The 44,091-nt window shown below is 47.6% G+C and carries 36 protein-coding genes and 3 tRNA genes; 20 read left to right on the plus strand and 19 right to left on the minus strand.

Translation table 11 applies throughout. From position 1 onward, the window contains the following. The first annotated feature begins 265 nt into the window (after positions 1-265). Entirely contained in the window at positions 266-1,786 is a 1,521-nt protein-coding gene (locus tag ACO6V1_RS07165; RefSeq protein ID WP_422445780.1) for a fumarate hydratase, read from the plus strand. A 51-nt stretch (positions 1,787-1,837) separates the two neighbouring features. On the opposite strand, the gene ACO6V1_RS07170 is transcribed toward ACO6V1_RS07165, so the two are convergent. Both ACO6V1_RS07170 and ACO6V1_RS07175 read right to left on the minus strand, forming a co-directional pair. After that, the gene (locus ACO6V1_RS07170; protein WP_422466320.1) at positions 1,838-3,973 is read right to left on the minus strand and encodes an ankyrin repeat domain-containing protein; all 2,136 of its coding nucleotides are present in this window, start codon (positions 3,971-3,973) and stop codon (positions 1,838-1,840) included. Positions 3,974-4,047: 74 nt separating this feature from the next. Beyond that, complete coding sequence (locus ACO6V1_RS07175; protein ID WP_422445776.1) at positions 4,048-4,692, minus strand: TetR family transcriptional regulator; 645 nt, start codon at positions 4,690-4,692, stop codon at positions 4,048-4,050. On the opposite strand from ACO6V1_RS07175, the gene ACO6V1_RS07180 reads away from it, so the two are divergent. Both ACO6V1_RS07180 and ACO6V1_RS07185 read left to right on the plus strand, forming a co-directional pair. Beyond that, the gene (locus ACO6V1_RS07180; RefSeq protein WP_422445774.1) at positions 4,691-5,878 is read left to right on the plus strand and encodes an MATE family efflux transporter; all 1,188 of its coding nucleotides are present in this window, start codon (positions 4,691-4,693) and stop codon (positions 5,876-5,878) included. The genes ACO6V1_RS07175 and ACO6V1_RS07180 overlap by 2 nt on opposite strands. A gap of 138 nt (positions 5,879-6,016) precedes the next feature. Continuing rightward, the gene (locus tag ACO6V1_RS07185) at positions 6,017-7,003 is read left to right on the plus strand and encodes a J domain-containing protein (protein WP_422466321.1); all 987 of its coding nucleotides are present in this window, start codon (positions 6,017-6,019) and stop codon (positions 7,001-7,003) included. A gap of 19 nt (positions 7,004-7,022) precedes the next feature. Here the strand turns inward: ACO6V1_RS07185 and ACO6V1_RS07190 are convergent, their stop codons facing one another. The 3 genes from ACO6V1_RS07190 to ACO6V1_RS07200 form a co-directional block, all read right to left on the minus strand. Next, positions 7,023-8,219, minus strand: a complete 1,197-nt coding sequence (locus tag ACO6V1_RS07190) for a hypothetical protein (RefSeq protein ID WP_422466323.1) — start codon at positions 8,217-8,219, stop codon at positions 7,023-7,025. A 273-nt stretch (positions 8,220-8,492) separates the two neighbouring features. Next, positions 8,493-8,969 (minus strand): IS66 family transposase, encoded by a 477-nt coding sequence (locus ACO6V1_RS07195; RefSeq protein ID WP_422466325.1) that lies wholly within the window; start codon positions 8,967-8,969, stop codon positions 8,493-8,495. Continuing rightward, positions 8,951-9,163: a hypothetical protein gene (locus tag ACO6V1_RS07200; RefSeq protein WP_422445766.1), complete on the minus strand. Its 213-nt coding sequence runs from the start codon at positions 9,161-9,163 to the stop codon at positions 8,951-8,953. Before ACO6V1_RS07200 ends, ACO6V1_RS07195 begins: the two co-directional genes overlap by 19 nt. A 236-nt stretch (positions 9,164-9,399) precedes the next feature. Here ACO6V1_RS07200 and ACO6V1_RS07205 point away from each other — a divergent pair, with 236 nt between their 5' ends. Continuing rightward, positions 9,400-9,666: a hypothetical protein gene (locus ACO6V1_RS07205; RefSeq protein ID WP_422459686.1), complete on the plus strand. Its 267-nt coding sequence runs from the start codon at positions 9,400-9,402 to the stop codon at positions 9,664-9,666. A gap of 41 nt (positions 9,667-9,707) precedes the next feature. On the opposite strand, the gene ACO6V1_RS07210 is transcribed toward ACO6V1_RS07205, so the two are convergent. Continuing rightward, positions 9,708-10,229: a PPC domain-containing protein gene (locus ACO6V1_RS07210; RefSeq protein ID WP_422459684.1), complete on the minus strand. Its 522-nt coding sequence runs from the start codon at positions 10,227-10,229 to the stop codon at positions 9,708-9,710. A 362-nt stretch (positions 10,230-10,591) separates the two neighbouring features. Between ACO6V1_RS07210 and tnpA (ACO6V1_RS07215) the strand changes: the two genes are divergently transcribed. Both tnpA (ACO6V1_RS07215) and ACO6V1_RS07220 read left to right on the plus strand, forming a co-directional pair. Beyond that, positions 10,592-10,768 carry an IS66 family insertion sequence element accessory protein TnpA gene (gene tnpA / locus ACO6V1_RS07215; RefSeq protein ID WP_422459682.1) on the plus strand — a complete coding sequence of 59 codons (177 nt, stop codon included), beginning with the start codon at positions 10,592-10,594 and terminating at the stop codon, positions 10,766-10,768. 227 nt (positions 10,769-10,995) lie between these two features. Next, positions 10,996-11,097 (plus strand): transposase domain-containing protein, encoded by a 102-nt coding sequence (locus ACO6V1_RS07220; RefSeq protein ID WP_422466327.1) that lies wholly within the window; start codon positions 10,996-10,998, stop codon positions 11,095-11,097. Positions 11,098-11,279: 182 nt separating this feature from the next. On the opposite strand, the gene ACO6V1_RS07225 is transcribed toward ACO6V1_RS07220, so the two are convergent. Next, a complete protein-coding gene (locus ACO6V1_RS07225) occupies positions 11,280-13,547 on the minus strand; it encodes a collagenase (RefSeq protein ID WP_422459680.1) in 2,268 nt (755 codons plus the stop codon). 367 nt (positions 13,548-13,914) lie between these two features. Between ACO6V1_RS07225 and tnpA (ACO6V1_RS07230) the strand changes: the two genes are divergently transcribed. Next, positions 13,915-14,055 (plus strand): IS66 family insertion sequence element accessory protein TnpA, encoded by a 141-nt coding sequence (tnpA, locus tag ACO6V1_RS07230; RefSeq protein WP_422445756.1) that lies wholly within the window; start codon positions 13,915-13,917, stop codon positions 14,053-14,055. Here tnpA (ACO6V1_RS07230) and ACO6V1_RS07235 read toward each other — a convergent pair. Next, complete coding sequence (locus tag ACO6V1_RS07235) at positions 14,050-14,418, minus strand: hypothetical protein (RefSeq protein WP_422445754.1); 369 nt, start codon at positions 14,416-14,418, stop codon at positions 14,050-14,052. The genes tnpA (ACO6V1_RS07230) and ACO6V1_RS07235 overlap by 6 nt on opposite strands. Before the next feature lie 232 nt (positions 14,419-14,650). Between ACO6V1_RS07235 and ACO6V1_RS07240 the strand changes: the two genes are divergently transcribed. From ACO6V1_RS07240 to ACO6V1_RS07250, 3 genes are all read left to right on the plus strand, one after another. Next, positions 14,651-14,727: transfer RNA gene (locus ACO6V1_RS07240), tRNA-Arg, on the plus strand. 63 nt (positions 14,728-14,790) lie between these two features. After that, positions 14,791-14,867: transfer RNA gene (locus tag ACO6V1_RS07245), tRNA-Arg, on the plus strand. A gap of 9 nt (positions 14,868-14,876) precedes the next feature. Further along, a tRNA-Ser gene (locus tag ACO6V1_RS07250) sits at positions 14,877-14,969 on the plus strand. Positions 14,970-15,057: 88 nt separating this feature from the next. Here the strand turns inward: ACO6V1_RS07250 and ACO6V1_RS07255 are convergent. The 3 genes from ACO6V1_RS07255 to ACO6V1_RS07265 form a co-directional block, all read right to left on the minus strand. After that, positions 15,058-16,269, minus strand: coding sequence for a hypothetical protein (locus tag ACO6V1_RS07255; RefSeq protein ID WP_422466329.1), 1,212 nt, complete (start codon positions 16,267-16,269; stop codon positions 15,058-15,060). Positions 16,270-16,586: 317 nt separating this feature from the next. Further along, entirely contained in the window at positions 16,587-18,548 is a 1,962-nt protein-coding gene (locus ACO6V1_RS07260; protein ID WP_422459676.1) for a serine/threonine-protein kinase, read from the minus strand. 35 nt (positions 18,549-18,583) lie between these two features. Further along, the gene (locus tag ACO6V1_RS07265; protein ID WP_422459674.1) at positions 18,584-19,690 is read right to left on the minus strand and encodes a serine/threonine-protein kinase; all 1,107 of its coding nucleotides are present in this window, start codon (positions 19,688-19,690) and stop codon (positions 18,584-18,586) included. Positions 19,691-19,796: 106 nt separating this feature from the next. Between ACO6V1_RS07265 and ACO6V1_RS07270 the strand changes: the two genes are divergently transcribed. Continuing rightward, positions 19,797-20,267: a SycD/LcrH family type III secretion system chaperone gene (locus ACO6V1_RS07270; protein WP_422459672.1), complete on the plus strand. Its 471-nt coding sequence runs from the start codon at positions 19,797-19,799 to the stop codon at positions 20,265-20,267. Between the two features lie 22 nt (positions 20,268-20,289). Beyond that, positions 20,290-21,537 carry a hypothetical protein gene (locus tag ACO6V1_RS07275; RefSeq protein WP_422459670.1) on the plus strand — a complete coding sequence of 416 codons (1,248 nt, stop codon included), beginning with the start codon at positions 20,290-20,292 and terminating at the stop codon, positions 21,535-21,537. A 7-nt stretch (positions 21,538-21,544) separates the two neighbouring features. Here the strand turns inward: ACO6V1_RS07275 and ACO6V1_RS07280 are convergent, their stop codons facing one another. After that, positions 21,545-22,348, minus strand: coding sequence for a hypothetical protein (locus tag ACO6V1_RS07280; protein WP_422459668.1), 804 nt, complete (start codon positions 22,346-22,348; stop codon positions 21,545-21,547). 353 nt (positions 22,349-22,701) lie between these two features. On the opposite strand from ACO6V1_RS07280, the gene ACO6V1_RS07285 reads away from it, so the two are divergent. Beyond that, entirely contained in the window at positions 22,702-23,418 is a 717-nt protein-coding gene (locus tag ACO6V1_RS07285) for an SIMPL domain-containing protein (RefSeq protein WP_422445740.1), read from the plus strand. A gap of 46 nt (positions 23,419-23,464) precedes the next feature. Here the strand turns inward: ACO6V1_RS07285 and ACO6V1_RS07290 are convergent, their stop codons facing one another. Beyond that, a complete protein-coding gene (locus ACO6V1_RS07290; RefSeq protein WP_422445738.1) occupies positions 23,465-24,619 on the minus strand; it encodes a hypothetical protein in 1,155 nt (384 codons plus the stop codon). Positions 24,620-25,141: 522 nt separating this feature from the next. Between ACO6V1_RS07290 and prmB the strand changes: the two genes are divergently transcribed. Both prmB and aroC read left to right on the plus strand, forming a co-directional pair. After that, positions 25,142-26,089: a 50S ribosomal protein L3 N(5)-glutamine methyltransferase gene (gene prmB / locus ACO6V1_RS07295; protein ID WP_422459666.1), complete on the plus strand. Its 948-nt coding sequence runs from the start codon at positions 25,142-25,144 to the stop codon at positions 26,087-26,089. 55 nt (positions 26,090-26,144) lie between these two features. After that, positions 26,145-27,227 (plus strand): chorismate synthase, encoded by a 1,083-nt coding sequence (aroC, locus tag ACO6V1_RS07300; RefSeq protein ID WP_422459665.1) that lies wholly within the window; start codon positions 26,145-26,147, stop codon positions 27,225-27,227. Positions 27,228-27,307: 80 nt separating this feature from the next. On the opposite strand, the gene ACO6V1_RS07305 is transcribed toward aroC, so the two are convergent. Beyond that, entirely contained in the window at positions 27,308-28,603 is a 1,296-nt protein-coding gene (locus ACO6V1_RS07305) for a hypothetical protein (protein ID WP_422466331.1), read from the minus strand. A gap of 376 nt (positions 28,604-28,979) precedes the next feature. Here ACO6V1_RS07305 and ACO6V1_RS07310 point away from each other — a divergent pair, with 376 nt between their 5' ends. Next, positions 28,980-30,593 (plus strand): ankyrin repeat domain-containing protein, encoded by a 1,614-nt coding sequence (locus ACO6V1_RS07310; protein WP_422445730.1) that lies wholly within the window; start codon positions 28,980-28,982, stop codon positions 30,591-30,593. Between the two features lie 62 nt (positions 30,594-30,655). On the opposite strand, the gene ACO6V1_RS07315 is transcribed toward ACO6V1_RS07310, so the two are convergent. Next, entirely contained in the window at positions 30,656-30,814 is a 159-nt protein-coding gene (locus tag ACO6V1_RS07315) for a hypothetical protein (protein WP_422445728.1), read from the minus strand. A 48-nt stretch (positions 30,815-30,862) separates the two neighbouring features. On the opposite strand from ACO6V1_RS07315, the gene dauA reads away from it, so the two are divergent. Beyond that, positions 30,863-32,596, plus strand: coding sequence for a C4-dicarboxylic acid transporter DauA (dauA, locus tag ACO6V1_RS07320; RefSeq protein ID WP_422445726.1), 1,734 nt, complete (start codon positions 30,863-30,865; stop codon positions 32,594-32,596). A 61-nt stretch (positions 32,597-32,657) separates the two neighbouring features. Here the strand turns inward: dauA and ACO6V1_RS07325 are convergent, their stop codons facing one another. Then, a complete protein-coding gene (locus ACO6V1_RS07325; RefSeq protein WP_422446155.1) occupies positions 32,658-34,475 on the minus strand; it encodes an AMP-dependent synthetase/ligase in 1,818 nt (605 codons plus the stop codon). A gap of 302 nt (positions 34,476-34,777) precedes the next feature. Between ACO6V1_RS07325 and ACO6V1_RS07330 the strand changes: the two genes are divergently transcribed. Then, positions 34,778-36,982, plus strand: a complete 2,205-nt coding sequence (locus ACO6V1_RS07330) for a hypothetical protein (RefSeq protein WP_422459657.1) — start codon at positions 34,778-34,780, stop codon at positions 36,980-36,982. A 5-nt stretch (positions 36,983-36,987) separates the two neighbouring features. Here the strand turns inward: ACO6V1_RS07330 and ACO6V1_RS07335 are convergent, their stop codons facing one another. Both ACO6V1_RS07335 and ACO6V1_RS07340 read right to left on the minus strand, forming a co-directional pair. Then, positions 36,988-38,430: a TrkH family potassium uptake protein gene (locus ACO6V1_RS07335; protein ID WP_422459655.1), complete on the minus strand. Its 1,443-nt coding sequence runs from the start codon at positions 38,428-38,430 to the stop codon at positions 36,988-36,990. Positions 38,431-38,559: 129 nt separating this feature from the next. Next, positions 38,560-39,537, minus strand: coding sequence for an MDR family oxidoreductase (locus tag ACO6V1_RS07340; protein ID WP_422445719.1), 978 nt, complete (start codon positions 39,535-39,537; stop codon positions 38,560-38,562). A gap of 213 nt (positions 39,538-39,750) precedes the next feature. On the opposite strand from ACO6V1_RS07340, the gene ACO6V1_RS07345 reads away from it, so the two are divergent. Beyond that, positions 39,751-41,148 carry an NAD(P)-binding domain-containing protein gene (locus tag ACO6V1_RS07345; protein WP_422466332.1) on the plus strand — a complete coding sequence of 466 codons (1,398 nt, stop codon included), beginning with the start codon at positions 39,751-39,753 and terminating at the stop codon, positions 41,146-41,148. 60 nt (positions 41,149-41,208) lie between these two features. On the opposite strand, the gene ACO6V1_RS07350 is transcribed toward ACO6V1_RS07345, so the two are convergent. Next, positions 41,209-42,444 carry an ankyrin repeat domain-containing protein gene (locus tag ACO6V1_RS07350; protein WP_422466334.1) on the minus strand — a complete coding sequence of 412 codons (1,236 nt, stop codon included), beginning with the start codon at positions 42,442-42,444 and terminating at the stop codon, positions 41,209-41,211. Between the two features lie 421 nt (positions 42,445-42,865). Between ACO6V1_RS07350 and leuC the strand changes: the two genes are divergently transcribed. Next, positions 42,866-44,091: 3-isopropylmalate dehydratase large subunit (gene leuC / locus ACO6V1_RS07355; protein WP_422466336.1), on the plus strand; the 1,226-nt coding region annotated here is incomplete at its 3' end.

Below are 44,091 nucleotides of genomic sequence, written 5' to 3' on the forward strand. Positions count from 1 at the left end.
GTAGGGCAGTCTATTCTCGGTCAGCCTCCTAGGAGCCTGTCGGACTTAAGCGTCCGTAGCGACGCTTTTTGAGAAAACTTTACCTCTCCTGCGGTTAATCAATGTTATTAGCTTTTGGCGTTGGTATAATCCCCGTCAAAATAAGATGAGGTTTGCCTGCCGTTAAAACTGTGCAAATGTGCATAATGCTCTCAGTTTATTGCACAGGTTCAAATCGGCAAGGTCGGATTGCGGAATAAAATCGTAGAACAAGGGGTGAAAACCAATGAATGTTGTGATTCGGGAAGATGATTTAATTCTGAGTGTGGCGGACGCACTGCAGTTTATTTCCTACTATCATCCCATTGATTTTATTGATGCGGTTTATCAGGCCTACCAGAAAGAAGAGTCCAGGGCGGCGAAAGATGCCATGGCTCAGATTCTGGTGAACTCCAGAATGTGCGCCATGGGCAAGCGTCCTATCTGCCAGGATACCGGTATCGTTACTGTTTTTGTCCGTGTGGGTATGAATGTACGTTTTGATACTGACCGCTCCATTGAAGACCTGATCAACGAAGGTGTTCGCCGGGCCTATACCCATCCGGACAACGTACTCCGTGCTTCCGTCCTGGCCGATCCTGCCGGTGCCCGCACAAACACCAGAGACAACACGCCAGCGGTTATCCATATGACCCTGGTGCCGGGAGACACCGTTGAGGTGGAACTGGCTGCCAAAGGTGGTGGCTCTGAAAACAAATCCAAAATGGTTATGCTCAACCCATCCGACAGCATTGTTGAGTGGGTGAAAAAGACGGTACCGACCATGGGGGCTGGCTGGTGTCCTCCCGGCATGTTGGGTATCGGTATTGGCGGTACCGCTGAAAAAGCCATGCTGATGGCCAAAGAAGCCTTGATGGAACCCATCGACATTCATGAACTCCGTGCCCGTGGTCCGCAGAACCGGGTGGAAGAGCTGCGTCTGGAGATTATGGATGAAGTGAACAAGCTGGGCATCGGTGCCCAGGGCCTGGGTGGTTTGACCACCGTGCTGGATATCAAAATCAAGGATTACCCCACCCACGCCGCTTCTCTGCCTGTGGCCATGATTCCCAACTGTGCCGCCACTCGCCATGCCCACTTTACCTTGAACGGCAATGGTCCGGTATATCAGAAAGCACCGAATATTGATGACTACCCGGAAGTCAGCCTGGATATGGGCGAAGGGGTGCGCAAGGTCAATGTCGACAACCTGAGCCATGATGACATCAAAAGCTGGCAGCCAGGTGATACTGTGCTGCTGTCTGGCAAGATTCTCACCGGTCGGGATGCCGCCCATAAACGCATGGTGGATATGATCTCCAAAGGGGAAGAGCTGCCGGTTGATCTGAAAGGGCGCTTTATCTACTACGTAGGCCCCGTTGACCCTGTGCGTGATGAAGCCGTTGGCCCGGCTGGCCCAACCACCTCAACCCGTATGGATAAGTTTACCCGCACCATGCTGGAGAGCACCGGTCTTGCCGGTATGATCGGTAAGGCAGAGCGCGGCCCGGCAGCCATTGAGGCTATCAGGGATAATGAGTCTGTTTACCTGATCGCCGTCGGTGGTGCCGCTTACCTGGTCTCCCAGGCGGTGAAAAAGGCGGAAGTGCTGGCCTTCCCTGAACTGGGAATGGAAGCGATCTACGAATTTGAAGTGGAAGATATGCCGGTGACGGTAGCGGTAGACTGCCGTGGCGAATCGGTACACAACACAGGTCCGCAGATCTGGAAAAAGAAGATCGAAGAGCAGGTGCTGAAGATTCAATAAGCCAGACAATCCCCGCCCTGCCATTACTGGCAGGGCTGCAGGGGAAATTTTTCATTCAGGCGTACATTTCAGAAGTTCTTTTTTCAACAAATAAGGCAAGTTGAAAGAGGACATTGTTTGTTTATCAAACGCAGCCCTCAGCCTTCTCTTGCACAAAGTTTGCAGACCGGGAGGCTTTTCCAGAGGGTCGTAGCCTAATTTCTGAGTGACTGTTCGGATAACATCCGGTGTCGAGCTTCTTTGAGGACAGCCGCCGTGCTGGAGCAGGTCAAAAGCAATTTCATAAAACCTGTTTTCGTTGGCCCAGAACAGGGGGGTACCTTTACCCTGGTCACGGCTATGAACATCTGCCTTATGCTGCAACAATAACTTCACCACCTGGTTATGTCCTTGAGCTGCTGCCAGCGTCAAGGGCGTATACTTTCCAGTGGTCCTGCCGTGAACATCGGCCCCTGATTGCAACAGTAGTTCAACAAATTTAATTCGCCCGGATTGGGCCGCAATAGCCAGCGAAGTGCATGGAAAGGTATCACAATCGATGCAGTCAGGATTGGCTCCCGATTGCAACAGAAGTTTCACTAACTCCATATCCCACTTGGCGATGGCCGCTGAAAGTGGTTGAAATGTTCGGTTTTTAAGGCCGTTTACATCATTCGCATTATGCTGCAACAGCAATTTCACGATCTCGATGGGGGCTTTTTCAACAGCCAGTCTCAGCAGGCCTTTCCACGGGCCTTGCCATTGTGCACTATGTTCCAATAACAGCTTGACTACGTGAACATGCCCGTGCATGACCGCTTTGCTCAGGGAATTCTCCCCATAGCTGTTGTCACAGCTTTGAATGTTGGCTCCATAACTCAGCAGTAGCCTGACAATCTCAGTATATCCCCTGACCGCAGCCTTTCGCAGTGGTGTCCCACTTCCGGACGTTTGGCTATTAACGTCGGCCCCTCTATTTAGCAGCAGGCTTATCGCCCCAATCTGGCCATACTCTGCCGCCAGAGTGAGGGGCGTTGCTGCTCCGCTGGTATGGCTGTGAATATCTGCGCCGTGCTCCAGCAACAGGCTGATCGCTTCAACCTGCCCATATTTTGCCGCCTGAGCCAGGGGCGTTTCCTCTCCTCGGGTATGGCTGTAAATATCCGCGCCGTGCTTCAGCAACAGGCTTATCGCGCCAACTTGTCCATATTTTGCCGCCTGGGCCAGTGGCGTTTCCTCCCCGCTGGCATGGCTGTGAATATCCGCGCCATGCTCCAGCAACAGGCTTATCGCGCCAACCTGTCCCCGCCGGGCAGCCTGGGACAGTGGTGTTTCCCCTCCGCAGACATGGCTGTGAACATCCGCACCATGGGCCAGCAACAGGCTTATCGCCTTAATCTGTCCACGCTTGGCAGCCTGAGACAGCGGTGATTCCGCTGCGTGGGCATAGTAGTAGATATCCGTGTCATATCTCCGCCAGACAGCCATGGGGCGCAGTATTTTCCCCGCGCGGACATGGCGGTCAATATCCGCGCCATGCTCCAGCAGCAGGCTTATCGCCTCAACCTGTCCCCACCTGGCAGCCTGGGTCAGGGGAGTCCGTAAGCCGATGGTATTGCCGTTAACGTTTGCCCGGTAATCCAGCAACAGCTGCATTACTTTGATGTTACCCCGGCCAGCAGCCGTAGCCAGTGGTGTCAGGCCCTTGGCATCGCAGTGGTCAACAGGTGCCCCGGACTCCAACAGCAACCGGGTTATGTCAGATAACCCGTATATGGCAGCCCGGCTTAATGGAGTAAGCCTGGAGGGGGACTGGCAGGCAGGTCGCTTGAGCAATTGCTCGTTGCTGCCATCAACCTCTGCACCATTTTGCAGTTGCCACGCCACCATCCTGATATCACCGGACTCAACGGCGCAATTCAGTGGGAGTATGTTGGCAGAGTAGGCACCCACACAACGGTTGTCGTCGGTAACAGCCAGGCCGTTGGTCCTGACTCCGGACTGCATTGCCACAGACCGTTTGCGACCATTGGGTGGTGGTAATCCATTGCGATCGGATGTTGCCAGATCGCCGGGGCCAGAGCTTGGGGGAATCTGTTTTGCACAAGCCGATAAAGCAGTGTCGACTAATGCCTTTGACGCCGCTGAATTTTCAGCAGCACCGGTTGGTGGCCAGCCAGGATAGCCCCTGGCATTAAGTGGTTGCATGGTAATTACCATCAGTCCGAATATGTTTCAGGATCCTTAGAGCAATCACCCTGAAAAAGGTTCCGGCCTGTTACTCACCAGGCGACAGTTGCCTGATTGCTGGTACTTACGCGCATCTTGCCAACCCCGGGATCTTTTATGCCCAGTGTCAGCCGGATATCGTTGATCACCAACTCATCGATGGCCGTAAGATTGAGGCTGCTATCACCAAGGTAGGAATAATTGGACAGTGTGAAGCTGGTGGCCATTAACTTCCAGGCGCATTGTCGGCTATCCAGGGCTGGATCAAACAATCCTTGTTTTTGGCCGAGGGTAATCACACCTCCAATCAGGTCTGTCAGGCTGACCATGGACTCACAATAGACCGTTTTCAGCTGTTCATTGCGCCACATTTCATCGGCGGCACTGAGCCACACCCGGTTTTCAAACTCACGGTCCGGGAAGTTTGATGGCAGTAACATCTGCAGCAGGGCTTCGTAGGGTGGTAATCCCTTAATGGCCTCCAGGTCGGAGTCAACGGATGATGATATGGCATAACGGATTACTTCGGTTTTCAACTCATCCAGCGACGAAAAGTGATGGTGGATGGTTCCCGTAGCGGCACCCATTTCGGCGGCAACCTTGCGGGCAGTTATGCCGGCAAAGCCACAGGACACCACCAGGGAGAGGGTGGCCTCCAGAATAGCTTTGCGTTTTTCATCCTTTGGCCTGTGTGTCATGATGCTGGTAGGTGGTGCGGTGGTTGCCGGTAAAGCCCTGGGGGCCGGAGATACACGCAGGGCGTCCAATATTTTTACCAAATCCCTGACGGTGATTGTTATCTTTGCCCTCACTGTGTCCAGCCTGGCACACTTTTTCGCCGGGGATATCGCGGCTTTTGTGGGAGCCGACGAGGAAGCACTGCCTTTGACCACGGAATATATCCGTATAATTTCGCCTTTTATGTTGTTCATGGGGCTGGCTTACACCTTATCGTATTTTGCCCGGGTTGATGATGCGCCAAATTATGCCCTGGCCGGGCTGGTGCTTACCGCCTTCACGAACATTGTACTGGATGCGTTGTTTATCAAAATGTGGGGCTGGGGTGTCAGTGGCGCAGCATTTGCCAGTGGTATCGCTTATACGCTGGGTACTGCGTTTCTGATGGTACGTTTCTTTGGCAGGCAGGCCCGCATTCGGTTGATTAAACCCTATGGTTCCTGGTCTGAGTTGTTCCGGGCTGCTTACAATGGCTTTTCCGAGTTTATAAATGAGATGTCCGGTGGACTGCTCATGTTCGTTATTAACTGGATTCTGATTATTGAAGCAGGCACTACCGGCGTTGCCGCCTTTACCATTGTCAATTATATCCTGTGGCTCAGCATCATGGTGGCATACGGCACTGCAGAAGCCCTGGGGCCTCTTGTCAGCGTTAACTTCGGTGCCAGAAAGCCAGAGCGTATTGTCAGCTTTGTGAGACTGGCTGTTGGTCTTGCCATTATGGTGGGTATTACCTTTGCGATGGCTCTGCTGGTTTATCCTGAGGAGCTGGCCAGTGTCTTTATTCAGAGTGACGAAGTGGCCACGCTGGCGCTGACCATGTCGATCATTGCCGTCATCTGGCCGACGTTTCTGTTTAACGGTATCAACATTACCCTGTCCGGCTATTTTACCGGTATGCATGCGGCTACCCAGTCGGCCCTGATTGCTGTCAGTCGCTCTCTGGTATTGCCATTGGTGCTGATCATTCTATTCTGGAAAACCCTGGGGCTTGAAGGTGCCTTTCTTGCCCTGCCGGTGGCCGAACTACTGACGTTTGCCCTCAGTGTCACGCTGTTTTACCGGGCAACACCTGAAATGATGGTGGGTAAAGATGTGGCATCAGCGAATAATAAAGTGGGCAACTCAGGAGTCTGTCGTACTTAATACTGACGTTGTGTTTTGTTTCCAGAACCCACTGTGGTGCTTGCCTGTGGGCAGCCTTCCGAAAGGCTGCCTGAATTAAAACTGCCAACCGTTGCTCCGATAACCTGACTAAATATCACTGGGAAAAGGAAACAATTGATGGATGGCATGAATGGCATTGGCGGGCTACATAGTGTTTACCATCTGGCAGGTAAACCCCAAGGTCAGGAGACGGCATCCGGGAAAAAGTTCGGACGAAAAGTCAGTAAAACGGATCCGGTCCCTAAAAGGGATCTTCTTCCCAAACAATACCGTAACAAAAAAATAGCTGGCTACGTGATAAATGGCGTGGTTATCCAGCCAGTCAACAAGAGTGGCATGATTAACCAGCCAACCAGTACAGCAATTCTTCGGCTGCAGTGGTTTAACTGGGCTACCCACCAATTCCAAGGCAAAGGTTATGCCCCCTCTGTTGCCAGAGTTATGGCAGAACGGGTGTTAACCCAGTGCGGCTATGATTATCGCTCGGTGGAAATCATGGTTAACACCACGCCATTGACCCCACAGTCTGCCTTTCGAGAACTGCAGCGGCAAAATTATCAATGGGCAATGGGGCAATTCACCGCCAAAGGCTACCGCCCGGACCGGTCCCATGAAGCCATTGTTAATGCGCTGAACATCGCTGGCTCAGACCTGAACCGGTTTCAGCAGTGGGTTTCTGATGCTCCTCATGCTCAAAGTGATAAAAATGCCAACACACTGCGCCCCTGGATGATTGAACAAATTGAGAAAAAAGGCTTTTCCCCGGAGGAAGCACGGGCAGTAGTGGATAACCTGATCAGAGAGTCCGATGGCAACGTAGATTATCTGTGCCAGTTGGTTGGGAAAATTCACCCAAAAGGTGCCCCGCGCAAACTCTCTGCAGAGCAGATGGTCCAAAAGAATCGACAGTCACTTAATGTATTGGGGTTGACGGAAGGTGCCAGCCTGAATGATGTAAAAAAAGCCTACCGGAAACTGGCACTAAGGTGTCATCCTGATAAAAACCCTGGGAACGTTGATGAGAGTAACAAAACTTTTCAAATAATTACTGAGGCAAACAGGCACCTGATCGAAGATTCAGATTTGTTCAAAGGTCAAAGCTGATAGCGCCCTGGTGGGGGAATTAATTCAGCAGAGCATCCATTTGAGTCGATTCCCACAAACTGAACGCTGTCTCGTCTCGTTTCAGGAAGGCGATATGAAGATCACCCATTATCTTATCCCGATTGTATTTTAGCTCGTTTGCTTTGTGCATCGCCTCTTCCCACTCAAGCTGGTCCAGACGGGCACCCAGATCAAACAGGTCGTTAGCATAGTCAATAACGCAATCGTAAAGGGTGTTAGAGCAGGAACTGTTTCTCCCCAGGACTTCCTTCAGGGCTTTGGGCAGTTCTTCTGGTGTCAGGGAGCCATTTCTGTTTTTCAGGGAGCGAAAGAGCTTACTGCCTTCATCACTGTTGAGCGTCAGGGTGATTCTCATAATAATGGACTTTTGTTCCATATCCAGATCATTGCAAGCGGCATCAAGCAGGCGATGGGAGGATGGGTCGGACGCTATTCCCTGCAAGAGCGTGATATATCCCATGCTGACTTCATCTTCAGAATTGAATATTGGTTGCATGATCCCGGACAACTGTTCACTGGGAATGGTCTCTGCGATCTGAACCAGTAATTTGATATGGTCTTCCTGAATCAGACGGCGATGGTTGCTTGGATCGCCGTCATCACTTTCAATTGATTGCAGCAAAACGATCAGAGCCTGATGCAGTTCTTCCGGCGAGAGGCTGACACCCATTTGCCATAAGGCGGTGGCATGTCTGGGCATAACCGGGTACATACCCATTGGCTTTGTAAGTGAATAGGGCAAAATCTGCAGGGCAATATGCTTCATGCATTCGTAACAAGACGCCTCATAGTCAGTAATCCCAAGAGCTTTTTTCAAGGCCCGGGACCGTTCTTCAAGAGGCAAAATAGCACCTTTACCCATCAGGTCCTGAATTACTGCGGCCGCCATCTGATCGTCTATGCTGAGGGCAACTCTCAGGTCATGGTATTGGTTTTCCCGGAGTTTGGAAATTTCATTGGCCAGGGTAACAGGAGAAAGATTTCGTGAATCAACGACTTTCTTGCATACCGGGCATTGTGCGGGATCTTCTGGAATCGTCCGATGCTCAGGCCTTCTTTGCACCAGATTGGCTTTTCTGCCCTGAAAACAAGACTCCTGACAGGATGGACAAATAATCACATCCCCTGAATCCGGGTGCTTGAGAGGCACTGAGGAAGGAAATGGTATACCAGGCGTGGAAGCTAAATTATCCATAATTGGGTTTCTCAAGACCAGATTGTGTATTTGGTGGAGAAATCGTTTTTTTCATTCCAACGTATTCATCTGGTGTGTTTGTTTCATTAATAAAAAACAAGGGATACTGAGGCAGCTTGATACTGACTCTTATGACAGCGATTAAATTACAAAGTTCAGGAAACAGTTGGTTGGATATGAACAGATCCGTAAGTAACTATTCGCTAATACCGGCCACGCAAGTACACCACGCAGGGATACCCCGCCCCATAAGACCTTCAGACTGGATTGACATTAGCTGTCAGGCGGGTCATGGATTCGTAATTCGTTGAGGCGACTTTCATCCATCAGCCAAATCCACTGGCTTAAATCTACTGGCGGTTGCCGGTCATTGGCAATGCAAGCTTCAAGATAACCTGTCAGCCACAGTTTCTGATTTATTTTCCAGAGCTTAAGGGGCGTCAGAACAGTAAAGAGCCACGCAGCCAGTTCTGTACTCCACTCACTTCCGCTACCGTAGTAGTTTTTTCTTCCAACCACCGGGCCGCGTAATGTCTGCTCAGCGATATGGTTGTCCATAGGAACATCCGGATTCTGAATAAACCGGACAAGCCCTTCCCAATGATTTGCCAGGCTCTCGATCTCTCCCCAGCGAGCACCGGTAGACAGACAAATCTGAGTGAACAAACCTGATGAGTCAACTCCACGCCAACGAACCCAGCCGCAATGCCCACCTGTCTCTGAAGAAGATACTATTGCTCCTGGGGACATTCCAGAGGGTTCTGTTCGGCACGGTCGGGAGCCCTATACCGTTCAGGAGCTGGTATTCGGGTTAAGACCATTCGATACTGGCTTGAACAATGGTTGACCCCGGAGGGAAAGCCATCAGTGGCAAACCGCCAGCCAATCTGCATGGTCATCACTTTGGCCCACAGCTTCAGGCTTATGCGTTGGTCCAGCATCATGGCTGCGCCGTTACCCAGCCTCAATTACTGGAACTACTCTGGGATATCTACCTTAGTGAAAGCCAGATCAGGGAGCATGTAAAACGGAGGAAAATCAGCGGCGGGACGCGAAGCGATGCAGGACGGCAAAGTCGCGACACCTTTGCCCCTGAGACTTGCTTGCATGGGTTGGCGGGAGGTTCGTCCTCCCATCTTTTATGACCAGGGATGGTCGGTATACTGGCAATGCAAGGGCAATGCAGGCAAGCGTTGATATCCATACCGTTCGCACTGAGCGAAGTCGAAGTGCGGTGCTCCCATCCTTCGACTCCGCTCAGGAAGAACGGGGTGTAAGGGTATTAGTGTGCATCAACCTCCAGACGGGACTGTTCAGCCCTGGAGTTCTCCTGCTGAGTCTGTTGTTTCTGTCAGCAGTAAAAGCCACTGCGCCCCACTTGCACCACTTCGCAGAGTACCTGCACCGGATAGATCACCTTCTCCTTATCTACCTTGTCATCAACTGAACTATTGTGCTTAACGAGGTGTCCTAAGTCATTAAACCACTTCAGTTATAACTGGCCATGAGTTCAATACAGCTGAATTGTCCCTTTCCTTTAACCATCACATGGTAGTATGTGTCAGTTTTAAGTGGGCTGATATTGATTGATTTCCTGTCACCTTGGCTGAGCTCTGAAAATTCGTACTCGCTGTCGGTTGGCCACTGATCTGGTCGAATGAGTATTTCAAGCTCTCCGTTACCACTTCTGCCGTCTATGGTGAAAATCAAGCTTTTGGTTCCGGAGGGGATATAGATATAAAAATAACGGTTTTTATCAGAGCTTAGACCAATCTTGGGTATTTTATTATGTAACTGGGGGTTTTCAATATCATGGTCAGTGACTGGAGTATCAGGTAGAATAGGCTCATCATCACCATTGTCAGGGATAGAGTCATAATCCCGTGGACCATAACCTGAGAGTTGGTTATCTGTACTTTCATAGTCCAGAGTAATAGCATGTGCGTTGAAGATAAATGTAAGGTTAATAATCACTACTGTTAATCGGCTTGCTATAAGAGAGTGCTTCATCTGAAAAGCCTTTGAATACGAATTTAATCATTAAATGAATATTGGATGTGGGAAGATCTGAAGAGTTTGAATAGTAATAATCTACGTATAAAATACACCTCGAACAGGTAGACCAACGGATAAAGTGGGAGGTAGAAAGCAGTAGCGCATGAGTAATGAATGATCATTAAATCTTTATGATAGTAGCTCTCAATTTTTCTATTATTCTTTATCTACTAATAATACTTTTTTTTTATAACTGATATTCTTAGCCTGTTGAAGTTTTACATCGGTAACCAGACGTAAGCGCTTATTTGAGGACGTCTTCAAAGACCTGCCTTTGACTGCCACGCTTTCACCTGTTTCAAAAACAGGAGCGAGCCATGCATCAAAAAATATCGAATCGCCGCACTTCTGCACAGTGGCAAAACCTTATCGACCAGCAACAGGAAAGTGGTGTCAATCAAAAAGCCTTTTGCGAGTTAAATAATATTTGCCTGTCAACGTTCACCCTCTGGAAGCGCAAATTAGCACAGACCGCTGTTATATACACTGATTAAGTGGGCAAGTAATAAATACCGGATATCGACTCGGGAAGCGGAGCGAAGGCTCGGAAAACTGAGGAAGATGAGGCCGAACTTATTTGCTCACTGGGAATTACTTCGTGCATCAAATGTGTGACCAAGAGCCGTATGACAGGATATACGTACGGATCTGTGAGAAGCTTGGGGGGGAAATTCCCTCAGGCTAACTCGACTCTGCTGGACAGAAAAAGGCGCAGATAGCCGTGTTCCAGACGCTGATCACCAGTTGCCTGCTGGCGGGTATCGATCCTTACAAATACCTGGTTAATGTTCTACAGCGTATCAGCCTCCACCCGGCCCCGTGATATCAGGGAACTGATACCGCGACTCTGGAAAGAGAAATTCGGGGCCAATCCATTAAAAGCCGATCTCGACAAGTAGGGGGAGTCTGCCCCCTGCTTGGACGCTTACGACCACCTTCACCTTTTTACCTCGTCATCAACTGCACTATTGTGCTTAACGAGGTGTACTAAGTCATTAAACCACTTCAGTTATAACTGGCCATGAGTTCAATACAGCTGAATTGCCCCTTTCCTTTAACCATCACATAGTAGTATGTGCCAGTTTTAAGTGGGTTGATATTGATTGATTTCCTGTCACCTTGGCTGAGCTCTGAAAATTCGTACTCGCTGTCGCTTGGCCACTGATCTGGTCGAATGAGTATTTCAAGCTCTCCGTTACCACTTCTGCCGTCTATGGTGAAAATCAAGCTTCTGGTTCCGGAGGGGATATAGATATAAAAATACGGGTTTTTACCAGAGCTTAGACCAACCTTGGGTATTTTATTATGTAACTGGGAGTTTTCAATATCATGGTCAGTGACTGGAGTATCAGTGACTGGAGTATCAGGTATAGCAGGCTCATCATCACCATTGTCAGGGATAGAGTCATCATCCCGTGGACCATAATCCGAGAGTTGGTTATCTGTGCTTTCAACAGTATCGAGCCAACCGTACCACTCATCATCATGTAATTTTCCAATTCTGTCTATCCATGCCCGGTAAGCTTTGTAATCATTACTGCGTGTCAAGGATAGCATTTCAGAAATTTCAGATGGATGTCGCTCGAACATAAAGCGCACAGCGAGATAACCCCATCGATAGATTAGTGTTGTACCACTGCTATAGCTATTTCGAAAAACGGTACTCAATGGGTATTGTTTGGTTCGAGCAAGGGACACTGCTTCAGGATACTCATTCCGGTGTGAGATATATTCTCCCAGTCCTTCAATCCACCAAATGGTATCAGTGGAGGTTGAACGGCGAAAATCACCTGCCATGTTGAATCGGCCATCCAGGTAATGTACATACTCGTGCCGAAGGTTCCAGACATGGAATTCAGGTCTCAGCCAGTCGGCCTCGTAGGCAATAAACCGGGCTTGGTTGTCAGGTTTCTCAGGTGCGCCTTCAAGGTACATTCCTCCATTATCGGTACTGATATTAAATAGTAAACCGGCATACATTTTATAATCTTTGGCAGTGTTGAAGATCACCAGCTCAAGGTCATCGTTCAGGTCATTCGCTACTGGCTGGAAGTTGGTCCGTAATTTGTTATGGAAATATTCCTCTTGCTCTGATAATTGATCGCAGATCCATTCTGCTTGAGCAACCGTCATATTTTGCGAGCGAACTTTCAGTGTTTTACTACAGGTATGATTGAAAACAAGAGCATTGTTTTCAACCTCTTCCTTGAAATTGCAAATGCCATAATGCTCACAGTTTTCATTGTCATAATATGAAGCTATTTCAGCGGCAACCAGCCATAATGGCGTGCCTTTTTCACTGTTATTTTGTTGACTCAGAATTGCATTTAGTTGTCCGCTTACCTTTGGCTGAAGCTTATTGTGCTGAACAAAGCGCCCAAGCTCCCGGACGACATTAACCAGAAGATATTCATTGTCTGTTCCAAGAAGATGTTGTTTCGTATTGTAAAAATTATACAAGTCATCAAGAAGTGTCGTATCCCTTTCTATAGCCGTTACAAATGGCTTCAGCTGGTGTCCACGAAACAAAACTGTCATACCATTATTAACTGCAATGGTCATATTTCTGCTGGCTTCAAACTCCTGATTATAGGATGTAAGTAGACGCTTTATGACAAAAATATAACGGGTATTCTGGGCAGAGCTATCAATTAATGTGACTGCTTCAGACAACACCTCACCATTTTTGTCAGAAACAGCAAAGGCATTTGGGTTGGCAAAGAATGAATCAAGAGCTTGCTGCATAGCACTGGCAAGACGGGAGTCATAATCCCCAACGGTGTCTGGCTGATAAAATTGCACATAATACCCAGCCCTTAAATAGAGGATCAGTTGCTGTAAACCCTCAGAATTATCGCCAGTATAATTTTGTGAAAAACGAGTTACTTCATTAGCTACAGTTATCATTTTGTCCTGACTAAACAGTTGGCTACTAATGATTCCTGTTACTGAAAACAAGTTATTTATACATGCCAACTCAGCTTTACGAATAGCTTCCGTCAGTTGCTGTCCTCCGAGCGCGGCGAAACTCTCAGGGGTGCAGGTTAAACCTCTGGTAACTGCAAGTTGGCTCAACTTTTCCTGAATCAGAAAATCCCTGACTTTTTGATGGGGGTTATTGGGTGGCAGTGGCTTTCCATCCAGAATTTCCTCGATCTGTCTGCCATGTATCACTCTTGTTTCAAAGTCCAGAGTAATAGCATGTGCGTTGAAGATAAATGTAAGGTTAATAATCACTACTGTGAATAGGCTTGCTATGAGAGAGTGCTTCATCTGAAAAGCCTTTGAATACGAATTTAATCATTAAATGAATATTGGATGTGGGAAGATCTGAAGAGTTTGAATAGTAATAATCTACGTATAAAATACACCTCGAACAGGTAGGCCAACGGATAAAATGGGAGGAAGAAAGCAGTAGCGCATGAGTAATGAATGATCATTACATCATTATGATAGTAGCTCTCAATTCTTCTATTATTCTTTATCTGCTAATAATACTTTTTTTTTATAACTGATATTCTTATTAGGGCCTGTTGATGTTTTACATCGGTAACCAGACGTAAGCGCTTATTTGAGGACGTCTTCAAAAACCTGCCTTTGACTGCCACGCTTTCACCTGTTTCAAGAACAGGAGCGAGCCATGCATCAAAAGATATCGAATCGCCGCACTTCTGCACAGTGGCAAAACCTTATCGACCAGCAACAGGAAAGTGGTGTCAATCAAAAAGGCTTTTGCGAGTTAAATAATATTTGCCTGCACTGTACACGACAATTTTCATGAGGCCTTCTCCCAGCTGACCTCAAATAACAGTTCTACTGCTTCATATATTTCTTCCAGCCAAGTATTCACGTGATTGAGAATTCTGGCGAGATAATCCAGCCCTGCACGAAAAATGGACTGTGCTTTACGTCCATGACTTTTTACCTTGATCGGGGTTGCTTCATTTATCCAATCCCCCGTCTTGTATGCCCAGCAAAAGGCTAATGCCAGACTACAGAGCAATTTTGATATTTTATCCCGATCCTTCAGGCGAGTTTCCTCAAGGTTAACGCCTCTGCCTTTCATCGCTTGAAACATGGTTTCTATTTGCCATCTCCGGAGATAATCGTCAATGGCTCGCCAAGGCTCTGCATTGCAAATCACAACCATTGGATCCTGCTGACTTACTTCTGATTTTTGTCGTGTACAGTGCTGGAGTGTTTGTTTCATTAATAAAAAAATAAGGCAATACGGAGGCAGCTTGATACCCTGACTCTTAGGACAACGATTAAATTACAAAGTTCATGAAACAGTTGGTTGGATATGAACAGATCCGTAAAAACCGTATTTGACTCAACCCAATGAAATCTCTATAGTTTGTCTCCGTTGACGCAGGGCGCTCGTAGCTCAGCTGGATAGAGTACCTGGCTACGAACCAGGCGGTCGGAGGTTCGAATCCTCCCGAGCGCGCCAAGTCAACAAAAGTGATTGACGAATTGAATTGATTCAAATATCTTTCACGTCGCTTCAAACAACGCGCTCGTAGCTCAGCTGGATAGAGTACCTGGCTACGAACCAGGCGGTCGGAGGTTCGAATCCTCCCGAGCGCGCCATATTGAAACGGTGAGGTGGCCGAGAGGCTGAAGGCGCTCCCCTGCTAAGGGAGTATACGGTTTGTAGCCGTATCGAGGGTTCGAATCCCTCCCTCACCGCCATTTACCTTTTCTAGCGTTTTGCCAAGAAAGCTAAGACTATCGAATCAGATAGATAGTACGTATTAAGTTCGGTTAGTCCAGATCATTCCTAGAATATAATACACTCCTTTGGGCGGAATCTTGCGTAATATTCACCTTGTGTATCGTGTTGATGAGATTGTGGATTGTTTCTTCTTTGCTGCCCTTGTTCATAAATGTTTTCTTGATTTGGAGTTGATCCGATCCTTGCTTGGGCAAGTCTAATATCTTCTCTTGTACAAATACGCTCCTTTGAGTGGGATCTTGCTAGAGATGCATGTTGTGTAACGTGTTGATGAGATTGTGGATTGTCTCTTATTTGCTTCCATTGCTCATAAATGTTTCCTTGATTTGGAATTGGTCTGAACATTGCATTGAAAATTCCAATATCTCGTTCTGTACAAAGACTTGTTATTAAATCTAAATCTTCATGGATAACGAACATTTCGATGAATTGCTCAAGTTTAATAGCTGCTTTCGTTCCTTTAAATTCACCACGCAAAAATTGTTCAACATTTGATTTGTTTTGTTCTGTATCGTACCAGTTTAAGACTGTGTCAACTTGTGCAAAAAGACGTGACCCATAACCCAGATGTGCCATACCATTATATAATATGTTATCAAGCTGGACAGCAAAACATTGAAAAACTTCTGCACCCATCAGTTTTTTTAGCTGACTATAAGCTGCCAATTGCTGTTGTTCAATTAATTCAGCAGATTGAATTTCAGTCCGTTTTTGTAAAGCGTTCTCATAATTTAGTTGGCATGCAATTAAGCGAGCATCATAAATGGCTGTATTTCCACTGTATTGAATTCGAGGCATTCCAGTATTGTCAATTACTAATCCTTCAATATAGTCGCTGCATGGTGTTGTCTCTGGCATTATTTTCCAACCATCCGGGAGAGAAATATCAGCCGACACCTTTGACTCCATTTCTCTGGCAATATCCATGACGATAGCTTCTGATTCAGCATCAAAACAGGTTTTTTCTGTTTCAGCACCTAAAGATGGATATGACGCAGATGGTAACAAAGAAGCTGAGTCGTTTGGTTCAGGATCGTGAGCAACCTTGGGCTCAACAACAGTAATCGTCTCATGCTCGGCTAGAGTTTTTTGTATATTTTTACCTGATCTTTCAGGTGAGCTGTAATTAATGTATTTATTTGTTGGGCTGTTGTTATCTGTGCGCTTATTATCTGAACACTTATTATCTGAACACTCTCCAGCCATTGAATAATTAGAAGGCTCAGCTAGTTTGGTTAGGGAGTTTACTGGCTGCATAATATAATCTCATAAATTTTCAGTTAATTTACAGGATAACCAGTCTTTTTCCGACTCGAAGATAATAATCCTTGTAGATCAAGGGTGTCGTTACTCAGATTATTATTAAGAAGTGGTAAACCGGCAACTTCATTTGATAATCAAGTCAGCAATAAGTTCAATTTTAAGGAACGCTGGGGCTTTTTGTCTGGGTTGATCTCATGATCAATAAATATGCTTTTGGCATTCCAGTCAACAGACAACTCAAGTCAGGAGAGACTTTATCGATGCCTGTCGTGGCGACTCGGATCTGGAGGAGCAAATAGAATTGCTTCTTATCAGGAATGGTAAGACGCAAAGTAAGGGTGCTCAAGCGCTTCGGTGGGGGACAGGCGCATTTTAGGGTCCGGTTCTGTTAAAGCCCGGAAAAAATCCGCAGCTTGTTCGCCTTCCACTTCCAGAAGTTTCTGGTAAGCATCCTCTCTCGCTTCTGTTAGCTGGGCTAAAGCCTCTTTATAAGACATCTTACGTTCCCACATATCTTGAGTAACAGGCATTATAGGATCACCACCTAAACACATTTCAGCAAAAGTACATCCCAGGGCCCAGGAGTCTGCTCTGACATTAGGTTTTTTGGTCAAATTATACATTTTTTCCGGTGATATATAATCTGGTGTTCCGCTGAGAACTGGAGTGGCCCTGTCCATTTTTGCTGAAAACCCGAAGTCGCATATCTTCACCAGACCTTTTCCATTGATCAGAATATTTTCTGGTTTAATATCATGGTGTTGGTAGCCGGCTTTAAATAGCGTGTTAATACCCCTGGTAGCCTGAAAAAAAGTGCTTTTCAGTTCTTCACCTCTAAAAAGACCATCCTGTTCTAATGAGCTCAGTAAATCATGACCGCCATATTCCATAAGAATGTATTTTTGATCGGATTTTCCACGACTCAGGCAAACAAGGTTGACAATATTCTCTGTGTTCTCACCGGTTGCTACTATTGCCCGCTGAATTCTTACCATTTTTGCACACTCATCTCTGCGCTCAGTCTCATCGCCAACAATTTTAAGGGCGAATTGTTGATTGGTACGCTTGTGTTTTACAAGAACCACAGAGCCAAAACCTCCTTTGCCTAATGTCTTGCTCTTTTTTAATTCTTTTTTGGGTATGATTGCACAGTTGTACTCAGGATCGATTGGGGCACCCTGAAAAGTGATAGGTTCAGCTGGTTGAAGATCAAGAAGCACATTGGACTGCCCATCTTTTTGCACAAGAGGTGTTTCAGTGCTATCTGTTATCGAACTTTTACTGACTTTGTTGTTCAGGTTGCTTGTGTTGTCAGGGGTTATCTTGCGTTGATTTTCTAATTCCGTTATTGCTTTTTCTGTACTGCCTTGAATTTTCTGGTAGTGTTTTTCTGGATTTACGGCAACTGTCTTAAGAAATGGTTCTACTGTTTCCTCTCTTAAATTTTGAATGTTTTTTGATAATTGTTCACTCTCTTTCAGATTGTTCCGGGCAAGGCATAACTTTTTGATTTCACTTACATCGCTTGAGAATGAATTAACCATCATCTCACATATTTCTTTTTCAAGCCTGACAGCCAGGTTTTTATCAATATGCTCAGCGGCATTAAAGAGGTTTTTGATGGCATTACATTTTTTCATGGCCATATTAAAGTCTTTTTCCGGGTCTCCATCGTAGGGGATGCTTTTAAGATGGTTCGGCATAGCCTTCACCAGAACTGCCATCTGATCATGTATTTTTTGGTTGAGTGAGTCGATCACGTTGGCTGGTAGCTTATTGCCTGCCTTAAGCCGGTTGACTTCTTTTTTTAATGCAACAAGGCTTGCACCCGATTTGCAACGGTTGATTTCATGGGAGAGATAGACTTCAGTATCTGATTCGATCAGCTTCCTGAACTGATTCTTGTCAAAAAAAGTACACTCTTCTGGTATTTCATCGGGAAGTTTTAAAATACTGTCAACGTGGTCTGATCTGTTTTTACCTTCCTGATCTTCTTGAACTTCTTCCATTAATACTTCGATACGTCTGTTGGTTATGCATTTTTCAAATTCATACATCTTGGCTTTCGGAACGGATTTTTTTTCGTCAATAAACGCTTTATTAAAGTGATTTTCAATACGTCGTCCCCATTTAGAGACCAGTTTTCCATCGCTATCCAGTATCTTGGTGCCTTTTTTTTCTTCGATCCCCGAATAATTTGCTGCTTTTGGTTCAGCCAGATTGATTTGTTCAGGGTTTATATTTAAGGGCGAGGTTACGTTGAAACGTTCCATGTCATGATCCGATGCTATGTATCTTTCTGAATATATCAAGAATAGCAAGCAGCAAAGTAAGGGTGCTTCAGCGCCTGGGTGGTGGACAGCCGGTCACCAGGATGCAGCTTGGTTAATGACCTGAATAACTCAGCTGCTTGCCTGCCTTCCCGTTGCAGAAGCTGCTGGTATGCCTCTTCTCGCATCGTTTTCAGATGAGCTATTGTCTCACCAGGGAGCTTGTGACTTTCCCATATAGTGCGAGTACCGATCATGACAGGGTAACCTAAGCGCAGTTCAGCAAATGTACACCCCAGGGACCAGGAATCAGCTCTGTCAATGGGGCCGCCGCGCAAATCATACAGTTTTTCCGGAGGCATATACTCTGGTGTTCCTCTGCCAATTTGAGTTCCCCTGCCCATTTTTTCTGCCAGGCCGAAATCGCAGATCTTCACAACACCTTTTCTACTAATCAGGATATTTGCAGGTTTAATGTCATGATGCTGGTAACCGGCTCTAAACAGGGTGTTAACGCCCTTAACAGCCTGGAAAAAAGTTCTTTTAAGCTCGTTCCCCCTGAAACGGCCATACTTTTTTGATGAGCCCAGTAAATCCCGCCCCCCATACTCCATAAGAACATATTTTCTATCTGACCTTCCTCGACTCAGGGAAATAAGGTTGACAATATTCTCTGTGTTACCATGGATTTTTGCTATTGCCCGTTGAATTCTTATCAACTGTGCACACTCTTGCCTGCGATCAGTATCGTTACCCACCATTTTCAGGGCAAGGTATTGATGGGTATATCTGTGTATCACAAGCACCACTGAGCCATAAGTCCCTTTGCCTAACTTCCTGACCTTAAGTAAATCTTTTTTAGGCACGATCGGGTAGTTGTACTCTTTATCGATAGTGGCCCCCTGAAAGGTAACAGGTGCTGCTCGCTGCAGATAAAGGGCTGCGTTGGAGTGAACGTTTCGTTGCAAAAGATGCCTTTGAGTTTTCCCATTGACGGCCCTGGCGGTGTTTGCGTTTACATAACATTGTCCTGTCTCTGGAGTTACAGGGTGCCTGCCAAGGCAACCTTTTACAGGTTCAGGTTGTTTTGGTGGCTGATGCTGGAAATGATGTTGTCCCATTCCATCTTCAATTCTTTGAGGCATTGTGTCCCCCGGGCTCAAGAGTCCGATAAAAACCTTCGAGCTGGTTTGTAAAGGTACTATACCTATATAGAACAACTCGTCTTTCTAATCTGCAGGGAAGCAGCAAATGACTGATTCAGTGTTCAGCTCGCCTGATGCCCAGGCAATGGCCATTGTGGGGGATTATATGGCCAGGGGAGGGAGTCTTGCTGAAGCCAGTAATATCAGTGAGGAGGCGCAGGAAGCCATCTATGAACTGGCGTATCTGAAATATAATAATGGTTTGTACGAGAAGTCTGCCCGCCTGTTTCAATTTCTCTGTCTCTATAATCAGTGGAATCCCCGCTTTTTCACTGGCCTTGGTGCCTGCCAGCAAATGGTGAGCCTTTATGGTAAGGCCATTGATACCTATCTGTACGCCATTTCTCTTGATGCCAATGACCCGCATCCGATGATTTATGTGGGCGATTGTTATGTCGCCCTGGAGCAGTATCCAAAAGCGAGGCTTGCTTATCGGGCGTCGGTTTTAATGGCCCATGAATCCGGCATCACCAGTCCTGAGGTAAGCCGGGTAGAAAAAATGATTAACGAGTTTTGATGACACTGCAAGGAGTGAGGGTATGAGTGAGGTATCCGGGGATATACAGCCCAGCCGACTGGAACCTGTGCCGCCAGAGTTTCTGGCCGGGCAGCCTGCAAAAGAGAAGGTTGATAAGGTGGCTTCCGGTTACCAACAGTCGAACTCTGTCTCACAGGGTCAGGCAGCCAGGACTGAAGATTTCCCTGTTGCATCTGTGATTCTGGTTCCTGCCCTGCAACCGGCTCTTCCTGGCGCAATGGTGGCTTCCTCTGAAGAAATTAAGGGGCTCCTATCAACAGCCCTGGTGATCAGAGACTCTCTGGGGCAAAAATCTACAGGAGCAGCTGCCGAGCCTTTGCCGGGTAGCTTATCAGCGTCCTTGTCAGAAGCGGCATCTGAACAGCCACCTCGGGAGCGATCAACCGTCGATAACCTGGCAGCAGGGACTCAACGCTCAACCGTCAAGGTGCCTGCATCCACCCCATTACAGGATATGGTGACAAAGGTGCAGTCGGCACTGCCAGAAGCCACGGATACGGATGAAGTATTGGGCGTCTACGAAAGTAATGTCAGACAGCTGACAGAGACCATTCAGCAAGCTTTGGCAGCAGGATCATCAGCCCCTCTTCAGGTATTAAGCGTTGTTGCTGACGTGTTCCCATCGGATGCAAATACCGGCTCACTGGCGCTGCAAAGGGTGATTGATAATATTGTGTCGATCAATCGCAACAGTGGGGAGTCATCTGTTCATAGTGGCAAGGGGATTCAGCAGAACAGTGCAGACCTCTATGGAATGCCGGAACATGTGCGGTTAAGTCTATTGTCCCAGAGGTTGGGCATTGATCTGCAGCCATTAATCAGAACCCGTGAAGAGTTCCTGGAGAGCATTCTGGTCGCCCAGAGGGGCATACTGCTTGCTATTGAAGCTATGTCTAATGCAGAATTTTTCGAGCTCTTGAAAGAGCGATTACGGGAAGAACAGATCAAAGAAGACCTGGTCAAAGAAGGCCAGCATAAAGAAGTGGTGGACAAACTGAAGCAGGCCATTGCAGCACTGAAAGCCGGTGAACCGACAGTGGCTGCTGAAATTCTGAACTCGGCAAGCCTGATCACTACGGCCATTGAGCAGATTGTTGATCGCTATACATCCGATGAAACACCCGGGAGTCTCAGGCAGCATTTGCAAGAGCACCTCACCCGGGTTCTGGATAGTGTCACCCAACAAGGCTCATACCAGGATATGATGAATAAGCGAGTGGAGCTGCTGCAATCCGCCAAAAAAGTCTGATAGCAATTTACTTTAGTTTTTCCAAAATTCCTTTGCATATTGGCTCAATCATCGAAAATATTTTTGCGGAATCATGACCTGTATTTTCATAATGTAACTTGATAAGAAGTTTTGCGTAAATTGTGTTGAATTCAACTTTGCTTGGAATCCCTTCAACTCTGGTAATAGAAGATAGCTCTGGATAATCTGATAGCATGTAGCTAAGCCGGTCAAGTAATTGCACTTGAGTAAGCACGTCAATCGGCATATTACTAATTCGGAACGTTGTTCCTTCAGACATGCTTGATGACGACAGTGAGCTGAAGCTACTCACAGAGCTGCTTGAGGTTGTGTTTAAAGTGGAGTCACTATCCGGGCTGCTTACGGTTGTGGTTGAAGAGGAGGCACTGTCTGGGCTGCTTCCGGTTATCGCTAAGAATGAATCACCTAAGCCGCTTTCAGTTTTTGTTAAGGTGGTGCCGCTCTCTGAACTGCTTTCTGAGATTGTTGAGGAAGAGTCACTCTCTGAACTGCTTTCTGAGATTGTTGAGGAAGAGTCACTCTCTGAACTGCTTCGGCTGACAGTTGATGAGGAATCACTATCTGAACTGATTCCGGTTATTGTTAAAGACGAGTCACTCTCTGAGCTGATTCCTGAAGTTGTTGAGCTGATTCCGGATATTGAAGCAATTGTGCGCTCAACAAGGCCTGTTGTTGGTAAATGCTGATCATCACTGTCAGGTATTTCTTTTTTAATCGCTTTCTTTGCGGGCTCATCATCAGGAGTTCGTGGGAATGATGGTGTATCTCTTATACTTCCTATCTTGAGCATATTCTTTTCCTTTTCTTATTTAACGACATAAGTACTTGAGGCGGCGCATAAATAGTTAACGGGTAGAAACGTAGAATCTCCATGCGCCGATGCGTTACTGTCCACCGAAAAGAGCGTGTTAAACGACATGTTATATGCTTCCTTCACGTTTAATCACCAGAATTCTAGCGTGTCCTGTGAGATGGGCAATGTTCTTCGTGACAATAAAAGCAGCGAATATCCCTTGAGGTTTGTCTCATGTGATAGCCCAAAGTAAGAAATATTCGGATTTAGCGTAAAATCTGATAATTTACCGGGTGAACCCAAAGATGGGGTTCGTTATTTTTTCAACAAAATGATCAGGTGTAAGCAATATGAGTACCGGTAGAGTCAGTGCCTTGATACTGGGCATTTCTGTTTTTCTGGGGCTTTCCTGTCTGGGGTATTTGTTGGCGAATGCTGCCATTGAGTACAAGCAGTATGAAAGAAGTGTCACAGTCAAAGGGTTATCAGAGAGGGAGTATCAGGCAGATGTCGTGATCTGGCCTATTCAGTTTTCAGCGGCCGATAATGATTTGAAAGCTCTCTATGGCACGATTGAAAACAATATTGACAGCATCAGGGAGTTCCTGGAAAAGGGTGGTATCGCGGCTGAAGACATTAGTCTGATGTCGCCTGATATTACCGATAAATCGGCTAATAACTATGGCAGCAGCAGTCGCCCGGAGTTTCGTTATACTGCCCTGCAAACCATTACTATCTATTCCAGTCATATTGAAGCGGTGCGCTCGGTGATGGGCAATCTGTCGGACCTTGGCCGGGAGGGCATTGTGTTTACCGGAGGTCATTACGGTTCACAGCCGGAGTACCTGTTTGCCCGCCTGAATGATGTTAAGCCGGAAATGATTGAGGAAGCGACCCGTAAGGCCAGGGAAGTGGCGGAAAAGTTTGCCTCGGATTCACAAAGCGAGCTGGGCAAAATCAAGAGAGCTTCCCAGGGGCAGTTTTCCATCAGTGATCGTGACCGGAATAACCCTCATATCAAGAAAGTCCGGGTGGTTGCGACGATTGAGTATTATCTCTCCGATTGATGATCACAGCAGGTTATCTGCTGACGTTTAACCAGTCGTTAGCAATTTATAACTGGGTTGAGAGGTGTTTAACCTCTCTTTCGACAGATTCTCTATTGCCATATTGAGAGAGTTCATATCTGATGTGTGCGTTCAATTCATCGGAATTAAGCCGGTCAAGTTTATCGTTGTCGTGGATATCCCTGCTTTGGAAATCCATAGATAAGAGTAAGAGGAATCGCTCCTTGGCTAACAATGAGTCACTGTCCAGGATTTGCCTGCAAAATTCTTCGGATGCAACCATTTTTTCTCTCAGGGGATTTCCTAGGTTATAAAACAATCCATTTGATAATTTATCAATGAAAATAGTTAGCAGGTTTTCGGCAGTTCCTTCGGGCTCTCCGGGATTCAGGTCCGGGCGGTCAAGTAGCGTAAGTGCTAAATCGGGGTTATTTAACAATATTGCCTGACCGATAAGGCTAACAGGGATCTTTCCTTCAGTCACTCCTTTACTTGTTTTATAAAATGATGATTCACGAGGAAATTCAATATGAAAGGAAGATTTAAATCCTCCATGATAGAAAAATTCTATTTTTGTATTTACCTGGGTTCTGGGATCGCTGGCAAGTAACGCACTGATTTTACCTCTGTTTTTGGCTCCTGCCTGGCTGTTTACTAATTCCGTTGGTGTCATCCACATAGAAACATATGAATCTTGAATATCATTGATACTGTTCAGGTCGATTTCCTTGCTTCGCAGTAACACCTTCATTGTTTCTGATGTGAAATTAGCAGGCGAATAGCTAGAGTGCCTGCCCCTTTGAGGGAACAGGAGTGGGAGGGGAGGTTTTTCATAACTCTTACTCGCCAACACTGTATTCGGTGATGCTCCATAGTTAATTAACAATTGAAATGCTTCAGTGTTGCCATGGACTGCAGCCTGAATGGCCGGGTTTTGATTTTGTTGCTTCAAGCAAAGTCGCAAAGATGTCGGGTGCCTGTCAAGAATACGGTTGATCAGTTTAGTATCGTTATGTTTGGCTGCTTCCATTAATGCTGAATCCGGTCCCCTTGTTTTCAGATGCAATTTGTCAACTTTATGCTGAGTCCAGGAGCAGGACCGTGCCTCACTGCTCTGTTGTCCACGAGTTGAATGACTACTGCCAGGCAGGCTGTAATTCCCAGGAATATGGCTATTGGTTGCTCCACCAGTGGCTATCATCTGTCGTCTCCATTTTTATATTACAGGGGAATGCTTTGATTATTTTTTTTAAAAAAAGTTCACAAGGCTTCGGACACTTTTTCTCGAAAATATCCTGTGACGTGTAAGTAAACGACTAATATATAGACATCAATATTCGTTTATTAAAGCTCTTCATAAACGACACAGTACATAATGCTTTGGACGCTATGGCTATGCTGAAAAAAACACAGAATACCTTCATCCTACTACTCATTTTGGCACTTGTCGTATTTCAGGGAAAAGCTATCTTCCGTATTCTGAGCAGATACTCATCAATTAGTGCAAAGCGGTTTAGTCCTTGGTACGTATCCCTGAATGATGTTAAGCCGGAAACGATTGATTATTTTCTCTCCGATTGATGATCACCACAGGTTGTCTGCTATCTGTTAAACAGCCGTTACCCCTGAGCAGGGAATATGCTATTTTATGCCGCCTATATAAGGCAGTAAGGGTTCGGCCCAGCGTAAAAATTCCGGGCGTTACGAATCCGAAGGAGCAAATGTGACAGGTTCCAATGAGTCCTGCGAAGGGCTGGTGTCTATTCGAGACTTTGTACGCTGGGGAGCAACCCGCTTTAATGAGGCGGGGCTGTTCTTTGGTCATGGCAGTGATAATGCGCTGGATGAGTCCCTGCATCTGGTTTTCCAGGTATTGCAGCTGCCCTGGGATCTTCCCGACCAATATCTTGACAGTCGTTTAACCCATCGTGAGCGTGAAAAACTGGCCAACCTGATTGAAGAGCGGGCGGTCAGTCGTAAACCCCTGGCCTATCTGGTCAATCAGGCGTGGTTCTGTGATATGCCATTTTATGTGGATGAGCGGGTGCTGGTCCCCCGTTCTCCCATTGCCGAGCTGATTCTCCAGCAGTTCCAGCCGTGGCTGGGGGATGTAGAGATCAGCCGTGTGCTTGATCTGTGCTCCGGTTCCGGGTGTATTGGCATTGGTGCAGCCCATGCTTTTCCTGAATCCCAGGTGGATCTGCTGGATATTTCTGAAGATGCCCTGGAAGTGGCTAACATCAATATTGATCGCCACGAACTCTGGGGCAGGGTGCAGGCCATTAAGTCGGATCTGTTTGATTTTCTGGATGCTTTGCCAGAGCGTCCCAGGTATCAACTGATTCTGAGTAATCCACCCTATGTGGATGCTGAAGATATGTCCGATATGCCGGAAGAGTTCACCCACGAACCCGAGCTGGGTCTGGCCGCCGGAGATGACGGGCTTGATTTCGCCCGTACCATTCTGGCGCAGGCAGCTGATTACCTGGATGACCAGGGGCTGCTGGTGCTGGAAGTTGGCAACAGTCAGTGGTCTTTACAGGATGAGTATCCGGAAGTACCGTTTGTCTGGCCTGATTTCGAAAAAGGCGGTCATGGTGTTCTGGTGCTGTCCGCTGAAGATTGCAGAAAATATCAGTCTTTGTTCAAAAATCGGTTAAAAGCCCTGTAAGGGGCTTTTAACCATTTTGGGAATTTTCTGAAAATAACAATGAGATCGCTCAAGTATGGCAGGAAATAGTATAGGACAATTGTTCAAGGTAACTACCTTTGGTGAATCCCACGGTCTGGCACTGGGCTGTATTGTTGACGGTTGTCCCCCGGGGTTGCCCTTAACAGAAGCGGATCTTCAGGTTGACCTGGATCGTCGTAAGCCCGGTACCTCCAAATTCACCACCCAGCGTCGTGAGCCGGATCAGGTCAGAATCCTCTCCGGCGTTTTTGAAGGGGTGACCACCGGCACCCCCATCGGCCTGTTAATTGAAAACCAGGATCAGCGCTCCAGGGATTACTCCAATATCAAGGATCTGTTCAGACCCGGTCATGCGGATTACACCTATGCCCATAAATACGGTGTCCGGGATTATCGCGGTGGTGGCCGTTCATCCGCCAGGGAAACGGCCATGCGAGTGGCGGCTGGCGCTATTGCACGCAAGTTCCTGCTGTCCAGGGGGATTGAAGTGTTTGGCTGGCTGTCCCGGATCGGCGATATTCAGGTCGAGAAGCTGGACTGGGATGAAGTGAGAAACAACCCGTTCTTCTCGCCAGATGCGGACAAAGTCCCGGAAATGGAAGCGTTGATTACCAGCCTTCGTGCCGAAGGTAACTCCGTGGGCGCTCGTGTTTCCGTGATGGCAACCGGTGTTCCGCCAGGGCTTGGTGAACCGGTTTTTGACCGCCTTGATGCGGATCTGGCCCATTCACTGATGAGCATTAATGCGGTCAAAGGCGTTGAAATAGGTGACGGGTTTGCCAGTGTCAGCCAGAAAGGTACAGAACACCGGGATGAGATTACCCCGGATGGCTTCCTTTCCAACCATGCGGGTGGCACCCTGGGTGGTATCAGTACCGGGCAGGACGTGGTTGCTCATATTGCCCTGAAGCCAACATCCAGTATTACCACCGCAGGAAAGTCGATTAATAGTCAGGGCGAGCCAGTGGAGGTCGTCACCAAGGGGCGCCATGATCCCTGCGTGGGTATTCGCGCAGTACCCATTGCTGAAGCGATGATGGCGATTACCCTGATGGATCATTTTCTGCGGCACCGGGCACAGAATGCCGATGTCGTTAGTCCGATACCGGTTGTGTAAAGCACAAAAAAGGCCAGTAAACGAATTGGATACTGGCCTGAATGTTCATGCTGAGTCTTTACACGGACAGGACTTTCAGATCATCGGCGAGCCAATTTGATAGCTCTCTCAAGCTTAATAAATTTCAATACTTCTTTGAAAGCACTCTGGCTCTGGTTTGCTTGCCACTGTTTTAGAGTTTTTTCGACCGTTTCCAAACCATCAAGATCACCACGATCAAGGATTGCTTTGATATCATCCTGCCATTGCTCACCTTCTACATAACCAGGAGTGTTGAATTTTTCTAACAGTTTGCTGGCCCCATTTTCCATATCTAAGGGCATGACAGATGGTGTTGTGGCTTGTTTTGGTTTGATTAAGTTTTGTGCAACTTGTCGGTTCGTTGCGCGAGCTTTCTTGATTTCTTCCATACGAACTTTGTAAGCCTTTTTTGCGTTGGCAATATTTCTCTCTTTTCGATCCTTGAACAGATTCTTGTTCGCCTTGTACTTATCCAGACTGGAATTAACATGAACCGCTTTCTGGCCCCCTTTTTCAATATTCTGGTGATAACTCTGCTTAAGTTCTGCAATTCTATTTTTATAATCTGCTTCTTGCTTCGCTATGTCAGCTTTCATTGCCTTTTTGGCATTTGCCATTTCCTGTTGGTATTCTTTGCTCGCTGCCGCGCCCAGTTCCCTGCTTATCTTACCGTAAGCAGAGGAAATCTGTCCTTCCAGCTTGTGGAGAGCCTCTTTTGCTTCAGTCAACTTGTCCTTATTATCACAGTGCTTGTTAAAACAATCCTGTGTTTCGGAGTTCTGGAATTGCTCTTTAATATTATTGACTTGTGATTTTATCTGGCCTTTACCGCTTGAGTTGATTTTTATGTTTTTTGAACCGCTACTGGTTGGAATTTTTAGATTTTTTACTTTATTTAGGTCTTTATCATTAAAACTGCCTTTATTAAATAATTTCAAAGCATCTGAATATGAACTTTCAAACTCTTTGACCTTATTCTCAAGTGCCTCAACTTCTTTCTTACTTTCTTTTACTTTAGAAACCAGTTCATTGTATGCCTTTGCGGAATTTGCTGAGTCTGATTTTCCATCTTGACCTTGTATTTTACTGACTCTCTGCTGCTGAAAATAATTTACCCTTCCCCAATTGGTTTGTTGGATTTTTCGGCTAAACAACTTTGTAATTACTTTCTTTGGTTTAGATAGATAATCATTGTCATAAGCCCTGCTCAGACCTGGCTCTTTCGTACCTTTAAAGGTTGTCACTAACTTACCCAGAAAGGATTTTTTAACGGGAGTGGCACCGTTGATAGAAGCATCGGATGGCGGTACTTGAACATTTTGTAGTGTCGAACCAGCAACTCTCGAGCTATCCATAGTATTTCTCCAGCATTCCTTTGGACTTGATAAGTACTAACTGTAGTCAATAAAACCAACGCTTTGTGATTTGATGCTGGGATAGGGCGGAAATGATCAATATAATGACACAATCAATGGTTTTGATAATGAAAACACAAAAGGGTCAACCAATACGTCAAAGAGAGAATGTAAGAATCTGCACGGCAATAAGATGCCGCATGGTTCATTTTATTCGTTTAATACAGGCATGCTGCTCACCTGCTTAATTGTATAAGAAATATTGAACGGGAACTTTTGCGTCATTTAATGGACAAACACAATAATATTTGGCCGATTGTCCAGTATTTTACGTACTATCGTTCAAATTTTACTAATGCAACATGAGTTAAAAGTTATGCATGGCTTAGAATTAAACGTCTCTCTGCAGGGCGTGATGACACCCGCTGATTCGGTAGTCTCTAAAGGGGATAATCCGGAAATTGAAAAATGCAATTTCTGTTTTGGCAATCTGGGTGATCAGCGTACTGTTGTTATGTTTCCCTGTACCCATAGCTACCATAAGATGTGCATGGAAGAATTTCTGGAAGTCCCAAAGAATACCACTTGCCCGGGATGCAATCATAGCGTTACCCATTGTTTATCACCTGATGAGACGCCGCTCCTGGTGGCAGCTGCAAAAGGTCGGCCTGACGCTATCAGTGGCCTGCTTGCCCTCGGTGTAAATGTCAATGACAGCACCGAAGATGGGCTAACTCCCCTCCATTGCGCTGCCATCAAAGGTGATGTAGCGACTTTAGAGCATCTTGTCCGCCATGGTGCTAACGTCAACGCCCTCACAAGAGGTATGACTCCACTCCATTTTGCGGCGCAATTCGGGCATCTCGATACCATCTGGTTCTTGCTTGAAAATGGTGCAAATATCAATTACCAGGCAAATGTGATGGAAACGCCCAGTCAAATCCAAGACAGGCGTGATTGGAACGTTTTATTGGCTTCGGTGGAAAAGTGGCAGGGCCTCCCTTTGGGATCCACTCTCGAATACCATGGAAGCGATGCGCAAATAACAAGCTACGGGAAAACTCCCCTGCACTGTGCCATTGAAGCCGGGCAGGAACAGGCTGTTAACGATCTGGCCGTTGCCGGTGCCGACATCGAAGTACTCATTGGTGAAGGCAAGACACTGCTCAGCTGGGCAAAAAGTGAGGGGAAACTGACGAAATCCATAATTTGTTCTTTAGCCAATGCAACTTGTGATACTGAGGCCCCCTGCGAAGGGGCACGTGCAGAGCTGCTTAGTGCATTGATTGAAATCAATGACTGGGCTTTATTCGACAAATTGTTGGCCAATACCAGGGGGGTTGCTCTTCATAAACTTCAATGCCTGGGGTCCAGTCAGCTCGCCTTTTTCCGGTCGGTTGAATGCGGTCAGACAGATATTATCAAAGCCATGATTACCAGAGGCGCTGACGTTAACGGCCTTAACGATCGTGGTATGACTCCACTTTACCGTGCAGTCTGCGAATGCCAGCCTGAAAGCGTTGCAACGCTGATTGCAGCAAATGCTGATGTCAATGCCACTATGGGAGAATATAGGTGGACCGCCCTCCATCTTGCGGTTAAAAAAGGTGAGTCATCCATTGTTCAGCTCTTGATTGACGAAAACGCTAATGTCAATGCCTGTGTCTCAGACGGGGAGATCCCGTTCCCCCCCGATAAAGCGTTTGACAGATATACAACCAATAGTACAAACGGGGGTACCCCTCTTCACCTTGCAGTTGAAAGTTGTCAGCCAGAGATTGTTGAACGCCTGATTGCTGCAAAAGCTGATGTTAATGCCCTCAATACTGCAGTACATACCCCTCTTAAAGTTGCACAAGTCCTTCTCGACAGGGCAATTTATCATGTGGATCACCTGAATGACTTTGCCGCTATCAATAAGGTTGAATCTTACCAAACTATCATTCAACTCCTGCAAAGTGTAAACGCAGGTTCAGGTTTTGAATATTGAGTTTGTTTGGTAGTGCTATCACTGTTCCGGGGCAGTGATACAAGCACAATGGGGCGGTTGATTCAGGTTCGCACGATGCGTGAGGGAGTCAGTCCGTCGCCAATGGGCAGCAGATAGCCCGGTTGGTCATCGTTTTCAGCAATGGTTCCTGCCGCTGTCCAGTGAGAAGGAAAATCTTTTGCAGCACATAATACGCATAGCCGCTGTCTGGATTTAGGCATATTATACTGCGCCTTTCTTCTTCCTCTTCTCTTGAACAGGCCATTATCGTGCCACATCGAGCCCATCTGTTGTCACTGAAGCTTTGCCATGCCCTGAGTCAGGCCTGCATTGCCGACAAGTATACTGGCAAACGTTTTGCCAGCGACCTGCTGGCGGGACTAACCGTCGGAATTATTGCCATCCCGTTATCCATGGCGCTGGCCATCGCCAGTGGTGTTGCGCCACAGTACGGTCTTTATACGGCGATCATCAGCGGATTTATTATCGCCTTGCTGGGCGGGTCCCGTTACAGCATATCCGGCCCCACCGCTGCCTTTGTGGTGCTGTTATTTCCTATTGCAGAAAAATTCGGTCTTGCTGGCTTGCTGCTGGCAACGGTTATGTCAGGCATCATTCTGGTGCTGATGGCTCTCATGCGCCTTGGACGTCTGATTCAGTATATACCGGAGTCGATCACACTGGGATTTACCGCTGGTATTGGTGTTGTAATTGCCACACTGCAGCTGAAAGATTTCTTTGGTATGACCATCAGTGCCATGCCTGAGCACTATTGGGAAAAAGTAACAGTTCTGGTCAATGGAGTGGGCAGCACCCATTGGCCAAGCCTGCTGATTGCCATCGTGACACTGGCCGTGATGTTGTTGTGGCCCCGGTTAAGGTTGCCCATTCCCGCTCATTTACCGGCGGTGATTATTGGCAGTTTACTCGCTCTGATAATGGGCCATTATGGTTTCGATGTTGAAACGATTGGTAGCCGATTCCAATACCTGCTACCTGATGGCTCCATGGGTATGGGGATTCCTCCGGTCCTTCCCGAGTTTGCCAGGCCGTGGATGCAGGCGGGTGTCGATGGTCAACCATCCGGTATCAGCTGGTCACTGGTTCAGGCCCTGCTTCCTTCCGCTTTTGCCATTGCCATGCTCGGGGCTATCGAATCGCTGTTGTGTGCCGTCGTGTTGGATGGCATGACGGGTAAACGACACAGTGCAAACAGTGAGCTGTTAGGGCAAGGCATTGGCAACATGGTTGCGCCATTCTTTGGCGGGATTCCAGCCACTGCCGCCATTGCCCGATCAGCCGCCAACGTCAAGGCCGGGGCACAGAGCCCGGTAGCAGGGATGGTTCATGCCCTGGTTGTGCTGCTGGCGCTGGTAGCACTGACCGGTATTCTTGCCTGTATTCCCATGTCTGCGATGGCTGCTTTGCTGCTGGTGGTTGCCTGGAACATGAGCGAAGCACCTAAAGCGGTGCACCTGTTGAAAACGGCTCCGCGCAGTGATGTGCTGGTTTTTCTGGTCTGTTTTTTCCTGACGGTTGTCTTTGATATGGTCATTGCCATCAGCGTTGGTGTGGTACTGGCCGCATTGCTGTTTATGAAAGAAGTCGCTGAGATGATCCAGGTCAGGGATATCACCAGGGACAAACGCTATGTAGATACGCCAATAGTGCCAACAACGGCCGTCCTTCGCATCGAGGGACCGCTGTTTTTTGCCGCTGCTGATCATGTTTTTGGAGAGATCAGTCGTTTAAGCCAGGATAAACATACGATTATTTTACAGATGGAAAATGTCTATCTGCTGGATGCGGGCGGTCTCTCGGCCCTCACGCGATTGATTGAACAGTGCAGGAAGCACCATACCCGGCTATTGATCAGTGAATTACAGTTCCAGCCATTAAAAAACCTGGCCCGGGCCGGCGTTGAGCCTGTAGAAGGTGTGGTGAAATTTTATCCTTCATTGAATGATGCGTTGCTGGACGGGTGTCGGTCGGTTAAAAAATAACAGCGTTAAAAAAAGGCATCCGTTCAGATGCCTTTGTTGTGATATTTACAAGGGATAGTTATCAGGCTTTGCTGGGAGTGTACATGGCCTCAATCTCTTTCTTAAATCGCTTCATAATAATTTTACGACGCAGTTTCAGGGTTGGCGTGATCTCACCCAGCTCGATGGAGAACTCTTTGGGCAACAGCGTAAATTTCTTCACCTGTTCAAATTTAGCCAGCCCTTGCTGGATTTTATTGACCCGCTCCTGAATCAGTTCCTGAATGCTGTTGTGCTGAATCAGTTCCCTGTGGTTCTGGTATTTCAGGTTCAGCGCCTTGGCGTGTTCTTCCAGAGCTTCAAAGGCAGGAACAATCAATGCCGTTACGTAGTTTCTGGCATCGGCAATAATGGCAATCTGTTCGATAAAGCGGTCTTTGGTCAGCGTGCCTTCGATGTATTGTGGTGCGATGTATTTACCGTTGGAGGTCTTCATCAACTCCTTGATGCGTTCGGTCATACGCAGCGCACCGTTCTCATCGATCAGACCGGCATCGCCGGTGTGCAGCCAGCCGTCCGCAGTAAAGGATTTTGCGGTTTCTTCCGGCTTTTTGTAATAGCCGCGCATGACGTTGTCGCCTTTAACCTGAATTTCACCTTCTGCACCGATGCGCACCTGTATGCCCGGTAAAGGAATACCACAGGAACCAAACTCAAATTCAGTATCACGGAAACAGGTCACGGTTGCCACGGTTTCCGTCATGCCGTAACCCACTTTCACATCAATACCAATGGCATGGAAGAAACGGTTGATGTCGTCATCAAGACGAGCGCCGCCACAGGGCATAAACCGGATATTACCGCCCAGGCCCGCGCGAATTTTGCTGAACACCATTTTGTCGGCGATACGGTTGAGCTTCTCCAGATAAGCAGGTGCCTCAACACCTTTGCGGCGGTATTCCATGTGGGCGTTGCCAATGCTAACCGCAGTTTTAAAAATCATACGACGAATAAAGGGGGCTGTGGCAACTTTACTGTGAATGGTCGTATAGACTTTTTCAAAGAATCTGGGAACGGCACAAAGCACCGTCGGCTTAACGGTTTTCAGCGCTTCACTGACCTGATGGGGCTCTTTGAGATAGACATTGGTAACGCCACGGGCAAGGGCGTAAAAACTCCAGGCACGCTCAAAAATATGGCTCAGCGGCAGGAAGCACAGCGAGGTGTCCAGGCTGTCCAGGTGGATGATCTGGTCATGGCCACGGAAGCTGGCTGCCATATTGGCATAGTCCAGCATAACGCCTTTGGGCTCGCCCGTGGTGCCTGAGGTATAGATCAGGGTGAACAGGTCTTCCATGCAACGGGAATTCAGCCTTTCTTCAAGAATGGCCGGTTCAACACCGTGCTGGATAAAGTCGTCAAAGTAGATAGCCTGCGGGCAGCTGCTAATATCAACCGAGCGGTCAAAGATAACTATGGTCTTTAATGTGGATGACCGGGCCAGTAACTCAAGCGCACTATGGTATTGTGCCTGTTCACCCACAAACAGCAGACTGGCTTCTGTCTCATCCAGAATGTATCTGACCTGCTCGGTGGTGCTGGTGGGGTACAGCGGTACGGTAACCAGTCGTGCCTGAAGGCAGGCCAGGTCGGCTACGGTCCACTGAGGCATGTTCTGGGACCATATGCCCACTTTCGCCTGTACCTGCAGGTTTTGCTTTAACAGTGCGCGGGAAGCCTGGTCAATCTTTTTGCTGAGCTGATGCCAGCTGACTTCCTGCCACTGATGAGCATCCTGATCAGCACTTTGAGTGACGAAGCGCATGGCAATATGTTCCGGGTTGCGCTGGGCACGATCACGGATCTGGCTGATCAGGTGCATATTCAAGGTGGAGTTCATCGGCACGGAACGTATTCTCAACAGCTGGATGAAATGTAGACAACAAGAAACCAAATGTTACAGGATGGCTTGGAAGACCAAAATTGATCCAGATCATTTTTGGTGAAATTCTGAGCAGGAAAATGTAACGGTTAGTAACGATAATTGCTGGATGTAAACACATCCCGCCATTATTGTCAGATTTGTGTAGATTATACCATCACTGAGTCTGCAAAATCTGTTTTTATATGCGTTTATTGGCCAGTGCGTTGTGCTTGGCACAGCTGATGATGAGCCATTACCTAATGGATTAATGAATTATTATGATTCCCTCAGAATATAACTTGTTCCGCTGTGAACCTGCGTCCTCAGGTGCCGGGATTAACAAGTCTGAAACACATGACACGCTTTTACAAAGCCAACAGGATCCAGCTCACGCTACGGTGACTGACAGCCTTTCCAGACGCACTGTAGAGCCCAAATTCACTAATAATTACCTTGGTTCTTCAGGTTTCAGTTCTGCTTTTTTTGATACCGGGTCTCAGGAATACCTTCTCCTGGTAAAAGCCATCGGTGTTATGGAAAAAGGGCCAGCGTTTAATGAAGATAAGCTGGGTCCTGTTTCCAGGAAAAAAATGACCGTTGCCCAACTGAGAAAAAAGAAGAGGGAATTAAAAGCTGAAGAAGATAAAAAGTTGAGTGAGCTGGAGTATCTTACGGTGCGAATCTTATATGCAATCAATACTGGAAAAGAAATACGGCAGCAGGATATTGCTTGCATTCTTGAGATATTGTCTGATTTTTACAGCTCTCGATATTTTATGAATTGTATGTTTTTCATTATTCATAAAGTGTTAAGTGATCAGTGTGCTGAAACAAATATGGTATTAACCGAAGTCGTAAAGAATCAGTGTGGAGGAATTATTGAGCTAATCTACAAAATTGTACTTAGCGGGGATGATGTGGGGTTTGTATCAGAGTTTTGGTACGTAGGGTGGGATCTTTATTATGTTTTTAATATTATCGCCTGCTGCGTGAATTTGGATGGCAGTGAGCGTTGTGCACCATTCTTTAGTCCTGAGCTACCTGTGAAGTTGGCATTGAAATGTTTACAGCAAATGCCTGGTGTAACTGAACAGGAAAAACAATTTCTGGAAATGAAAAAGAAACGCGGGGATGATGAATCAGATATTCATACTTTACAATTCAGTTTGCTGGCAGGAAAAGAAATTGACCTGGAAATGCTGATTTCCCGTGTAAAAAATGGTTGTCAGAGATATCAGCAAACGGGTTTGAGTGATATGAAAAAATATACCGAGTATCTTGGGCTGTTGCAGTTTTTGTTTTCCGCAACAGTGTGCGCTTTGGAAAGATCCGGGGAGGATGCTCGCAAATTGCTTGACTGTTACGATTGCTTTTCCTATCTACAGCCTTCCGCAGGCGTATTGAAGCAATATATGCTGGCCAGGTGCGAAGAAAAATCCGGCGCTATTGATGCAGCAAGCCGAATTTACCAGTCTTTGGTCAGCGGGGAAAGCCAGGTACCTTTATACGAAGAATGGATTACCTGTCTGGAAAAGCTGGGTGATAACGGTGCTATTGTTCAGGGCTGCATAAGTGCTGCTGACTATTACAGAGCCAAAGATATTAAATGGCGGGAGGAGTACTATGAGCACAAGGCTGCCGACTATATGCTGATTATGGCAAACATGGATGATATTGATGTCAGCTCCATGCAGTCTGACGTTGAATCACAATCTAAAGCCGCCAGCAGTAAAAAGCACAAAGTTAATCGAAAAAACAAAGCTAAACGGGGGGGCGAACATCATGCAACGCCTTCCCGTTCTTCCCTGTCGGCAGAAAAAACAGAATCTTTTCAATCCTGTCCAGCTGCTCGACCTTACCCGTCAATAAAAGCCAGACAGGATAAGGCTCATGCTACACCTTCAGAGTCAGGAAGCGCGAAAAATGGGCGGGATTACTGGCGAGAGTTGAATGCGCTGTTTGTGGATTATTATCACCTTCCTCACCGATACCGGGATACTGTCGAGAGCTTTTCCCGGGAAGCCTGTCGATGTTTCCCAAATGATATATGGGTTCTTCATTCTGCCGGTTGGGGATTTCATCTTATTGGCGATGAAATAAAAGCCGCTGAGTTGCTATTGAAAGGTTTGCGTCACTATCTGGGCCGTTTCCCTGAGGTCAAAAGTTTTATACCGGTTAATATTTATGGCAATTTCGAACAGGGTCTGGATAGACTGAAAGCGCATCCTGAGATAACACCCAGCTCATCCGCAGGCCTCAATGTGGCTGCTTATTTAAGCTCTCTGGCGTATGTGTATCGAAATCTTAATAAACATTGCGATGATCAGATGCGCTCTTTGGCTAATTGGCTGAACCCTTCCAGGGATGCCCGCAAAAAAGAAAAACAACGCGTATCTTTCACGGCAAAGGTGAATGTGATTCCTGCAGGAGTTGACCAGGTTACCAGAAGGTTTATGGCTTTTGGCCATGGTTGTCGTGAGTAAATCCCTCAGCCCTTCCAGAAAGCAGGCGTAAAAAGTACCAGAACGGTAATCACCTCAAGCCTGCCCAGCAGCATGCCGGCACTTAATAGCCACTTGGCGACATCCGGTAGAGAACTGAAGTTTCCTGCAGGACCAATGACGGCTCCCAGGCCGGGACCGACATTGGCAACCGCTGTCGTGGCTCCGGAAAGACTGGTGATGGGGTCAAGATCGCAGAGGGACAGTAACAGACTCATTAAAGCAATCAACAGGATGAAGAAGAAACTGAAACCGATTAACGAACGGAGTATGTCACTGCTGATTTGCTGGCCGTTATAGGTTTGTACAAAGCAGGCCCTGGGGTGAACCAGTTGCTTTAACTGAATGTTCAGAAGTTTGCCGCCAATTTGAAACCGGAAAATTTTGATGCCTCCTGCAGTTGACCCTGAACAACCGCCCACCAATAACAGGAAGAAAAAGGTGAGGTTGGCAAGACCACCCCACAGGGTATAGTCACCGTAGGCAAAGCCGGTGGTGGTGATGGTTGAGGTGGTATTAAAGGAGACCAGGGTGAGTGACTGGGGAAAGGTGTAGTCAGAGTGGCAGCATAACCAGACACTCAGAACCAGCCAGACTATCAGCAGAAAACCGATAAAGGCCTGTACCTGGGTATCCTGGTAAAAGCAGTTAACGTCACCCCGCATACAGCGAACAAAAAGAACAAAAGGGAGGCTGGCAAGTATCATGAAAATGGTGCTGGTCCAGATAATAAACGGGTTTTTAAATAACCCCATGGATGCATCTGAGGTGGAATATCCGCCGGTTGAGACTGTGGTCATGGCATGGTTTATGGCCTCAAAGCCGGTCATACCACCCAGGAAATAAAGGTACGCGCAGATAGCCGTCATGATCAGATAGACAGTAACGATACCCTTGGCAATACTGCCTGAACGGGGCATGGCTTTCTCGGACCAGTCAGACGATTCGCTCTGGAACAACCTCATACCACCCACTTTGAGAAAGGGCAGAACGGCAACCGCCATCACAATAAAACCGATGCCGCCAAACCATTGCAGCAGTGACCGCCAGATCAGCACACTGGGGGGCATCTGATCCAGACCAGTCAATATGGTGGATCCGGTGGTGGTAATACCTGACATGGTTTCAAAAAAGGCATCGGTGAAACTGACGGGAAGTTTGAACCAGAAGGGCAGTGCTGCAAAAGTGCATACTGCCACCCAGCAGAGTGTGGTCAGTACAAATACCTGCCTGGGCTTCATATTGAAGTGTTCTGGTTTGAAATTGATGGTCAGGGCTGCGCCGCTAATCAGCGTAATGGCCGCAGCGGCGACAAATTCCCAGATATTCGACTCACCGGTCAGCAGATCATAGATGACCGGAATCAGCATAAACTTGGCCAACGCTGTCAGGAACAGGCCAATCACATAGAATACCGGACGGTGTTTCATTACTTTTCAATGGCAGTTACTGAGAAATAAAAAAGTTGGTACGCATCGTTTGGAGGGAAGTCAGATGCTTCTCGGACAGCCTCCTAGGATCGCATCTGACTTGAAGAAGTTTAGAAGGTGAGAGCGTTATTACAACTTAATCAGTGTTCTGCCGGTGACTTGTCCATTAGTGATGGCCTCTGCGAGTTCAGGCACGGCATCCAGTGACACTTCTTTGGCCGCGTCGCTGTAGAAGGACTCTGGCAGCAGCTCAACAATACGGTTCCATGCCTGCGTACGTTTTTCAATCGGACACATGACCGAATCAACACCCAGAAGCTTAACGCCTCTGAGAATAAAAGGCATAACCGTGGTTGGCAGATCAAACCCACCGGCCAGGCCGCAGGCGGCAACAGCCCCCTGGTAATCAACCTGTGCCAGTACCTTGGCCAGAACCTTGCTGCCGACGGTGTCAATGGCACCTGCCCAGAGCTGTTTTTCCAGCGGACGTGCGGGTTCAAGCAATTCTGCACGATCAATCACCCGGTCAGCCCCGATGGACTTTAACCAGTCACTGTTTTCCGGGCGACCGGAAGCGGCAACCACCTGGTAACCCAGCTGATCCAGCAGCGTTATGGCAACACTGCCGACACCACCGCTGGCACCGGTGACCAGAATCTCACCTTTCTCAGGAGTAATACCTGCGTCTTGCAGCGCCATGACACACAGCATGGCTGTCAGGCCGGCAGTACCGATAATCATGGCCTTGCGGCTGTCCAGTCCAGCAGGCATGGAAACCAGGTAGTTAGCAGGCACGCTGGCTTTTTCGGCCATACCACCCCAGTGGTTCTCACCAACACCCCAGCCGGTGAGGATAACGGAATCACCTGGCTGGTAGCGGTCATCGCCTGAGGAAATGACCTGACCCGCGTAGTCGATACCCGGAACCATCGGAAAATCACGGATAATTTTTCCCTTTCCGGTGATGGCCAGGCCATCCTTGTAATTCAGTGATGAATAGTCAACAGCAACAATAACATCCCCGGCTGGCAGGGTGGATTCATCCAGTTGTTCTATGGAAGCGACAGTGTTGTTGTCCTGCTGGTTCAGTACTAGCGCCTTGAACATAAACGATAATCTCTAAAAAGGTCGGGGCGTAAACTATACTCCTGCAATTGGCAGGTGGCGAGGATTGATTATTGCTGCTTTTATCCTGATTCAATTGGAAAGGTTATATTTTTTACCCGGGCAGCCATGAATGCATTAAGAAGTTCGTTTCCCTGTTCCCCGTCTTCCGCTGTTGCTTCTGGGAATAACCATGTCACTGGTCAGAAGGTTCGGGTGAAGGTACTTGTGGTTGGCGCTGGCCCTATCGGCCTTTTTGCCATGCAGCAATTGGAAGGGTTGCAGTTTTACCATAACGAAAGACTGTGTACTGGCAGTAATAAAAATTCATTTCTCGCTCGAAAAGTGCTGGTTCATGATATGTCTCCCCAGGGCCATAACCCTAATGACGTTAAAATGATATCGGGGCAGAAGTTTGCATCCCTCTACGATAAAAAAACGCACAGCTATGAACGTTGTCTGGAATGGCATTTTGATAGTGGGCAAAAACTGGACTGGATGATGTGCTCGGACGAACCCGTGGGAGGGAGTTGGAACACTTATCTACCATCACAGCAGACATTGAGCGATTACCGTGAGATGGGATTGCCTGACTATCCCATTGAACAATGTGATGTACGCAAAATTCCCTTGCCACCTCCACCACGCCCTTGCCAGCGGGTGGTGACCGACGGTGAATCTCTGCTCAAGTATTACCAGGACTATGGGAAAAAAATATTGACGGAATCCCGGGCAGTTCCGGGGCGAGTGGTCTCTGCAACTCAGGCCGGTTCTGTCTGGCAAAGTGGTCTTTTCTGGGAAGTTATCGTTCGGGGAGCGGCCGGGCAGGAGACCCAGATCCAGTGTGATTATTTAATGCTGGCGATCGGCAAGAAAAAGCCAAACTTGTTAAATATCCCCGGGGAGCGGGATAATCCCCATGTCTCTCATTGGACCCATGAGGCCTGCCGGGCGATGGATAAATTAGCACCGGGCAGTAAAGTTTTAGTGGTTGGCAACAGTTATTCAGCCAGTGATACGATTTATGAGGCCTGGCAAAAAGGCATGAAAGTTATCCATCTGCTGCCTGCCAAAATTAAAGAAGAAGCCTTAAGTGTGAAAAACCAGCCGGGTAAATGGGGAAGACATCCGTTGATCCAGCATCTGAATTATAAAAGATCAAAGCGCCATTACTCGGTGGCAGAGGCAATGGCATGCCCTGAAAAATATCAAGCTGGTTATGAACAGGGATTGGACTGCAGGCTGGTCGGCATTGAAAAACAACGGTTGTGCCATATTGTTCAGGAATTGGCAGGGACGGAGGAACAGCACTTCCAGTTAGAATTTGATCATATTGCTCTGTTGACCGGGGTAAAAGTGGATTATCCCTTCTTTCCTGATACTTTAAAGTCTTCTCTGACTCAAAGTAATGGCTATCTGGATCTTTGTCCTGAGACGATGGAAAGTAATGCCTGTCAGAATTTATTTTGTATTGGCTTCAGCGCCGGTGAGTCATTTTTAAGCCACTCGTTGGGTCATGCCGTGGCGGCCGTTGAAACCATCAGGAAGAGGGAACAGGATAAAAAGACGCAAATGATGAAACGTGATGAGGTGGTTCCCATGGAATGGGAGTAAGGATGATCCGTCAACAGGAAAACGATGGAGACATACGATGTGCATCAACATTTTGGGCAGTCACTGAACAGAGCAACCCCAACCCCAGCGTTGCTGGGATGCATCAGTCAGCAGCTGCTGACAATGGATATTGTCATTTTTTATGGCCAGATGCAGCGGCGTCATCCCATTCTTATCGGTACTGTGGATATCCGCATGGTGAGCGATTAACAGTTGCACCACCTCGAGACGCCCCCAGTCAACCGCCCGGTGCAATGGGGTTTGGCCAGAGATATCTTTGCTTTCCAGATCCGCCCCATGGTCTATCAGGTACAGCATCTTCTCCCTATTTCCCATGACAGAGCTGTAAACGACGGCATGGTGCAGAGGCGTGCACAGGGACTCATTAACGGCATTCACGTTCGCCTGGTGGGTGATCAGCAGTTGCAAGCAGTCTATGCTACCTTCCGAGGGACTCAGGGCAGAGTGGTGCAGAGGCGTCTTGCCCGACTTGTCAGCGGCATTGATGGCCACCCTGTTATCCTGCAGAAGCTGTTGCAGGTTATGGATGTAGCTTTTTTTCGTAGCCAGGTGCAGAGGGGTGAGACCATCATCATCGGCAACCGTCGGGTCTGCGCCGTAATCCAACAATAGTTTCAGAAACTCGCCATTATTATTTTCGATGGCCAGATGCAGGGGGGTAGAGCCGATATTGTCCCTGCAATCAAGTTCCGGCCCATGCTTCAGTAACTCCCTCAGGCACTGGTCATGGCCTCTGGCAGTAGCCAGGTGCAGGGCCGTATTGCCCCGGTGATCGGCGGCATTGATATCGGCAGAATACTTGAGCAGAAGTTGCGTGAGTTCCGCCTGGCCTGCCTTGACAGCAACCTGTAACAGCCGGACACCCTGACCGGTCACGGCTTCACGAAAATCCTGTCGGGCAATGCCGGGTTCCTGCGCCAATAGTGTCTTGAACGTGTCCATATCCCCACGGCAAGCTTGTCGGCAGGCACAAAGTGCCAGAGGTTCGCAATAGGGTGAGGTTTCAATTTTCCGGGCCCCGGCCAGACGCTCCAACGGCACTGCCGGTTTCAAGAAGGGTGGACATTGACAACAGTTTCTTTCTGCAATTTCATGTTCACGGCCCGGCCTGCATTCCAGGATTTCAGCAATGCACCCAAGGTGAACGGTGCGCCCGCAGCAATTAGTCCTGACCAGAGAGCGCCCGTCGAAATCACCGGTTGCTGAAGCATCGATGGCGTCTGCAGGACCGGTTTGCTGTGAGCAGTACATGGAGCATGGGCCGATAGTATTCATAGTGGTGTTTCCTGACTTTTCAGTTACCAGCACACTAAGGCATTAATGTTCAAACTATTCTCAGCCAGCCTATTCTAGGCATAAAACCGTCAACCTGTTCGCAAAAGTAGTAAAGCTCTTTAATAAGACGCTTCTGAATCAGCAATCTGGGTGTCCTTTGATTCCAGAAAGTTATCAAAACCAGAAAAAAGATGAATTTGAGTAATTTTCTATGAGCGACTAGGATAGGCATTTTTAGGGATAAGCTGAAATTATTGATAAAAATACCAGGGTTTGTTGACGTATCGTTGCGGGCCTATCGGGAAGCGCAGTCTGGTTCACATAAACGTGTCATGTGCGCGAAAGAAATCGTAATAAAACTGCACATAAATCAAACAAAAAACAGTCTTTTTCTGTTTATTGCAGCAATGAGGGTGGTTCAATGGCTGGCCAGGCTTTCGATGTGAAAAGCAGGGGTAAAACGCTTTATGACAAGTTGTGGGATGCCCACCTTGTACTTCAGCGTGACGATGGATCCGCGTTGATTTATATCGACCGGCAGCTGCTCCATGAGGTGACATCACCACAGGCGTTTGAGGGACTGAAGCTGGCTGGTCGCCAGCCATGGCGGCTGGATGCCAACCTCGCCACACCTGATCACAATGTACCCACCACGTTAAATGAGCGCCAGCACGGTATCGAAGGGATTGCGGATCCGGTGTCAAAAATCCAGGTCAAGACGCTGGATGACAACTGTGATCATTTTGGTATCACCCAATTTGATATGCAGGATCAGCGCCAGGGCATTGTTCATGTGGTTGGCCCGGAGCAGGGCGCGACTCTGCCGGGCATGACCGTTGTCTGCGGTGACTCGCACACCTCAACCCACGGCGCTTTTGGTGCACTGGCCCATGGTATCGGAACCTCGGAAGTTGAGCATGTACTGGCGACCCAGTGTCTTGTGGCCAAGAAGATGAAGAACATGCTGGTTCGGGTTGATGGTTCCCTGGGCACCGGAGTCACGCCGAAAGATGTGATCCTCGCCATTATCGGCCGTATCGGTACAGCGGGGGGGACTGGCTTTGCCATCGAGTTTGGGGGCGACGTCATTCGTAATATGACCATGGAAGGGCGAATGACGCTCTGTAATATGGCCATTGAAGCCGGAGCCCGGGCAGGCATGGTGGCGGTTGACCAGACTACCATTGACTATGTGCAGGGCAGGCCGTTTGCTCCGGTGGGAGAACAGTGGCAGCAGGCGGTCAAGGTTTGGGAAACCCTTCATTCAGACAGTGATGCAGTGTTTGATCAAATCGTTGTGCTCAATGGCGACGAGATAAAGCCACAGGTCAGCTGGGGAACTTCCCCGGAGATGGTGTTGCCGGTGGATGCCCGGGTACCTTCCCCGGAGGATGCGCCGGATGAAACCCGTAAAGAGGGCTACGCCCGTGCCCTGGAGTATATGGGATTAACCGCTGGCCAGAAGATTACCGACATTCCTGTTGATCGGGTGTTTATCGGCTCCTGCACCAATTCGCGCATTGAGGACTTGCGTGAGGCGGCCGCTGTCGTAAGGGGCAAGCAGGTGGCTGACACGGTTAAAGAGGCTCTTGTGGTGCCGGGCTCGGGTCTGGTCAAGGCCCAGGCGGAGGCAGAAGGGCTGGATAA

It is taken from the genome of Endozoicomonas sp. ALC013 (assembly GCF_049310205.1).
Classification (GTDB): Bacteria; Pseudomonadota; Gammaproteobacteria; order Pseudomonadales; family Endozoicomonadaceae; genus Endozoicomonas.

Coding starts and splice junctions, on each gene's coding strand:
- ACO6V1_RS07165 (WP_422445780.1), top strand. CDS start 266: ATGAATGTTGTGATTCGGGAAGATGATTTAATTCTGAGTGTGGCGGAC.
- ACO6V1_RS07170 (WP_422466320.1), bottom strand. CDS start 3,973: ATGCAACCACTTAATGCCAGGGGCTATCCTGGCTGGCCACCAACCGGT.
- ACO6V1_RS07180 (WP_422445774.1), top strand. CDS start 4,691: ATGATGCTGGTAGGTGGTGCGGTGGTTGCCGGTAAAGCCCTGGGGGCC.
- ACO6V1_RS07175 (WP_422445776.1), bottom strand. CDS start 4,692: ATGACACACAGGCCAAAGGATGAAAAACGCAAAGCTATTCTGGAGGCC.
- ACO6V1_RS07185 (WP_422466321.1), top strand. CDS start 6,017: ATGGATGGCATGAATGGCATTGGCGGGCTACATAGTGTTTACCATCTG.
- ACO6V1_RS07190 (WP_422466323.1), bottom strand. CDS start 8,219: ATGGATAATTTAGCTTCCACGCCTGGTATACCATTTCCTTCCTCAGTG.
- ACO6V1_RS07195 (WP_422466325.1), bottom strand. CDS start 8,969: ATGTCCCCAGGAGCAATAGTATCTTCTTCAGAGACAGGTGGGCATTGC.
- ACO6V1_RS07200 (WP_422445766.1), bottom strand. CDS start 9,163: ATGATGCTGGACCAACGCATAAGCCTGAAGCTGTGGGCCAAAGTGATG.
- ACO6V1_RS07205 (WP_422459686.1), top strand. CDS start 9,400: ATGCAGGCAAGCGTTGATATCCATACCGTTCGCACTGAGCGAAGTCGA.
- ACO6V1_RS07210 (WP_422459684.1), bottom strand. CDS start 10,229: ATGAAGCACTCTCTTATAGCAAGCCGATTAACAGTAGTGATTATTAAC.
- tnpA (WP_422459682.1), top strand. CDS start 10,592: ATGCATCAAAAAATATCGAATCGCCGCACTTCTGCACAGTGGCAAAAC.
- ACO6V1_RS07225 (WP_422459680.1), bottom strand. CDS start 13,547: ATGAAGCACTCTCTCATAGCAAGCCTATTCACAGTAGTGATTATTAAC.
- tnpA (WP_422445756.1), top strand. CDS start 13,915: ATGCATCAAAAGATATCGAATCGCCGCACTTCTGCACAGTGGCAAAAC.
- ACO6V1_RS07255 (WP_422466329.1), bottom strand. CDS start 16,269: ATGCAGCCAGTAAACTCCCTAACCAAACTAGCTGAGCCTTCTAATTAT.
- ACO6V1_RS07260 (WP_422459676.1), bottom strand. CDS start 18,548: ATGGAACGTTTCAACGTAACCTCGCCCTTAAATATAAACCCTGAACAA.
- ACO6V1_RS07265 (WP_422459674.1), bottom strand. CDS start 19,690: ATGCCTCAAAGAATTGAAGATGGAATGGGACAACATCATTTCCAGCAT.
- ACO6V1_RS07270 (WP_422459672.1), top strand. CDS start 19,797: ATGACTGATTCAGTGTTCAGCTCGCCTGATGCCCAGGCAATGGCCATT.
- ACO6V1_RS07275 (WP_422459670.1), top strand. CDS start 20,290: ATGAGTGAGGTATCCGGGGATATACAGCCCAGCCGACTGGAACCTGTG.
- ACO6V1_RS07280 (WP_422459668.1), bottom strand. CDS start 22,348: ATGCTCAAGATAGGAAGTATAAGAGATACACCATCATTCCCACGAACT.
- ACO6V1_RS07285 (WP_422445740.1), top strand. CDS start 22,702: ATGAGTACCGGTAGAGTCAGTGCCTTGATACTGGGCATTTCTGTTTTT.
- ACO6V1_RS07290 (WP_422445738.1), bottom strand. CDS start 24,619: ATGATAGCCACTGGTGGAGCAACCAATAGCCATATTCCTGGGAATTAC.
- aroC (WP_422459665.1), top strand. CDS start 26,145: ATGGCAGGAAATAGTATAGGACAATTGTTCAAGGTAACTACCTTTGGT.
- ACO6V1_RS07305 (WP_422466331.1), bottom strand. CDS start 28,603: ATGGATAGCTCGAGAGTTGCTGGTTCGACACTACAAAATGTTCAAGTA.
- ACO6V1_RS07310 (WP_422445730.1), top strand. CDS start 28,980: ATGCATGGCTTAGAATTAAACGTCTCTCTGCAGGGCGTGATGACACCC.
- ACO6V1_RS07315 (WP_422445728.1), bottom strand. CDS start 30,814: ATGCCTAAATCCAGACAGCGGCTATGCGTATTATGTGCTGCAAAAGAT.
- ACO6V1_RS07325 (WP_422446155.1), bottom strand. CDS start 34,475: ATGAACTCCACCTTGAATATGCACCTGATCAGCCAGATCCGTGATCGT.
- ACO6V1_RS07330 (WP_422459657.1), top strand. CDS start 34,778: ATGATTCCCTCAGAATATAACTTGTTCCGCTGTGAACCTGCGTCCTCA.
- ACO6V1_RS07335 (WP_422459655.1), bottom strand. CDS start 38,430: ATGAAACACCGTCCGGTATTCTATGTGATTGGCCTGTTCCTGACAGCG.
- ACO6V1_RS07340 (WP_422445719.1), bottom strand. CDS start 39,537: ATGTTCAAGGCGCTAGTACTGAACCAGCAGGACAACAACACTGTCGCT.
- ACO6V1_RS07350 (WP_422466334.1), bottom strand. CDS start 42,444: ATGAATACTATCGGCCCATGCTCCATGTACTGCTCACAGCAAACCGGT.